The organism is Ruegeria sp. E8 (genome assembly GCF_056533985.1).
On the sequence record NZ_JBQFOY010000017.1, the window covers coordinates 1 to 57671 of the forward strand.

General features: G+C 54.1%; 47 protein-coding genes (1 of these 47 running past the window's edge). 14 read left to right on the top strand and 33 right to left on the bottom strand.

Translation table 11 applies throughout. The features are described 5' to 3' along the window. The first annotated feature begins 211 nt into the window (after positions 1 to 211). Positions 212 to 844 (top strand): tyrosine-type recombinase/integrase, encoded by a 633-nt coding sequence (locus ACR0LF_RS18155; RefSeq protein ID WP_480582810.1) that lies wholly within the window; start codon positions 212 to 214, stop codon positions 842 to 844. A 140-nt stretch (positions 845 to 984) separates the two neighbouring features. Here the strand turns inward: ACR0LF_RS18155 and ACR0LF_RS18160 are convergent, their stop codons facing one another. Next, positions 985 to 1764 carry a HalD/BesD family halogenase gene (locus tag ACR0LF_RS18160; protein ID WP_480582807.1) on the bottom strand — a complete coding sequence of 260 codons (780 nt, stop codon included), beginning with the start codon at positions 1762 to 1764 and terminating at the stop codon, positions 985 to 987. 820 nt (positions 1765 to 2584) lie between these two features. On the opposite strand from ACR0LF_RS18160, the gene ACR0LF_RS18165 reads away from it, so the two are divergent. The 5 genes from ACR0LF_RS18165 (at position 2585) to ACR0LF_RS18185 (ending at position 13081) form a co-directional block, all read left to right on the top strand. Continuing rightward, positions 2585 to 3439: a LytTR family DNA-binding domain-containing protein gene (locus tag ACR0LF_RS18165; RefSeq protein ID WP_480582805.1), complete on the top strand. Its 855-nt coding sequence runs from the start codon at positions 2585 to 2587 to the stop codon at positions 3437 to 3439. A 126-nt stretch (positions 3440 to 3565) separates the two neighbouring features. After that, entirely contained in the window at positions 3566 to 4108 is a 543-nt protein-coding gene (locus tag ACR0LF_RS18170; RefSeq protein ID WP_480582802.1) for a helix-turn-helix transcriptional regulator, read from the top strand. A gap of 605 nt (positions 4109 to 4713) precedes the next feature. Beyond that, positions 4714 to 9318 (top strand): beta strand repeat-containing protein, encoded by a 4605-nt coding sequence (locus ACR0LF_RS18175; RefSeq protein ID WP_480582799.1) that lies wholly within the window; start codon positions 4714 to 4716, stop codon positions 9316 to 9318. Positions 9319 to 9644: 326 nt separating this feature from the next. Continuing rightward, a complete protein-coding gene (locus ACR0LF_RS18180; protein ID WP_480582796.1) occupies positions 9645 to 10991 on the top strand; it encodes a ferredoxin reductase family protein in 1347 nt (448 codons plus the stop codon). Continuing rightward, the gene (locus tag ACR0LF_RS18185) at positions 10988 to 13081 is read left to right on the top strand and encodes a sulfotransferase (RefSeq protein WP_480582793.1); all 2094 of its coding nucleotides are present in this window, start codon (positions 10988 to 10990) and stop codon (positions 13079 to 13081) included. Before ACR0LF_RS18180 ends, ACR0LF_RS18185 begins: the two co-directional genes overlap by 4 nt. A gap of 679 nt (positions 13082 to 13760) precedes the next feature. Here the strand turns inward: ACR0LF_RS18185 and ACR0LF_RS18190 are convergent. Together ACR0LF_RS18190 and ACR0LF_RS18195 are read right to left on the bottom strand one after the other, a co-directional pair. Beyond that, positions 13761 to 15023 (bottom strand): TRAP transporter large permease, encoded by a 1263-nt coding sequence (locus ACR0LF_RS18190; protein ID WP_480582790.1) that lies wholly within the window; start codon positions 15021 to 15023, stop codon positions 13761 to 13763. After that, complete coding sequence (locus tag ACR0LF_RS18195; RefSeq protein ID WP_480582787.1) at positions 15020 to 15523, bottom strand: TRAP transporter small permease; 504 nt, start codon at positions 15521 to 15523, stop codon at positions 15020 to 15022. The genes ACR0LF_RS18190 and ACR0LF_RS18195 overlap by 4 nt, the downstream gene beginning before the upstream one ends. Positions 15524 to 15763: 240 nt before the next feature. Between ACR0LF_RS18195 and ACR0LF_RS18200 the strand changes: the two genes are divergently transcribed. Beyond that, positions 15764 to 16939 (top strand): NAD-dependent epimerase/dehydratase family protein, encoded by a 1176-nt coding sequence (locus ACR0LF_RS18200; protein WP_480582784.1) that lies wholly within the window; start codon positions 15764 to 15766, stop codon positions 16937 to 16939. On the opposite strand, the gene ACR0LF_RS18205 is transcribed toward ACR0LF_RS18200, so the two are convergent. The 19 genes from ACR0LF_RS18205 to ACR0LF_RS18295 all read right to left on the bottom strand — a co-directional run bounded on the left by ACR0LF_RS18205 (position 16936) and on the right by ACR0LF_RS18295 (position 37909). Continuing rightward, positions 16936 to 18774 (bottom strand): glycosyltransferase family 2 protein, encoded by a 1839-nt coding sequence (locus ACR0LF_RS18205; protein WP_480582781.1) that lies wholly within the window; start codon positions 18772 to 18774, stop codon positions 16936 to 16938. The two genes, ACR0LF_RS18200 and ACR0LF_RS18205, sit on opposite strands and share 4 nt — an antisense overlap. 3 nt (positions 18775 to 18777) lie before the next feature. Further along, the gene (locus tag ACR0LF_RS18210; protein ID WP_480582778.1) at positions 18778 to 20391 is read right to left on the bottom strand and encodes a hypothetical protein; all 1614 of its coding nucleotides are present in this window, start codon (positions 20389 to 20391) and stop codon (positions 18778 to 18780) included. A gap of 19 nt (positions 20392 to 20410) precedes the next feature. Then, positions 20411 to 21547 carry a porin gene (locus ACR0LF_RS18215; protein WP_480582775.1) on the bottom strand — a complete coding sequence of 379 codons (1137 nt, stop codon included), beginning with the start codon at positions 21545 to 21547 and terminating at the stop codon, positions 20411 to 20413. Between the two features lie 296 nt (positions 21548 to 21843). Beyond that, positions 21844 to 22887, bottom strand: a complete 1044-nt coding sequence (locus ACR0LF_RS18220; RefSeq protein WP_480582772.1) for a TRAP transporter substrate-binding protein — start codon at positions 22885 to 22887, stop codon at positions 21844 to 21846. A gap of 3 nt (positions 22888 to 22890) precedes the next feature. Then, complete coding sequence (locus tag ACR0LF_RS18225; RefSeq protein WP_480627563.1) at positions 22891 to 23604, bottom strand: Crp/Fnr family transcriptional regulator; 714 nt, start codon at positions 23602 to 23604, stop codon at positions 22891 to 22893. 199 nt (positions 23605 to 23803) lie between these two features. Next, entirely contained in the window at positions 23804 to 25726 is a 1923-nt protein-coding gene (locus ACR0LF_RS18230; RefSeq protein ID WP_480582766.1) for a DUF3604 domain-containing protein, read from the bottom strand. Between the two features lie 20 nt (positions 25727 to 25746). Continuing rightward, complete coding sequence (locus ACR0LF_RS18235) at positions 25747 to 26808, bottom strand: DUF1214 domain-containing protein (protein ID WP_480582763.1); 1062 nt, start codon at positions 26806 to 26808, stop codon at positions 25747 to 25749. Continuing rightward, positions 26805 to 27818 carry a DUF1214 domain-containing protein gene (locus ACR0LF_RS18240; protein ID WP_480582760.1) on the bottom strand — a complete coding sequence of 338 codons (1014 nt, stop codon included), beginning with the start codon at positions 27816 to 27818 and terminating at the stop codon, positions 26805 to 26807. Before ACR0LF_RS18240 ends, ACR0LF_RS18235 begins: the two co-directional genes overlap by 4 nt. Before the next feature lie 89 nt (positions 27819 to 27907). Then, positions 27908 to 29458 (bottom strand): arylsulfatase, encoded by a 1551-nt coding sequence (locus ACR0LF_RS18245; RefSeq protein WP_480582757.1) that lies wholly within the window; start codon positions 29456 to 29458, stop codon positions 27908 to 27910. A gap of 75 nt (positions 29459 to 29533) precedes the next feature. After that, positions 29534 to 30340: a transporter gene (locus ACR0LF_RS18250; RefSeq protein WP_480582754.1), complete on the bottom strand. Its 807-nt coding sequence runs from the start codon at positions 30338 to 30340 to the stop codon at positions 29534 to 29536. 39 nt (positions 30341 to 30379) lie between these two features. Continuing rightward, a complete protein-coding gene (locus ACR0LF_RS18255; protein ID WP_480582751.1) occupies positions 30380 to 31333 on the bottom strand; it encodes a SphA family protein in 954 nt (317 codons plus the stop codon). A gap of 585 nt (positions 31334 to 31918) precedes the next feature. Beyond that, positions 31919 to 32611, bottom strand: a complete 693-nt coding sequence (locus ACR0LF_RS18260) for a hypothetical protein (RefSeq protein ID WP_480627564.1) — start codon at positions 32609 to 32611, stop codon at positions 31919 to 31921. A gap of 4 nt (positions 32612 to 32615) precedes the next feature. Further along, positions 32616 to 33218 carry a hypothetical protein gene (locus ACR0LF_RS18265; RefSeq protein WP_480582744.1) on the bottom strand — a complete coding sequence of 201 codons (603 nt, stop codon included), beginning with the start codon at positions 33216 to 33218 and terminating at the stop codon, positions 32616 to 32618. 575 nt (positions 33219 to 33793) lie between these two features. Beyond that, positions 33794 to 34618: an MBL fold metallo-hydrolase gene (locus ACR0LF_RS18270; RefSeq protein WP_480582741.1), complete on the bottom strand. Its 825-nt coding sequence runs from the start codon at positions 34616 to 34618 to the stop codon at positions 33794 to 33796. 32 nt (positions 34619 to 34650) lie between these two features. Beyond that, the gene (locus ACR0LF_RS18275) at positions 34651 to 35274 is read right to left on the bottom strand and encodes a dioxygenase family protein (RefSeq protein WP_480582738.1); all 624 of its coding nucleotides are present in this window, start codon (positions 35272 to 35274) and stop codon (positions 34651 to 34653) included. A 15-nt stretch (positions 35275 to 35289) separates the two neighbouring features. Further along, positions 35290 to 35682 carry a DoxX family protein gene (locus tag ACR0LF_RS18280; protein WP_480582735.1) on the bottom strand — a complete coding sequence of 131 codons (393 nt, stop codon included), beginning with the start codon at positions 35680 to 35682 and terminating at the stop codon, positions 35290 to 35292. An 89-nt stretch (positions 35683 to 35771) separates the two neighbouring features. After that, positions 35772 to 36314 carry a nuclear transport factor 2 family protein gene (locus ACR0LF_RS18285; RefSeq protein WP_480582732.1) on the bottom strand — a complete coding sequence of 181 codons (543 nt, stop codon included), beginning with the start codon at positions 36312 to 36314 and terminating at the stop codon, positions 35772 to 35774. A gap of 108 nt (positions 36315 to 36422) precedes the next feature. Further along, the gene (locus tag ACR0LF_RS18290; RefSeq protein ID WP_480582729.1) at positions 36423 to 37286 is read right to left on the bottom strand and encodes an MBL fold metallo-hydrolase; all 864 of its coding nucleotides are present in this window, start codon (positions 37284 to 37286) and stop codon (positions 36423 to 36425) included. A gap of 17 nt (positions 37287 to 37303) precedes the next feature. Further along, positions 37304 to 37909 (bottom strand): DsbA family protein, encoded by a 606-nt coding sequence (locus ACR0LF_RS18295; protein WP_480582726.1) that lies wholly within the window; start codon positions 37907 to 37909, stop codon positions 37304 to 37306. Positions 37910 to 38005: 96 nt separating this feature from the next. On the opposite strand from ACR0LF_RS18295, the gene ACR0LF_RS18300 reads away from it, so the two are divergent. Next, entirely contained in the window at positions 38006 to 38908 is a 903-nt protein-coding gene (locus tag ACR0LF_RS18300) for a LysR family transcriptional regulator (RefSeq protein ID WP_480582723.1), read from the top strand. A gap of 308 nt (positions 38909 to 39216) precedes the next feature. Here the strand turns inward: ACR0LF_RS18300 and ACR0LF_RS18305 are convergent, their stop codons facing one another. Then, the gene (locus ACR0LF_RS18305) at positions 39217 to 39780 is read right to left on the bottom strand and encodes a TetR/AcrR family transcriptional regulator (RefSeq protein WP_480582721.1); all 564 of its coding nucleotides are present in this window, start codon (positions 39778 to 39780) and stop codon (positions 39217 to 39219) included. Positions 39781 to 39858: 78 nt separating this feature from the next. Here ACR0LF_RS18305 and ACR0LF_RS18310 point away from each other — a divergent pair, with 78 nt between their 5' ends. From ACR0LF_RS18310 to ACR0LF_RS18325, 4 genes are read left to right on the top strand one after another with little or no spacing between them, the layout of a single operon-like run. Beyond that, positions 39859 to 40740, top strand: coding sequence for an oxidoreductase (locus tag ACR0LF_RS18310; RefSeq protein WP_480582719.1), 882 nt, complete (start codon positions 39859 to 39861; stop codon positions 40738 to 40740). Positions 40741 to 40749: 9 nt separating this feature from the next. After that, a complete protein-coding gene (locus ACR0LF_RS18315; RefSeq protein ID WP_480582718.1) occupies positions 40750 to 41205 on the top strand; it encodes a hypothetical protein in 456 nt (151 codons plus the stop codon). Positions 41206 to 41226: 21 nt separating this feature from the next. Continuing rightward, positions 41227 to 41706, top strand: coding sequence for an SRPBCC family protein (locus tag ACR0LF_RS18320; protein ID WP_480582716.1), 480 nt, complete (start codon positions 41227 to 41229; stop codon positions 41704 to 41706). Continuing rightward, a complete protein-coding gene (locus ACR0LF_RS18325; RefSeq protein ID WP_480582714.1) occupies positions 41690 to 42370 on the top strand; it encodes an NAD-dependent epimerase/dehydratase family protein in 681 nt (226 codons plus the stop codon). The genes ACR0LF_RS18320 and ACR0LF_RS18325 overlap by 17 nt, the downstream gene beginning before the upstream one ends. Positions 42371 to 42958: 588 nt before the next feature. On the opposite strand, the gene ACR0LF_RS18330 is transcribed toward ACR0LF_RS18325, so the two are convergent. Next, entirely contained in the window at positions 42959 to 43621 is a 663-nt protein-coding gene (locus tag ACR0LF_RS18330) for an HAD family hydrolase (RefSeq protein WP_480582712.1), read from the bottom strand. 138 nt (positions 43622 to 43759) lie between these two features. Here ACR0LF_RS18330 and ACR0LF_RS18335 point away from each other — a divergent pair, with 138 nt between their 5' ends. Next, positions 43760 to 44917, top strand: coding sequence for a sugar-binding transcriptional regulator (locus ACR0LF_RS18335; RefSeq protein WP_480582710.1), 1158 nt, complete (start codon positions 43760 to 43762; stop codon positions 44915 to 44917). A gap of 51 nt (positions 44918 to 44968) precedes the next feature. Here ACR0LF_RS18335 and ACR0LF_RS18340 read toward each other — a convergent pair whose 3' ends face one another. From ACR0LF_RS18340 to ACR0LF_RS18375, 8 genes are all read right to left on the bottom strand, one after another. Then, positions 44969 to 47317, bottom strand: a complete 2349-nt coding sequence (locus ACR0LF_RS18340) for a glycoside hydrolase family 65 protein (protein ID WP_480582708.1) — start codon at positions 47315 to 47317, stop codon at positions 44969 to 44971. A gap of 34 nt (positions 47318 to 47351) precedes the next feature. Continuing rightward, positions 47352 to 48335: a carbohydrate kinase family protein gene (locus tag ACR0LF_RS18345; protein WP_480582706.1), complete on the bottom strand. Its 984-nt coding sequence runs from the start codon at positions 48333 to 48335 to the stop codon at positions 47352 to 47354. A 60-nt stretch (positions 48336 to 48395) separates the two neighbouring features. Next, positions 48396 to 49463 (bottom strand): substrate-binding domain-containing protein, encoded by a 1068-nt coding sequence (locus tag ACR0LF_RS18350; RefSeq protein ID WP_480582704.1) that lies wholly within the window; start codon positions 49461 to 49463, stop codon positions 48396 to 48398. 83 nt (positions 49464 to 49546) lie between these two features. Continuing rightward, positions 49547 to 50707, bottom strand: a complete 1161-nt coding sequence (locus ACR0LF_RS18355; protein ID WP_217354249.1) for a sugar ABC transporter permease — start codon at positions 50705 to 50707, stop codon at positions 49547 to 49549. A gap of 12 nt (positions 50708 to 50719) precedes the next feature. Beyond that, on the bottom strand, positions 50720 to 52252 hold the full coding sequence (locus ACR0LF_RS18360; RefSeq protein ID WP_480582703.1) for a sugar ABC transporter ATP-binding protein: 1533 nt from the start codon (positions 52250 to 52252) through the stop codon (positions 50720 to 50722). A gap of 168 nt (positions 52253 to 52420) precedes the next feature. Beyond that, the gene (locus ACR0LF_RS18365; RefSeq protein ID WP_480582701.1) at positions 52421 to 53470 is read right to left on the bottom strand and encodes a substrate-binding domain-containing protein; all 1050 of its coding nucleotides are present in this window, start codon (positions 53468 to 53470) and stop codon (positions 52421 to 52423) included. A gap of 716 nt (positions 53471 to 54186) precedes the next feature. Continuing rightward, positions 54187 to 55500, bottom strand: a complete 1314-nt coding sequence (locus ACR0LF_RS18370; RefSeq protein WP_480856446.1) for an ankyrin repeat domain-containing protein — start codon at positions 55498 to 55500, stop codon at positions 54187 to 54189. Positions 55501 to 55547: 47 nt separating this feature from the next. Continuing rightward, positions 55548 to 56510: a hypothetical protein gene (locus ACR0LF_RS18375; RefSeq protein WP_480582698.1), complete on the bottom strand. Its 963-nt coding sequence runs from the start codon at positions 56508 to 56510 to the stop codon at positions 55548 to 55550. Between the two features lie 231 nt (positions 56511 to 56741). On the opposite strand from ACR0LF_RS18375, the gene ACR0LF_RS18380 reads away from it, so the two are divergent. Next, the gene (locus ACR0LF_RS18380) at positions 56742 to 56978 is read left to right on the top strand and encodes a hypothetical protein (protein ID WP_480856447.1); all 237 of its coding nucleotides are present in this window, start codon (positions 56742 to 56744) and stop codon (positions 56976 to 56978) included. A gap of 290 nt (positions 56979 to 57268) precedes the next feature. On the opposite strand, the gene ACR0LF_RS18385 is transcribed toward ACR0LF_RS18380, so the two are convergent. Continuing rightward, positions 57269 to 57671: the final stretch of a hypothetical protein gene (locus ACR0LF_RS18385; protein ID WP_480582694.1), read on the bottom strand. 572 nt of this gene lie beyond the right edge of the window; only the last 403 of its 975 coding nucleotides appear in the window; the start codon falls outside the window, past its right edge; the stop codon is at positions 57269 to 57271.

A 57671-nucleotide genomic window follows, 5' to 3' on the forward strand; every position in this document is an offset into this window, starting at 1 on the left:
AAGTGATTTCAAGCATCAGAGTTTTTCGAGTTCTTGCATTTTTGACTTTCCAAAATTGCAAAGCCCTGCCGGAAATGTCTGCTTTGCGCTGTGACCTGCCGATCAAAAAAAGCAACATAACTTTAACTTTGCTTGGTAGGTCTGGGTTCAGAGCCACCTAGTGCACACGCAGAGATGGCGTGCCAAACAGTCTTTGGACAGCGGGCATATCATGCCAAGAGTCCAACTACCCGCCGTAGTCCCAAAACGAAGAGCGTGGAACAAGGGGCGTATCATCTGCCAGAAGCGCCCACTCTTGCCAAAACAGGTCTGGGCGATCCGCGCAGGTCTGGAACTTGCGGGCTACCTTCGCGATCTGGCTCTGTTCAACGTCGCCATAGACAGCAAACTGCGTGGATGCGATCTGGTTAAACTCGCAGTGGCTGATCTCGTCAAAGATGACCGCGTCCGAGTGCGTGTTTCAGTGATCCAAAGCAAAACCAAGCGCCCCGTTCAGTTCGAACTAACTGCAAACACAAGGGAATCTGTCCTGGCATGGTTGAAGTCGCCCGAGATGTTTTCTTGCCCTTTCATGTTTCCGAGCCGGTTCCACGAGCGACCACACATCTCGACTCGCCAGTACGGTCGGCTTGTCGGGGACTGGGTGGCTGCGATTGGCTTGGAACCAAGCGGATACGGAACGCATTCGCTTCGCTGGACCAAGGCGGCAGAGATCTACCGGAAAACCGGAAATCTCCGAGCGGTTCAGCTTCTGCTCGGGCATACCAAAGTCGATAGCACAGTCAGATACCTTGGCGTCGAACTTGAAGATGCACTGAGTATCGCCGAGAAGATCGACATTTAGAACACATTGGCGGGCGGCATGTGCCGTTCGCCAATCTGGACCGGGCGCACGTTCTCGGCGCAGCGATGGTTCTGATCGAGCCCAAACTACCGAATTGGGGCAACGCAGTTAAAGCCCTCTTACGCCGGGGGGAAACTCACTTAGTTTAAACGTCCATAAAACGTCATGCGAGCAGCTTCGGAGAGCTCAACGCCGGGCTCGGAATTATAGGCTAACACAGCCAGTATGCGCGTCTGTTTACCTTCGTTGGGTGCCACCCGATGGATCGAGTTGCGGCCTCGAAAAAAGACCAAAGTCCCGGCATCGGCTTCCAAAGTTTCGACAGGAATCTTACCGTCGAGGATTTCATCAACTTTTTCAAAACCCATCTCGCCTGTGTCGGCGTCGCGAACTGCGTTGACGTACTCAAATTTTCCGCCCTTTTCTGGAGCTTGGACCATCAGCGTAATTGCAAAGGACGAGTTGTCAAAATGCCAACCAAGTTCTTCGCCCATCTCAGCAAAATGCAGATTTATGGAAGATAGCGGGTCAGCATATTCATGCATCGCTTCTTCGCCCAGTACCTCACATAGGAAGTCTCGAAAAATCGGGTCGTTGTAGATGGTGCGCAAGGGCGACTCTTGAGGCATCAGATCATCAGTGATGCATCCTTTGGATGACGTGACAAGTCGGTTGCGCGCATGATCATCGGCAAAAGCCTCGTCTTTTGGTGTCAAATAGACGTTATGCTGTTTCGTAGACTTGAACACCTTATCTTTGTTGGCGAGGCCTTCATCCCGAACAGCTTCAATTGCGTGCTGTCGAACAAAACCTGGCATTACGAAAACACCCGTTTTATCAAACTCTTCTTTGCTGGAAGTACGGAAATCAGCATCGCCAATCGGAAAGGTTTTCAGGTCGATAATGTCTTGCAGTTCCATGGGGTACTCCAGCGGCATAATTGATCTCGGAGATTTGGTAGCGTGACTCCAAAGAAACTAAAAACTGTTTTTTGTTGCCCTTGAAGTGAAAAGTATCGTCCAAGAGCCATGATCGACATCACACTCAAGCAATGCTGCTGTTTCAAAACCGTGCCTGACGTCAATTATGTCAGCTTGGCCCGCAACACGATGGCTCTTCGTGGATGCATTGAGGAGCACACCTACTATAACAATGCCGGATTGAGCACCTGCTCACGCTGATCGACATTGCTGCCGAAAAATGGCCCCGCCCGAGTAAAGACAAGGGATAACAAGGAAGTCACGGTTGAACGTTGTTCGCACCAAAACGCCAGTCACTCACACCAAAGTGGGATTTCGCAAACTTCAGCCGGTTTAGTAGAAGCCAACTAAGCTATAGGTTCCGCAGCGTGCAGACCTTGAGAGAATTGCTCCTTCGGACAGAGTCCCAATCGCTGAATTGGTCACGATAGAAGTAGTTATGTCGTGCAAATTCAGCGTCTGGTCATTGAAAACCCCGCAATCGTATGGATTGCTGGAAGACATTTAGGAGATGGAAGAGGTCCACATGACATACACGTTCAAGTGTCCCGCTACTCACATCAGGCTTATGTTTGAACGATTTCTCTCTGCCCAAAACCCACTCAATCCCTACTTGGCCGCCCGCGATAGTGGTATTATTACCCCAACGAGTACCTGCTCGCGGCCGGCCCAGAGCACATGTCGCACCGGCCGTATGTTTTCCTGTAACTACGGTAAGCAAGTATGTCCGGGTTGCTAAATTGTTGGGGAGCGTAATTCATTGCTGACGAAGGCTGAACTTACGGTCTGGCTGCGTGGTTTGATGAAAGACAAGGTTTTCATCTCAGCCTACGCCGTGGTTTTTCTCGCGCTCGTAATCGTTGAACGTGGGCACGCAGTTCCGAACATTAGTCAGTTCCAACATGCGTTATACGTGCTGGCTTGGGTCGTTGCGTTTTACGCATTCTATTTTTTTGCTGGGCCCACTTTGTTCTACTGGTCCATTCGAAATTCGATTTGCGTGTTTTGGGCAACTTTAGGAAGCTATCTAATAATTTTGTTCCTGAAGACTTTTATCGTAACTCACTTGCTGGCGGGCGGATCCTCTCTTGAGCACGCAATCCTTTATTATTTTACATCTGCATTCGTCTCGAGCGTGGTTACCTATGCTATATTTTTGCACTTCAGAGCTCAGGCAATAGAAGGTTTTGGATACGATCCGCTGAAGTACCTGTTTCGGTGCCCTCCAAAACAAATGGACTGTCCGATCCAAAAGAAGCTCGACAAAGAAAATCGCGGGCGGCTGCTGATGCTGGAAGCACAGAACCAATACGTCTCGGTCACAACTGAAAACGGGACGCAATTGATAAGAATGACGCTCAAAAGCGCTGCAGAGAACTTGGACTCAGAAGCCGGTTTGTTGGTTCACCGGTCAAGGTGGCTGTCGAAAAGAGAGATAAGCGAACTCGTTTACAGAAACGGTAACCCATACGTCGTGAACCCGGAGGGCGATGAGTTTCCGATAAGCCGCAAAATGGTGTCCAATGTTAAGGAAATAATTGTGCAGAGAAGGGCGCAGGCACCTGAAACCAAGCATGTGAACAGGGCAACCAAGAGCGAACAAGTGCAATGCTAAAATCAGGGTGGGCAGGAATATTCTCGACCTCCAGACAAACTCCGCCCGCGCGAATTTTCTCCATTGAATCCTTCGACAAGGTGAGGCTGGTCAACTGACCGGCCTTAACGCCTCACAAATGAAACTATGACCGGCGCAAATACTATCGGCAACCTGAAAGACCTTACTATGTCACCTTCCAAAGAACGCCTGGTGCTCTCGTTTTTTGCATCCCTTTCTGCGGCGCTCTTGATGCTTGTGGAAGAGTTTAGCGAGGCGATGGGGTTAGAATGGGTGCACAACTGGGGTGATTACCACATCTGGGCAATCATCGTAATGTTGTGCCTGTTGGGATCGATCGTTGTTCTGGGAGTTGAGTTGCTGCGAATGGGAAACCACGTGGTCAAACTCGAAGGAAAAGCGACCCGTGCCTCTGAGGCGTTTGAGGAGCTTTTGGTGAGTTACTTCGATAAGTGGTCCTTTACCAAAGCCGAGAAAGATGTCGCGCGGCTTCTTCTTAAAGGATGTTCCACTGCTGAGATAGCCGAAGCCAGAAATGCGAAAGAGGGAACAGTAAAGGCGCAAACGAACTCGATTTACAGAAAGTCGGGCTACTCAAATAAATCGCAACTGTTCAGCGCCCTTTTGGAAGATCTTACCGGCGACGGATCGAAGGAAAATCATCGGTAAAACCTGACCGGTTTTGTTTCTGACCGACGCTTTGCCGTTGGCACCTTTTCCAAGCGCCAGGACACAGACGCCTTCCTTTGAATCTTCCTTGATCCGCAACGAAGTTCGCTCAGAACAGATCGCCTTACGGCTCGTGCCGGCCGGTGAGTTGCACTTTGCTTTTTGAGAGCGGCAGTGGCGCTGCGGCACGGTTGGTCCGGATACACCGATTTAGAAAGAGACGTAACCCGTGCATTTTCACGCTTTGACCGGCTGCCGCGCAGTAGAACGCTGCCCGCGCCGTCCAGGCCGTTTTGAGCGCGCGTAATTTGGTAGACCCGCTCTTTACGGTTTCGAAATCACGAAGTTTCAACCTGCGATAAACTAAGGTGTAAGCCGCATAAACCAAGGTTTTATAACGCGGAAACAGCCTCATTATCGCCCTTTTTGACCCTTCAAGCCGAATGTTGAGTGTGCAAGCAAATGCTCAGCGAGCGGTTGACGTGGGGTATTTAACCGGCTCGCGCAAAACAAAATTTTAGCCAGATGGGGCAGAAAATATGCAGGTCGAGCAGAGGGTGCGCGCATTTGCGCGCGGTGGGCGTCTAACCAAATGGAAGGGAAGAGTGGCGAGTATTGCGCCCTCGCTGTTCTTGTGTTCAGCGTCGGTTCTTGCTGTTTCAGCAGGGGCTACCTTTGGGGAAGTCGTGACCGGAGTGCGGACAACCCCGCTGATCAGCAACATAGACGAAGATCATACGATAACGGCTGCTGGATCCATCGACATCAACCGCCTGCCAGGACAGGCATTGGTGCAGGTCAACGTTCCGAACTATTCCAGTACCCTGACAAACGCCGGGCGCCTGACGGCCCCCGAGGCAAACGTCAGGACGCGTGCAGCGATCGATATCAACGGCGATTTGTCCGGCACCATTGTGAACTCCGGCACGATCTCGATGGGTGCGGCACTTGGCGACACGGCGGTCATTTACGGCATTGATGTATCAGGCGTCACGACGGGATCGGTACAGAACAGCGGTGTCATCAATATCGCAAATTCAGCCCTGACCATCGGAACCTCTGTAGGAATTTTGACCAATCAGGTCGATGGCACATTGTCAAACAGTGGGACAATCACCCTGCGTGGGAACAACAGTAGCAGAGCTGAAGCGATTGGTATTGTGGTCGACGTTGTGAACGGAACTGCAAACAACAACGGCAGTATTGGCATTGATATCTCAAGCTCTGGCGGGCAGGCCATCGCCGACGGTATTTCCCTCACGACTATCAAAGGGGCGGTCAACAATTCGGGTCCCATCACTGTGTCAGCTGGCGGTTCAACTATCGCTGGCGCAGATGGGTTCGGCATTGGCGATCTGGCGGGTACTCTGACCAATTCCGGGGCTGTCAATGTGTCTGCAACTGGTGCCAATCAGGCCAATGGGGATGCGATTGAGATATCCAACCTCTCCGGTAGCCTGCAAAACAGCGGTCCACTTACTGTCTCGATGGCTGCAGGCAATGCCGGTGGCGCTGCCTTGGACGTCGTTGAAGTGTCCAACCTGACCGGGGCACTAACAAACACTGGTTTTCTTGTCGGGCGGGCCCGCGGTGGAAACGTGATCGCGGATGGGTTTGACATTGGAGGTGTGGCCACTGGTGCCAGCTTTGATAACTCGGGTATTGTGTTCGTTCAGGCGCAGGCGACGGCCTCAACAGCAAATGCGGACGGATTCGATTTTGGCGACGTTCTAGGCAGTGTGTCGAACTCCGGGCCGGTCAATGCCATCGCCGAGGGTGTCACCTCAGCTTCAGCGCGAGGGTTTCGGGCTGGTAACGTCACCGGTACTCTGCTGAACAGGGCGAACATTCTCTCGGATGCTTCGGCCAGCAACGGGTCCGCCACGGCTGTTGGGATTCAGGCTGCTGAGGTTCGCAATCAACTGACCAATGACGGGCAATTGGTAGTTTTGGCAAATGGGACGCGCAACGGCGACGCGACCGGTATTTCAACGGGAAATGTTCAGGGCACTTTGACCAATAACGGTGCCATCACGGCAAATGGTCAAGGCAGTAGCGCCAACGCGTCTGGGATAAACACCCGGAATGTTGATGGTTTCCTGACCAACACGAACACAATCACTTTGAGCTCTGTCGCAACGTCGTCGTCAGCGCTGGTAACCGGCATTGATACCGGAAGGCTGAACGGTACACTTCGGAACTCTGGGAATATCAGCATCCGGGCCAATGCTGTCAGCCATGCTTCTGCATACGGTATCGATGTCAGCGAAATCGGCGGGGCCTTGAGCAACTCGGGCTCGATCACCATTCAGGTGGACAACGGATCGAGCGTGGAGACCATAGGAATCCGCTCCTCGACGGTGAGGGGGTCATTGACCAACAGCGGCAGCATCACGGTTGTGTCCAAAGGCTCATACGTTTCAGCCGAAGGAATCCGCACAGGTGCTGTTACGGCGGGCGGAGCCTTGACCAATACCGGTTCGATTTCTGTGCAGGCAAACGCGCAGGGGTCGCAGGCGAGCGCCAACGGAATCCTGGTCGGAGGCTTGACATCAGGCAATTTGACCAACAGCGGCAGTTTGACCGTTCAGGCCATATCCGACGTTTCCACAGCAAGCGCCTATGGCATCTTCGCATCAGGTATCGACGGTGTACTGAGCAACAGTGGAACGATCGTGGCGATGGCACGGGGCAATACGGCCGAAGCCTCGGGTATACGAGTTCGGAACATCAACGGAAGCTTCAGCAACAGCGGTTTGATCACCGTCATGGCTCAGGGGCAGAGTTCGGCCACGGCGCGCGGTATTGAAACCGGTGAAATCACCGGGTCGTTCGTCAATACAGGAACCATCACAGTCGCCGCAGCCGATGGAACCAGCGCGAATGCGGTGGGAATACGATCCAGCAACTTTCGGGGGATCAGCGGATCATTCGCCAACTCGGGCAGCATCTCGGTCACGACAACTGCATCCAATGGGTCAAGTATGGCCGCAGCCGGATTGAGCGCGCGCTTTGTTGACCAAACTGGTAGTTATGAAAACTCGGGTACGATTTCGGTTGCCGCACGCGGCAACAACATGGACTACGCCTATGCGCAAGGTCTCCAATTCTCGAGGATCGGTGGTCGTCTGTCCAACACCGGTGACATCTCGGTAGCGGTTGAAAATACCCAAGGATCGTCTGCTTACGGTGCCGGGATATTTGTCGGCGGAGTATTGGACACGGCCCACATTTCAAATTCGGGTTCTGTGCAAGTGTCCGTCAACACGCAGAACGTGGCAACGGCTGCAGCCATTGGTCTGGGCATGGGCAATATCGAAGGCCGTGTCGCCAACTCGGGCACGATTGTTGTTGCCGCCAAAGGGGATCAGATGGTTCGTGCCCATGGTCTGACGAGCGGTGCTCTTGGTGCGAATGGAGTTTTGACTCAAAGCGGGTCGATCTCGGTATCCGGAAGTGGGAGCGCGGACACAGAAGCATATGGCATTTTTGTGGGCAACGCCCAGGGCACAGTCAATGTGGCTGGTGATATCAGTGTCCAATCCTCGGGCAAAGGCCACGCAATCTTCCTAGGCCAAGGCGGGGGTGATTTTAATGCAACCAACAGCGGGAATATCTCAGTCGCTGTGAACAACTCAGGAGGTTTGCCTGCTTACGGCGCGGGAATCCTCACGGGCAATCTGGCGAACAACAAGCGCATCTCGAATTCCGGATCAATTCAGGTCGCCGTTAACGGCCGCAATGTTGCGACAGTAGAAGCGTTTGGTTTGAGGGTTGGTGATGTTGATGGGCGGGTGGACAACTCGGGCGCGATTTTGGTGTCTGCGAGGGGCGACCAGACAGTGCGGGCCAATGGGCTGACCACCGGTGACTTGAGCTCGAATAGCGTTTTGAACAGTACCGGCTCGATCTTGGTTGCTGCCAATGGGGGCGCAGATTCGGAAGCCTACGGGATACTTGTGACAAACGCTCGGGGCACGGTTAACGTGACGGGCAATGTCTCTGCTGCCTCAACCGGCAAGAGTTATGCGGTGTTTCTGGGCGACGGCGGCGGTACGCTGAATGTTAATACCACAGCAGCTATCAACGGCACCATCCGGGTCAGTGATCACAACGTAAACCTCAGAAATGTCGGCGGGCGCGTTGTTTATCGTTTCCAGGACGACGATACGGCCAACGGTGTGTTTACGACGTCGGTGTCTTCGGCCTCCCAAGGTTGGTTTGTCGCTGGTGAAGGGGGTGCGGCACCTGTTTATGCCACGTACGACGCCAGCGAACTGCAAGCAAACACAAACAAAACGTTTGAGATTGCTGGTTTGTCCTACCAACTGGCGCGTCAGTTGGGCAGCGGTAGCACTGGTAACGATGGGGTTGTCAGCCGCGATAAAGCCGGTGGAAGCAGTGCAATCGAAGGATTCAAACCGTACTTTCTGGTCAGCGGCGGCCGCAGCGACGGAACCCCAAACGGTAGTTCTGCGCCTCTTTCATCGAACATGTGGAGCGTCAGCGCAGGCGCGACCCGAGATCTTGGAACCGGGTTGCGATACGGGTTTGGGGCCAGCTATTTCGAGAATGACGGGACTTTTGGATCGTCGACCTTCGACACTTCGGGAGTATTTATCAGCGGTATCGTCGCCCAGAATTTTGGATTTGCCGATCTGAGTTTTGGTTTGGGATATGGTGACCTCGACAACGACGTCTCAAGTGTCAGTGGGAGTGTCGTTTCGAACGCAGACTATTCCAGCGACATCTTAACTGCATTGGTCGCGGCAGAGCGGGAATTCGCCCTGAAAAACGGCGCGATCCTGACGCCAAGGGCAAGCTTTCTTTATGGCGAACAAAACCTGGATAGCTATACCGAAACGGGCGGTACCACCAATGCTACAATTGGTGACAGGACCATTAAGTTCAATGAAACCCGGATCAGTGGCGAATACGCAACCGCCATGCTTGGTGGGTGTCTGTCAGCTTCTTTGGCGGCAGTTCATCAGGACGCAGATGCACCTTCTGTTGTTGATGTCACCCTTTTTGGCAACACGCTTGCCCTGGCCTCGGGCGGAGGAGGAGGGACGGATACCTTTGGCGAAGTGGGGTTGAATTTCGAAAAACCCTTCGATCACGGTGGGGTCCTGCACATTGAAGCAAGGTCGACCCTTGGGGCCGCCGTATCAACTCAGTCCCTCTGGGCATCCTACGAATGGAAGTTCTGAACAGGAGGATACCCGTGTTCTGGCAAACCAAAACAGAGAACTTTCATCGGCCACGTCGACCCCCTTTCTTGAGGCTCTGAGGTAGCAGCTTACCAAAGCTGCCATCTCTGTGGACCACCCAAACCGCTCGCAAAGGTGGTCCACAAACTGTCTCTGAGGGCGTCGTATCCATGCAAAGTAACGAGATGAAAGTCTGCGACATCGAGGTGCCGTGATGGGTATAAACCTTCGGCCTATTCGGCTTGAAATCTGCCGAAAGGCCTATTCAGTCGGCCCTACTAGCTTCCTAGGTGAAGGCAACATCATCTTCGACAAAAGGACCCGTGATGAATCCAGTTGGCCTCTTTCTGATCTGCGCAACAACGCTTTTCCCGGCATACCAGCTTTTCGCCCTACCGGGCATCACTGATCAAACCGCGTTGTTCTCGCAGTATCTGGGTCTTGCCGCGCTTGTCTTAATGGCGTGGAGCCAAATTCTGTCCACTCGCTTGCCGGGTATCGAGCATTTGTTCGGCGGGCTGGACCGCGTTTACGTCTTGCATAAATGGGCGGGGATCGTGGCGATGGGCGCGATCCTGATGCACGATACGATTGGCGCGGAAATGCGCGGGTTGGGACGCGAAACTGCGTTAAATGACTTTGCTGAGTCCCTCGGTGAAATAAGCTTGTATGGTCTGCTGCTTCTGGTTCTCATATCAGTTGCAACCTTTATTCCTTATCATCTGTGGAAATGGTCGCACAAAGCCATGGGTGCACTGTTTGCCATCGGGGCTCTGCATTTTGTCCTGATCATGAAACCCTTTGCGATGACCGATCCAGCCGGTCTTTACACAGGTTTGTTCTGTGCGGCTGGTATGGCCTCCTATCTTTGGTTGCTGCTTCCGGACAGATTGCGACCTTCTTACAATTACAAAATCGCAAAGCTTGAAACCACAGGCGGAGCTTTGGCGGTCACGCTTGAACCCGAAGGCAAGCGGCTAGATCCGTTGCCCGGACAGTTTGGCGTTCTGCGTTTCACCGGTGCCGGAAAAAATGAACCTCACCCGTTCAGCTTTTCAAAGATCGGTCCCGACGGCGCATTGCGGGTGACTGTAAAAGCGCTAGGGGATAACACAGCTACCCTGAACGGAGCCTTGAATGAGGATCAGGTGGTGCGTGTGCAAGGGCCATTTGGCAGGTTTCGCTATGCCGGTAAAAGACCGGAGGTCTGGGTTGCGGCTGGCATCGGCATCACGCCCTTTCTTGCCTGGGCCGATGCGCTGAAAGCTGAAGACGAGCCAATGGACCTCTTTTATTGCATCAGGTCGCGAACGGACGCCCCGCATCTGGACGAAATCGAAAACCTGGCCGAGCTGAAATCAAATCTGCGTTTACACCTCATCGTTTCGGGTGAGGGGCAAAGGATCAGCGCAAAAATGATTGCCGACGCGATTGGTCCTAACCTGTCCCGAGCCAAGGTTTCGTTCTGTGGTCCGGCCACCCTTCGGGCGTCGCTTAGAGCTGGGTTGAAACCCTACGGCGTTACTTCGCGACGTTTCCATTATGAAGAGTTTGAATTCCGGACCGGCATCGGGTTCACACGCTTGGTCAAGTGGTTGACCAGGCGGTTTCTGAGGATTTGCGCCGATATCCGACGGGTACGGACCTCGCCACCCAACGAGAAAATGACATGACCCAAACTAAACAAATACCAATTGACGACGCCTTTCGTATCGGCGTGTCGCACTTTCAGAACGGACATGCGCAAGCCGCCTTGACGCTGTTTTCCGAGATTGTCAGAGCAGCGCCTGACCATGCGCACTCCCATCAGATGCTGGGGCTGATTGCGTTTCAGGCCGGGCAATACGAACCTGCTGTCGAGGCGATGTCCGAAGCTGTGCGACTCAGGCCGGATGATGCGACCTTTCTGACAAACTTCACAGAAATTCTGCGCGCGAGCGCCAAGTTGGACCAAGCCGAAGAAATCGGGCTGCGGGCGGTTCGTCTGGCACCTGGAAACCCCGCCGCGCATTCAAACCTGGGCCTTGTCTTTTATGATCAGGCGAAATTGACCGAGGCTGAAACCTCGCAAGAACGGGCCCTTGCGCTGAACCCGGATTTTGACAGGGCGCTGAACAATCTCGGCAGTATTGCGAGGGACAGGGGTGATCGGCAGCAGGCCGCAGAGTTTTACCGTCGGGCGTTGAAAATCGATCCGACGTCCTCGGAAACGGTGAACAACCTTGCGTCAGTACTGATTGAAGCGGAACACCTCTCAGAAGCGCGCGCATTCATTGAAGCACAGCTGGAGAAAATGCCCCGAGATGCGGAACTTCATCGCAATTTCGGCCGGGTTTTCTTGCTGGAATGCGATCTCGACAGGGCAGAGATCTCGTTCAGAGACGCAATATCGCTCAACCCTGGCAAAGCCGAAAGCTATGTAGGACTTTCTCAGGTTCTGTATGAGAAAAACCACCCCAAGCTTGCATTGATCGAAGCGGAACAGGCCATGCGGCTGGACCCGGGATGCGCTTCGGTGTTTCATCAGGTTGCCATGGTCAAAGCCCATTTGGGTGCATTGAACGAAGCGATCTCGCTTTACACCAAGGCGATGGAATTGAACCCCGACATGACCGCAAGTCGCCTTGCGCTGGGGCATCTGGAACTGGAACAGGGAAATTTTGAGGCTGCTCGTCAGCATTTTACTCTGGCAGCCGAAGCCAAAGATGACGCACTCAGCGCGCTTGTCGCATTGGCCAAACTGGAAAAGATAACGCCGGACAACCCGGTTTTTCTGCAACTTGAGGCAAGCAAGCTTCAGGCCGGTTCAATGCTGCCGCAAAAGGCCGCTGCTTTCCACTATGCGTTGGGTGAGTGTTATGAAAAGCTGAAGAAGTATGACGAGGCGTTCCAGCAGTTTGAAACGGGCGCCAAAATAAAGCGGGGGCTCGTTAAGTATGATGCTGCTGAAACAGATCGTTTGACCACCAAACTGATCAGGACATTCGACAAGAATATGATTGATCGGCTTCGACGCAGTGCAACGCAAAGTGATCGGCCGATATTCGTTCTTGGCATGCCCAGATCAGGCACGACGTTGACCGAATCCATTTTGAATACCCATCCGCAGATATTTGGTGCTGGCGAACTCAATGATCTTCAGCACTTGTTCGGCGGCATTGCAGAACCGCAGCACTGTCTTCCGGATGCGATCGCGTCTCTATCACAAGACACCCTGAGACAGAGGGCGGAAGATTACGTTGCAGCTCTGGCCAAGCACGCACCGAGCACGCCGCACATTGTCGACAAGATGCCCGCGAATTTTCAACTGGTTGGGTTGATCCACGCCGTGATGCCAAACGCCAAAATCATTCACGTGGTCAGAAATCCGCTCGATACATGCCTGTCTTGCTACACGCGTCTGTTCGAGCGCAGCCAACTGCACAGCTATGAACTGGTTGAGTTGGGGAACTACTACAAGAACTACGTACGCATTATGCGCCACTGGCGGGAAACCCTGCCCAACAACGCCTTTCTGACCATTCACTACGAAACACTGATCGATGACTTTGAAACCGAAGCCCGGCGGATCATTTCCTATTGCGGTCTGGAATGGGATCAGGCTTGTCTCGATTTCCACAAAAGCAAACGACGTGTCCGAACAGCAAGTGTGCAGCAGGTTCGACAGCCGCTATACAAATCCTCCAAGGCCAAGTGGCTGAATTATCGCCGGCAGCTTAGGCCATTAGCGGAAGCTATTGGAGAAATCGATGTAGCGATTTAGGAGTTCGAGAGTGGCCGGTTTCTGGAACCGGTGTTTGTTGATACACGCAACGCGTATTTTTCGGCGTTGGTCCGAAGGCCTCCACATATTTCTCTTCGCGATTTAACTAAGTTCTGACCCGCAGGGCGAAAACCCTGTCCGCAATTTTCACTGGTTTTTCAGCATTTGGCTGCTGGTAGCCCTTGCCACACGATCGGATGATGGAAATGTGTTGGGTGCCGTTGACTGCGAGGCAACGTGCACATTTCGTATGTTCGGAGTGCGGGTTGCAATCGCAGCATTCGAATATGACGTTGATGGTCGGATTAGGGCCGTCCTGAACCCGAAGAATTCGATCAATCTGCGAGAGGCTGCGGCCGTATCGACGGCGGGTGTGACCGTCTCTTGAGCGGACATTGATCCTTCAAACGCTAATGGCAGCTTCGTCCCGCTCCTCGATGATCGGACCCGCTTGCAGCGAAAGGTCGGTTTAGATTTTTCGGAAGTCGCCCAGTTGAATGGCCGCTTTGATGAATCCGCTGCTTCGCAAAACCTCCACCGCCGCTGATGCGAAGGTTTCTCAAGGCAGGAACTTCCGATGTCATAGAAGTACTGTACAGCAACGAGTCGAGTTTGAGGTGTTTCAGTTGTGCCCCGAAGACTGGCACCGCATTGCGGAGTGCCTCTGGGAAACTCAAAATTATCGAACAAGGACAAGCGATAGTTCAGGCACGAAAGTCACGATCAGCAATCCGGCGATCATAAGAGCGATGAAAGGAAGTGCGCTCCGAACGATCAACCCGAACCTCTCGCGGAAAGCGCTCATGGCGACGATCAGGTTGATGCCCATCGGGGGTGTAAGCAGACCGATTTCCAGGTTGATAGTCATCACGATGCCCAGATGCACGGGATCAATGCCATAGACCCGCCCCAGCGCCACCAGAAGAGGGGCCAGAATCACGATGGCCGACATCATGTCCATCACGCAGCCGACAACCAGCAACAACACATTCATGGCCAGCAGAAAGGTGATTTTCGATGTGATGGCTGATCCCACCCAATCTGCCAACAGGGTAGGGACCTGATGTGAGATCAGGAGCAGGTTCATGCTGAGAGCAATGGCGAGGATCGGGAAAATGGTGCCCAGCGTAACCGATGTTTCGATGGCCACGTCGCGCAGGTCAGACAGGGTCAATTCGCGGTAGATCACGCATTCGACCAGAATGGCGTAGGCCAGCGCCGCGGCAGCCGCCTCGGTTGGGGAGAAATACCCCGAATAGATCCCGCCCAGCAAAATAACGGGCATCAACAATGCCCAGATCCCGTCACGCAGCGCAGATATCAGGCGCGCAGGTGAAAAGTGTTGCCGTGGCAGGTGACGGTTTGTGAACAGGGAGTAGGTGGCCAGAAGAACCGCCAGCAGCAATCCCGGCAGGATGCCAGCGGTGAACAGATCGACGATCGAGGTCTCGGTCGTGATACCGAACAGAATCAGTGGGATTGAGGGCGGAATGATCACTCCCAGAGTGCCGGCCGAGGCCAGCGCGCCCAGCGAAAAGGGTTTGCTGTAGCCTTGCGCCAGAAGTGCAGGGTACGCCACCGATCCCACGGCCAGCAAGGTGACAGCGGACGAACCCGAGATGGAGGCGAAGATGGCACAGGTCAAAACGGTGGCGATACCCAAACCGCCGGGCAGTGGCGCGGTCAGCGCGGTGGTGATCTCGATCAACCGCACGGCGATGGCGCCCCGCCCCATGATCGTGCCGCACAGAAGAAACAAGGGGATCGACAACAGGATTTCTTTGTCGAGCGCGATCCACATGTCCTCGATCAGATAGAGCAGCTCTCCGTCGCCCCAGATCAGGTGGATGAGGCCGCCGAGGATCAACAGCACAACCACCAGGTTGACCCGCAGCGCCAGCAGGGCATTCGCAAGGGCAAAGAGTAGCAGGGCAGGGGTCATTCGTAGGCGGTTTCTTCGGGCCGCAGCGCCGGGTAGCGGGCGAACAGGGTATGTCTAAGTGCGGTGGAGGCGAATGCATAAGGAACGACGAGGTAGAGCGGCCAAAGCGGTATGTCGATCACCCGTGCCAGGTCCTGAAACTGCCGCGCCTCATGCACGAAGCGTAGGCCCAACCACGCGAAAACCAGCCAGATCATCGCCATGATCGCATCACCCAACCGGGTGGCAATCCTAGTCAGACGAACAGGAACTAGCCCATCAGCGAAATGCGGCCGCAAGTGAAGCCCTTGTGCCGACGCCAGCCCGATCCCCAAAAACCCGATCAGGATCATCGCATAGACCGATATCCGCTGCGCGCCATGGACTGACGTGCCCGCAACCTCACGCAGCGTCACATCAAAGATCAATAAAAAGGCGATCAGAACGAATGCGGTGATCGTGACAGCTGCTTCCACGGCGAAAAGGCCGGACAACAGTTTCTTGGCCCAATCTGGCGCCATTACCCCTCACAGGCCGCCGTAGCGATTGGGGTTTCCGGTACTGACCTTAGTGCAACCATATTCATTTCTGTAACAAAAATTCTCGTTCGCGCTGTATCAGCAATAGCTTCACACATGGGTACATAAAATATCACTCAACTGCACAGAGGTGTGCAATCCCGAATGTGATCCTCGGGTATTCGTTTCTGATGAATTAAACGCCCGCCGTTCAATCGGTGGCTGAAGATCAATTGGACGAGCATGAAAATCATTACTTTGGGTGGGGATGGGTTTTGCGGCTGGCCGACGGCACTGCACCTGTCGAACATGGGGCATGAGATTGTTATCGTGGACAATCTGTCCCGTCGGAATATCGACATTGAGCTTGAGGTCAGTTCCCTGACACCGATCTGCCCGCTGGGGGAACGGTTGCGGGTTTGGAAGGAATTGACCGGGCGCGACATCCGGTTCCTGAACTTTACGGTGGGGGATAATTACCATCGTCTTCTGACATTGCTTCAGGACGAAAAACCCGATGCGATCATCCACTTTGCCGAGCAGCGTGCCGCGCCCTATTCGATGAAATCCTCGTCCCACAAGCGCTATACGGTGAACAACAATCTGAACGCCACCAACGATGTGCTGGCAGCAATTGTGGAGAGCGGGCAGAACATCCACCTGGTGCATCTCGGCACGATGGGGGTGTATGGCTATGGCACCGCCGGGATGAAAATCCCTGAAGGCTACCTGAAGGTCGAACTGGCGACTGAGAACGGACGGCGGTCGGCGGAGATTCTGTACCCGGCCAATCCCGGCTCTATCTATCACATGACCAAGACGCAGGATCAGCTGTTCTTTCACTACTACAACAAGAACGATGATGTGCGGATTACCGACTTGCATCAGGGTATCGTCTGGGGCACGCAGACGGCTGAGACCCGGATGGACCCGCGTCTGATCAACCGGTTCGACTATGACGGCGACTATGGCACCGTGCTGAACCGGTTTCTGATGCAGGCGGCGATCAAATATCCTCTGACGGTGCACGGCACCGGTGGGCAGACGCGGGCCTTCATCCATATTCAGAACACCGTCGAATGTATCGAACTGGCGCTGCTGAACCCGCCGCAATCGGGCGAGCGGGTGAACATCCTGAACCAGATGACCGAGACCCACCGCGTGCGCGATCTCGCGCAACTGATCTCGGACAAGACCGGAGTCGAGATCGCTTTTCTTGAAAACCCCCGCAACGAGGCGGATGAGAACGAGCTTCACGTGGCCAATGATCGCTTTCTGGCGATGGGGCTGAAACCGATCACACTGGAAGACGGTATTCTGGATGAAGCCTCCGAGATCGCCGAAAAATACGCCGACAATTGCGACCGCAGCAAAATCCCCTGCGCATCATACTGGAACCAACGCGTTTCGCCCGATTAAGCCTGCCTCGGTTCCTTATCGGGTGGACGGGCCAGCGCCTCTTCGGCGTAGAGGTGCTGGCCATGATCCTTCACGGTGATGCTCAGGTTGCTTTCCAGCGTGAAATAGGCCCTGAGCAGGCGGAACAGCAGGTATTCCGGCACATAGAGCAACCCGCGTGCGGATTTGTTCAGCAAGGCGCACATAACCGACATCAGGGCAGGCGCACCGATACCAACCGCCAGAACGACCTGCCATGGAAGATCGCGCGGCGCGATACCCGGCAGGGTCAGCAGCAAGGCACCAAAAAGGATCATCGGCACCATCATCGCACGCATGGCCGAGTTCAACAGCATGAAGGGCAGCATGATCTTTCCCCTCACGCTGGGACGTCCGGAATAGATCAGATCGCGGCAACGGGCCGCGACGTGAAAGACCGAACGGAACCACCGCATGCGCTGCTCGCGCAGATGGGCATAGGTGACGGGCACCTCGCTGATCAGGCGGATGCGCGGGTCGACGATCAGGCGATAGCCCAGCTCGCCGATCCTGAGCGACATGTCTGTGTCTTCGCCGTTCATGCCCTGCACAAAACCACCCAAACGCCGCGGCAGTTCGGTGCGGTAGGCCGCGAACATGCCCGGCACACCGACGACCGAGTTCACCGCCGAAAGACCCACCGAATAGAACCCGTGCTTGACCACCAGTTCCAGCAACCGCGCCCGGTCAAAGGGGCCACCGCCGGGTGGGATCGGCAACCCGCCAACCACGCCGACCTTGGGGTCTTTCATCCGCCGCATGGCGAAATGCAGCGAGTCTGGCCCGACCAACGTGTCCGCATCAATGCGGACAACATATTCGGTTTGGGTGGCATCCAGCGCAGCGTTCAGCGCGTGAGATTTTCCGGGCTTGGGTTCAGCAACCACGCGGCCAAAAGCATGGCGGCAGGCGTGTAGGGCTTCAGTCGCGACGCGGGCAGTCTCGTCCTTGGAATTGTTGTCCATTACCAAGATTGACACCGGCCCGCCATAGTGTTCGGCGGCCTGGTCGATTGCGTCGATGGTGCCTTCGATGATGTATTCCTCGTTGTGGGCCGGGATAATGACGGTCAGCGGAGGTGCGAACTCGCCCTTGTCCTGCGTTACCGTATCAATGCGGGCCATCACATAGAGCAGGATGAATACCATCGGCAGGAAGAGAAATACGCCCGGGCCGATCCCGCCCAGCAAGGCGATCTGACGGGCTTGTCCGATCAGGCCCGGTATTTGCGCGCTGACGAGGATGGTGATGATCCCGGCGGCGATGATCACCCCGATCAGGCGCAGCAGGGCGGTCTTGTTGTTTTGCGGCACCTCGTCGATGGGAATACGCGATGGCATGTTGCCGCGTTCCAGCAGTTTAAAGGAATAGACCGCATAACCAAGGAACCCGGACAGAATCTCGATCACGTGTAGCGACATTGGGGAGTCGAGGATCACGTCATAAATCAGTGCAGTCAGATCAACGAAGGCGCACAGCAACAGGTAGGTCACCAGCATGTCCGCGCCAAATCCGATCCGCCAAAGCAACTTACCGTGGCTGAAGATCGCAAAGGCCAGCATGTAGCTGATCACGAACACGCGCAGCGGCACGCTATGCCCACCCGAAAACGGCGCGGCCACCAGATCACCGCCCGAGAATGTGGCCTGCATGAACGCGACATTGTCCAGCGACCAAAGCAAGGCCGCGCTGATGCACAGGAAACAGATCAACAGGCAGGGCGCGCGCCACAGGGGCACGGGGGCCGAAAAGCCCTTGGGCGCGGAATCCACCGAGACGAACTCGTTCTGCGACCGGCCTGCGTTGCCCGACGCCATGGGTCAAAATCCAAAGCCGGGCGGCCCAACGACCAGAACGCTGGCCGGTTCGAACACATGTAATGCTGTGCCAAGCTGCGGATCGCTTCCTTTGAAGGCAAAGACCTGCGGCTCGTCTTCGTCGGTGATTGCCGCAAAGGCATACCAAAGAGTGTCACCTTTTGCGGCAACCTCATCGCGGAAAGATTTGATCTCCTCCCCGGCCATCAGCTTCGCAACATTGCGGCCATCCTCAGCAGATCCTGCGTGGAAAGTGTTGTTCAGAAAGATGTTCGACATAGCGTAGAAGCCGAAGTTTGCGGCTTCGGCCGTCAACTTATCGGACACCTCAAGGTCGATTTGGGGCGTTACCGCATCCAGAAGACCAGCAAAGACCGGCTCTGCTGGTGCGCCCACATGCTTCAGAGAAGTGCCTGCCTTGAGCTGCGCCGCAGCCGGGCGCCCCTGTACGCACCGGCCTTCTTTCTCTTCATCGCTGGTCAGGGTGACCCTGAGCTGGTTTTGTCGCGCCTGCAATCCAACCGGCAGGGCAATCTGACGATCCAACAGCTGTTCAGCGGCCTGCAATTGCTCCGAATGCACCATCTGGCCGTTCAGCGTGACCAGAAGCAGCCACGAGGCGGTTGCGTCCGACGACACAGCTGTCAGCTTCAGGTCCAGCACATCCGGCAGATCGCGTCCGGGCATGTCAGCGCGTGAATAGTCCAGCACCCAGGAGGTGCGGTTGCGAAACTCGCGGCTCAGGCCCACTTTGGCCTTGGCCAGCGAGACGGGCCAGGCGAGCGCTTCACCCCCTTCCAGATCCCGAACAAGGCGGTATTCGGCCAGCTTCTTCTCGCGATACTCCGACAGCTCGGCCAGAGTTGCGCGGACATCGTTTGGCTGCGCTTCGGATGTGGGGACAAAGACGCTTTCCATCAGAAAGGGCCGCCAGATCCAGGGCAGGTCCGGTCCGGTGCCCGCCGCCGGTGCGTTTGTGTCCGGCCAGACAATTCTGGATGGCGATCCCGACAGGATGAACTGATCCTCAAGGTCGGTAATCGGCTCATCCAGCAGCACGTGAACATTGCTGGTTGGCTCGACAGAGATCACGACACCGCCGGTCCAGTCCGTTGCGCATTCGGCCTTGGGATTGTTACCGATAATGCTCATCGATACCTCGACCCAGTCCCGTGCCATGTCGATGGGTTCCAACGGAATTTTGACCTGATGGCTTTCGCTGCCTGTGTTCAACACAACTTCGCCCCGGTTCTTGCCGTTGATGGCAAAGCGCATTCGGCCGGTTGTGTCCTCCTCCAGATCTGTCTGAATATCGAGGAACAGGACCGCCGCGTTGAACTTGGTCTGGCGCGGCAGCGGGAACGCGAAGCTTTGGTTGCTGGAAAATCCAGCCAGAGCTGTCCATTTGTCGTATTGGCGGATCGGGAACTTTGCGGTTCCATCAGGTCCTGTCAGTTTCTGTGGCAATTGCGCGTTTGCGGTTTCCAGCACCGTGACTTCGCGCTCTGGCGCGAGTGGAATACCGACGCTGGTCAGAATCTCTTCGCGGCTGTCCACCAGCAGGGCGATCAGGGCAAAAAGCAAGAGCGCCAGCACACCGAGGCCAATCAATCTCACGTCTCGAGTCCTTTCATGATCAGAACCGCCACCGGACGCCGGTCAAAACCGCAAGGCTGTCGAAATAATCCGCATCCGGATCGTCATAGTCGTAGCGGCGGACAGTGGCGTAGATGTCGAGGTCATGGGCCTTGATCCGCTGCACGGCGGCGAGGCCAATGGATTTGCCGATCTGGTCCCGATCTGGCCCGTCCTTGGTGTAGTAGTAGTCGATGGAAAACGCGGTCCAGCCCCAGGGCAGCAGGTCATACCAGCGCCTTCCGAGCTTGGTGTAGGTGTAGTACCCCGCGTCCTGCGCGATGCCGTAGCCCAGCGTCAGGCTATAGCGCGACGGCTTGTGCAGCACCGAACCTGAGACGATGAAGTTGAGATCGCGCCTGCGAAAATCGGTATCCGGGTTGCCCCCGGCCCAGCGGATCGCGGCGGCGGCCTTGTATCGGAAATCGCCCTGCGTGCGGTCATAGCGCATGGCGGCGTCGGCATAGTAGCGCCGGTCGCGATCATCCAGCACCTCTTTGCCCGCAGCCAAGGAAAAGTTCAGGTTGTTCCGCGTTGGCGTGTCATACCGCAGGCGTAGTCTACGACTGCTGCCCAGCGTACGAAACCGGTCCTTGATGCGGAAATTGGTCAGCGTGCCGTCTTTGCGGCGGAAAAAGAACCCGCCTGCCACGTCTTTGACGGCGGCACCGGCAACAACATTGGTCAGGGATAGATCCTGACCGGTGACCCCGTCGCTGGCCATGGCCCCCTGACCGAAGAAAAAAGCCCCGTATTGGTCATGGGCAAAGCTCACTTCCAGTTTGCGCAGGGATTCCTTGTCGAATTCAAAGTCGGAATCGTTCGGGTCCAACTGATTGATCCGGTTGGTCTCTTTCCAGATCAACCCAACCTCGCCACGCGCCTGAAAGCGCAAGCCATTGTCTAAGGGGGTATCGTATTTGAGACCCAATCGAGAGGTGGATTTAGAGTTGTCCACGAAGGGGTAGAGATCACTATCTTGCCCGTCATCGAAGAACAGAACACCGCGGTTGATCTGGCCGTAGAAGGTTGTGCCGGCCGCGGGGTGATTTTCTTCGGCACGAACAAGTGATCCCAGAACCGGTGCGATGAGTGCGGCAACTAAGATGATCTGGATGGCAACGTGGAGGCGGATCATTGTTCGCGTTCGAAACACCCTACGCTGAAACGGCTTAGAGTATTTCCTCGTCTCCGGACTGTTCTTCATAAAATTGGGACCAGGCATATGCAGGTAGTGATGCTAAAACAGATCGCACCGCGCCTTGTTCCGATGCCGTATCAAATTATCCGGCGGCGATACGGCGTCCTTGATACAACAAGGTTGCTTTCAAGATTGCACAGGCCTGTGCAATTCACTCAAAAAATGAGTTTGCGCAGACAGTTCTGTTCGCAACCAGCAACGACAAGTGCTGTGCGGTCGGAAAAAGCGTAGTCTCACCCACCTTCACAAGCCGTCTTTACCTCAAGAAGCTGCGGCCACAGTGTTTCAGCGTCTCCACCCAGACCGGCAATGAAATCGGGCCAATGCGGTTCGACCTTGGCCTTCCAAGCATTGCGTTCCGTATCAGTCAAAGTGTGGACCGGTCCCCCGGCTTCCCCGTGGCGGTCAATCATTTTTTCCGAAACACCGCGTATCGTTGAGCGCAGCTCAGACACGGCAGGAATACTGTCTACCAGCATTTGCTTTTGCTGAGATGACAAACGCCCCAAAGTGCGCTCTCCGATTAGAACGGCGCCAGCCTGATGGGTATGTTCTGTTTCCACAAAATGCGGTGCAACTTTATTCAGCCCGAACGCGACATAGGTCAGCCCGGTGGCCTCACCTGCATCCACCATGCCAGTTTGCAGCGCCCCTGGCATCTCGACATAGGGCAGTTCAATGCCGGACGCCCCAACCGAGTTCCAAAGCAGGCGCGACATCTCATTGTGCGCTATGCGTACCTTGTATCCATCGGCCTGCGTTACATCCGACAAATCATCCTTGGCAAAAACATTGCCCCAGCCTACCTCGCTCCAAAATAGGAGTTCGACGTTGTGGTCCTTGATTTTGTTGGCAAGCGCCGCTCCGAAAGAGCCATCATAAATGCAATCGATCACCGCGACATCGTCAAACAAAAAAGGCGTCGACATGAGCGATATTTCTGTGACCTGCTCGCTGAGTGCGCCTCCGCCAAGGCCCACGATGTCGATACGACCGCGTTGCGTTTGTCTGAATGTATCAAGCTCATTGCCCAACTGGCCGCCGGGAAAAATCGTTAGCGTCAGATCGCCGTCGCTCATTTTTTCCAGGTTCTCAGCCCAATTTTTCAGGTTGTCGATCCAGGGCGTTCCCTCAGGAGCTATGGTTGCAACACGCAATTCGATTTGGGCCTGAACGGAAGTACTCACTACTGAAAAAGCCGCTGCAATTGCGAAACAACTCGCTGCAGACACCAAGCGCTGGAGACAACTTGTAGTAGGCATATCAAAGAAATCCATTTCTCAATCAAGGCGGCGCAGGATATTGCGATCCAATACTTCTATACTTCTATAACCCATTTTTATTGCGCCTTCTTCTTCCAGTTGTTTGAGGCACGGCCCCACGACGTTTCGCGTCAGAAGAGACATCTCTGAGATTTCGGACTGGCCCAAAGGCAAAAGAATGGGGTCTGGCTGCATTGGGCCACCCTCAGGAGTGCCTTCCCCCAGAACACGCAGCAAGGTTAACCGAACCCGATTTCCCGCTTTACGTTCAGCCTGAGCCGCAACAATTGAAACCAACCAATCTGTATAGAGTGTGGACAGAAATCCAAGACTTGCAGCCATTTGGGGAAGGCGCTGGCCGATCGCGCGCACATCTGAGGCCTTAAACCAGGCGATCTGGCAACGTGTTCGAGTTATTACCGTTGCGCGTCGGGATACAGGTGTCGTGATTTGAAGGCCGCCGCCCCATGTTGCCGGGCCTGAAACGTGAATAAGGGTAGGGGACTCAGTCCAGGGCGATACAAGGACGTCTTGCCAGCCAGAGACAAGGGCATGCAGCGCTGCCTCTCCATCGCCAGCCGTAAACAGCGTTTGCCCCGCTTCAACAGTGCGCAGAAATCCAATTTCGAACATGGCCTGCTTGATCTCTTCATCTTGAAGCGAAAGCCATCCGTACCGTCCAAGTACATTTTTTGCCTGCGCAGACAGAGGTTTTTTCGCAGGATTCTTCATTCGATTGGATTCCGTGTTCATTTTCTGGCCGACACGCTTCGTGGTTTGAGAGTTTAAGAGAATGGATGCGCCTGGTCATTTCAAATTGTTGGTCGCGTCATGCAAAACCGCCCGCCGGCCGAGTGGAAGCGGTCGGGCGTTCGCTTCAACCCCTTCACTCACTTAGGGGCTTCCACGATCAGTTTGTTAGGAGCGATGGTCACTCAGGTTGATACCAAATCGGCGAGGTATATGCGCGCTCCTGATGCACGGCGGGGACATCGGTGGGCAGTTCCACGCCAAAGTGGACCGCATCATAGGTCGACCAGCGGGGTGTCGGAATCTCGATCACACGCCCGTAGTAAAATGAAGGTTGTGCGGCGTCGAAATCCGGATCAGTCCAGACGCTGATCAATTCGGGGGCACCGATCGTATTGGTGTAGTTGGCCGTTTCGACATCGACCGTATTACCAACAGCGGGCAGCTTTCCACTATCGTCCAAACTGCGCTCACCTCCCCAAGCAACGTCATAGACTTTCTCATGCAACGTACCGTCCGCGTCGATCCATCCTTTGACGATTTGGTAGCGGTCAAGGTTTGCACCGATCGGATCTTTCAAAGCAGCAACCAGAAAGGTAGGCGCGCTTTCGTTCGGCGCATTCCTCAATGTGCCGCCCATCGGAACCCCTTTTTCATAGCCAAAAAGAGCAGGGCGCCGGGTCAGGGCGTCCTCTTCGGTGAATTCGAAGCTGCCAAACAAACGCACAACCATACGCGAACCGGTCGTCGCATAGGTCTCACGTCGCTTCATTGCATCGAACAGAGCTTCCCGCGTGTTTTCAGTTGCCCAAACCGCTGCGTAGCCGGAAGACACCATCTCGCTGCCGTAAACGCCCTGCCCATTGAACTCCATGATCGCGCTTTTCATGCGGTAGTCGGACGGTTCCATATGGGGCATCTTGCCGAAGAAATTGTCTTCGGCCACGGCTGCCAAAGCAGTGTGGGCGTCAGACGACCCGATCATTCCGAACTGATAGGGGTTGAAGCCGATCTGCGCCTCAATCTGCAAACCGAGCTTGAGAGCCGAACGGGCATATTCGTGCTGTAGCATCTCTTCTTCTTTGGGAACCGTCAGATCCAGATTGCCTTTATCCCAAGTTCCATAGTCGGCGAATTCATCGTCGGCGGACAGGAACGGGTGGGCCTCGCCGTCACCCTTGATCTGTGTCGCTTCGTAGATGAACTCGTAGTCCATCCGCGTTTTCGCCCAGTCCTCGGTGATCGGGCTGCCATCAAACTGGGTGTCATCGAACATCCGCCCGTTAGACAGATTGCCGTTGTGCGGGATCGCCATGACCTCGCCGCCGGTCTTGTCCTCGTATTGCCCCAAGGCTTCCCAAAGGTCTTCGGGGTTGGGGCTGATATTGGCGTCGAACGGCAAAGTTTGCAGCGCCTTGTCTGCACCATCGCGATAAATGACAACGCGGTGCAGGTTGTTGCCGCCATCATTCGAGGACCACTCATACCCGATGAAGGCCGTAAACTCGCCGGGGTCATTGTGGGTTTCGGCGGCTGTGACGTTCTGTTTCCAGGCGCTTTTGAAAATCTCGGGGTCTGACAGTTCCGGGATCTGCTCGCCCCGGTTGGCCATGTCGACAAATTCGATATACGTCCCAAGCGCGGTTTCGCCCCCGGCACGCAATTCGTCGCGCCAACGCCGCAAGGTGGGTACCTCCATCAGTTTCGGGTTTCCATCCCGGACGGCATTGAATACGCCGAGGCTTTCGGCATGGTCCGCGACAACGATGAAGTCCAGCGGGCGGCTCAACTTGGCGCGCATACCTGTGGATGAGGTGACTTCTTCCCCTTTTGCAAACCGGTATGCATCGTTCGCATCCAGTTTCGTGCCAAAGGTCACACCGTCAAAGGAGAGGGATGTGTGAACATGCGTGTCCCCGAAGAACGGGCGCTGAGGATAGTTCTGGTCAACCCAAGGAGAGTAATCCTTGGCCTCGGGCAGCGCGCGTTCGATATCTTTGCTGTCCAGCTTGAACGGTTCTCCGCCTGCAAGGGCAGGGGTGGCCAAAATGGTCAACAGAGTTGCTGACTTGAGATTGGCGAGAATGGGAGTGGCTCGTTTCATGAATTATCCCTCTCTGATGATCAGTTGTTCAAAGGTTCCGCGTGCGGAAAGGTCCAAGTGCCGTCGATGATTTCCGGGCGAGGGTCGTAAAGGCGGACAAGATAATTCCAGCCTTCGGTGATCGGGATGCAATTGGCGCGCCCGTCGTCGCAACTGCCGAAGTTGATCGTGAAGGAACCGTCATCGGCTTGCGTGGCCGTGTAGTTGTTATAGCTGTTCACGCCCAGATCGTTGGCAGCAAGATAGCCTTTTTCGTCATAGACCGTGATCGACCAGAAGGCGTCTACCGGAACGTCTTTGACCGTCAGGGAATGCGGGGTTTGACCATCATTCTTGGACACGCCGCGGATCTCGTACATGGCGGCCGATGCAGGCTGACCACCCCAACCGGCCGCTGCACCTACGAGGTGATCAATTGGCCGGGTTTCCTCCCGCGTTCCAAATCCATACTCAGAATTAACGCCGAGCGTTGAAATTTCACTCAGGGCTTCGCGGATGATCTTGATGTCATCCAAATCCCAATTTGGAGCCTCAAATGGTCCACTGCCACCGCCTTCGATTTTGATGGCATCTTGCGCAACATGGGCAGTCTTGATGTCTGCATGATCATTTGCCGCCGCGAAGGTGCGAAACAAAACCATGGCAAATCGTGTGTCGACGGTATCTTCGGTCAGTTTGTAGGTTCCCGGGGCGGTTTCCACGAACATATAGTGATCCTGATTGATCACATGCATCGACATGAAACGTTCCCCCACATCCGGGATCGTCACGGTGACGGGTTTGGACAAATCGATAAAAACACCTGAATACAGTGTATCCTGATTGGACCTGATTACCGTCTGATTTTCCGGAGTTATTGGGTCGCGGTAGTGAATTACCTGCCCAATACTCTGATCATTTACTTCCATCGTCACTCGGAAGTTTCGGTCTGTCTCTGCACGGACAAAGTTGTCGGTCGAGACCGGCACGGTTTCTTTAGCTTGCGAAATCTGCGGAGTCGCAAGAACTGCTGCGATCAAAGCAATCCTCAACAAAGATTTGTTCACAACGATATCCTTTGGTTTGGCGTGCGTCTGTTTCATTGCGCAGCCTCCGGGATCGGGAAGGTCCAAGACCCATCCAGAATGCTCTCGCCGGGGCGGTAGAGACGCACAATATAGTTCCAGCCTTCGGTCAGGGGCAGGCAGTTGACCCGGCCATCGTCGCAACCGCCCATGTTGACAGTGACTGAACCGTCCTCGTTGCGGTCAGCCATGACGCTGTTGACGTTGTAGCGCCCGAGTTCGTTTTCCTCGAAATAGCCGTCCTGGTTGTACATGCTGACGGACCAGAAGGCCTCAGCCGGGACATCGGAGACGGTCAGCGTGTATACTCCGACAGGCAGGTTTGGATGATGGTTCAGATAGAAAGCGTCATTGTCAGGAAGCCCACCCCAGCCGCCAGCCGTTCCAAGCAGATGCCGTACTGCGTCGACATCTTCGGCGCGTCCGAATGTCGATCCCGCATCAGTGACGTATGCCCCAAGTCCCAAGAGGTGCTCTTTTACACCTTGAAAAGAGTCACTGTCATAGTCGGGGTGGCTGTAAGGTGTATCGGAATTGGCTGTCAGGATGACCTGATCTTGAACTTCATTCGCAGTTTTCACATCTTCAGGGTTGCCCGCGTCTACGAGCGTTCGTATCGCGACGACGACAAACGGCGTATCGAATTCGTCGACTGTGAGATCGTAGGTGCCAGCCCCGTAGAAGACCTTGTTGATGAAGTGATCTTCATTGACGATCATGGCCGACTGGTATCGATCCCCGGCCTCAGGCAACGTCAGCGTGGCACCTTCCGAAATGTTCACCACAGCAAAACTGTAGAATGTATCGCGGTTCATTCGGATCACGGTTTGCTCGTCGATCGGCGTGGGTTCGCGGTAGTGGTAAAACTTGTTGATCCCACCAGCGGCGGCGATGAAACGGTTCATCTGGTCGGCCGTTTCAGCCCGTGTATAGTTATCCGTGCTAACCGGAACGCTTTCTGCCGCAGCGCTGTGCGCCGTAAAGCAGCTCACCAAAGCGATTGCGGAAGCCTGACTTAGTTTGAACATGCCTGCCCTTTCGGATTGTCTGATTTTTCCAGTCAACGGTGTGCTGGGCGGGTGCTTGCGGGCTTTTCAGTCCGCAAGCGAGATTGGCATCAGTTGTTATTGCCTGGGCCATCGACCATGTCTTCCATCACCCGATCCAGATTGAACGATCCAGGTTTCTGACGGGGCGGGTATTCGACCAGCGTTTGCAGAACTTCCGCCACAAGGTCTTGCAATGGTGTTTGATGAGGAGCGCTCTTCTGTGACCACCAGCGATTGTAGTTGTTGGAATCTGTGTCCGCCCGCTCAAATGGATCGCGGCGAAGATGGAACAGCTTGGGGGCCCGCAGGTCCACGAACGGGTCGCGCCAGACGTCAAAGCGTTTTGCGCGTTGTTCAGCCAAAATACTTTTCCAATCGCCATTTCTGATTGCCAGAAGCTTGCCATCGTCACTGACGTAGAAGAAATATTGACGCGGGCTTTCGCCGGATTTGCCGGTCACATGATCAAGGACGTTAAAACCATCAAGGTGAACCTTGTATGTGCGATCCCCAACCGTATGCCCCTCAAGCAGTTTTTCCTTGATATCGGCTTCACCTACGGCTGCCATCAGGGTCGGAACCCAGTCCTGATGCGAGACTATTTCATTGGAAATGCTACCCGCAGGTACGTGACCGGGCCAACGAATGACGGCAGGGACACGGAAGCCACCTTCCCAGTTGGTGTTCTTCTCACCACGGAAAGGTGTTATGCCTCCATCCGGCCACTCATTGTAATGCGGTCCGTTGTCAGTGGAATAGATGACAATAGTGTTGTCTGCGATACCCAACTCGTCCAGCAGATCGAGCATTTGGCCCACATGGTTGTCATGTTCGACCATTGCATCAGAGTAGAAGTTACCACCCTCACCGGATAGTCCTTCGTGCTCTTCGCGCACATGGGTGTAAAAGTGCATCCGACTGGCATTGAGCCAGACAAAGAAGGGTTGATCGGCCTCATGCGCCCGTTTGACAAAGTCGACAGCTGCGTTGGTGAACTCATCGTCCACAGTTTCCATACGCTTGCGGGTAAGGGGGCCAGTATCCTCAATTGTGCCATCGGCGGAAGATTTGATAACACCGCGCGGACCATAGCGTTCCCGAAATTCTGCTCCTTTGGGGTAATCCGGGTCTTCGGGCTCTTCCTCAGCATTAAGATGGTAGAGATTTCCAAAGAACTCATCGAACCCATGGTTGGTAGGCAGATGCTCGTCCCTGTCACCAAGGTGGTTTTTCCCGAACTGCCCGGTCGCGTATCCGTGTGGTTTGAGCAGTGCAGCCAAGGTGGGGTCTTCGGGTTGCAATCCCTCTTTGGCGCCGGGCAGGCCAACTTTTGTTAAGCCCGTTCGAAACGGATGCTGACCGGTGATGAATGCCGACCGTCCGGCGGTGCAGGATTGTTCACCGTAATAGTCGGTAAATGCCATCCCTTCATTGGCGATCCGGTCGATATTGGGCGTCTGATAACCCATCATACCACGGTTGTTGTAGCTGACGTTCCAAAAGCCGATATCATCGCCCCAAATCACCAGAATATTAGGTTTCTCCTGAGCGGATACTGAGCTTGCAAGCGCAGCAAACGCACTTATCGCCAGTACCTTAACTAAAGATTTTGGTTTCATTTTCTCCTCCGTTGAACGTCGAAAGTCTGAAAATTGTTCAGCCAACTCATCGCGACGAGACGCTTGAGTGTGTGGCTATCCCTTCGGAAATACGAAAGTTGTCTGGAAGCGGAACCCAAACCCATCGGCGCCGCTGGACGGAGAATCCGCCCAATAGCGAACGCCGCCGGAAATACTGATTGGTTGCCCCGAGATCGTGACCGTCTTGCCGACGACGAAATTCAGCGGCACGCTCCAGTCTTCGGTCTCCCAGTTGTAGCTGGACTCGGACGTGAACGAATATTGCCAGGCTTCGGGCGTGGTGTAGGACACGAAGGGTTGAAGAAACGTCTGGTTCACATCCGGACTGTCGTCGTCGCCGGCAAAGCTCCAAACATGATTGGTCAATCCGCCAAAGGTCCAAGGGCCGTTCTGGCGTAGCGCGATAGCCGAAGGCCCGGCCCCCCATTTGTCGCCACCCAGCAGGTCATCCGTTGCAGTCGGCAGAAGGAACGCACCGCCCACGCCGACAATCCAGCCGTCGGCCGGGCTTTTGTTTGGTGCGATAAAAAAGCTTTGCAGCGTGTCACCGAGGCCGAATTGTGAGCCACTGTTTCCGGCGATGTCGGATTGGTCTATGACCGGCAGAATGGTGCGAGAGATCAGATTCCAGTTGTTGTTCAGGGCTATTGGGATCACAGGCTGGATATTCAGCGTCGTGCGGCGCCCATCCGAGGGGCCAAAACCAGAGTCGTAGTTGAACTGGAACGGAACGCTGATCAGGCTGGCGATCGGATTGGCCAGTTGCTTGGCGATTTCCTCCACCGATGCCGGTTGTGCAGATGTAGCAGCAGGGGCAGCCAGTCCGAGGAAGAGTACAAACGCCTTAATTATTATTTTCATTCAATAGGTCCCAATTTCTCACGCGGCTGGATTTTTTGGTCAGAACCCAAACGGGATTGCGAGCTGCACAAGCGCCGCACCGCCCTCGGTTCTGTTTTCGACATTGAATTCATGAAGGTACTTGGCCTTCAGAGTGATCGGTGTCTGACCGGCGAGGAAGGTGTAGTTCACCGCCGGCCCGAACGCGGCCACTTCACCTTCAAAGTCACTCGGGGCCGTGCCACTGTCGCCAGTGATCTGACGATAGTAATACCCGTTCAAACCCCACGCGAGTTGCTGAGATTGATGCTTCATCGCGGCGAATTCGACGTGAAATTCGTTCCCCGAGTCATACCCGGTGTCGTCGTTTTTACCGTTGAAGGTGAAACCGGGCGCGACTGTCACCTCGTAGCCGATCGACGGATCAAGCCAGGTCACGGCGAGGGTTGCATCAAAGGCCCAGCGGTTGAAACCCGCGTTGGCCAGAGAGTTCTGATTGTAGCTGCCGACGGGGATGTTCAGCAGGCCATTCAGGGTTGTGTGCCAATTGCCAGCGTTCCAGCCAACAATGCCGGTCAGCAAAGGGTCGCCAAAAGCAAGTGTGTCGTCCGACACCGCGCCGCTGATCGGAACGCCGCCAAACGAGGCCGTCGCCGAGGCTGAGATATCCTTTGCGACAATGGGAACGACCGCACCAAAGGCAAGGCGTCCGCCAAACACCTCCGAGTCGGTGACTTTCAAAAAGGTCGACAGGTTAACGAAGGCGTCAGCGTCCAGCCCGAATGCCAGCGTGCCCGCCTCATCGGGTAAAGCGGTCGAGGCCGACGCAGACCCTGAATAGTAGTAGGTGTCATTCAGGAAATAGGTTCCGGCAGGAGGTAATATCCCCGCGCCCGACCCTTTGCTGCCAAGCAGGTACACGCCGGACCCACCCTCGACGGCCAGGGCCGTTGTCGCGACGACACTGACCCCGGCAGCCAAGGGGAGAGACGACCAGAAGGCTTTCGACAACATGACATGGTTCCCCGGTTTGGTAACTATGTCGTGTGGTGACAAAAGCGCTCGTAGACCGAGCAGGGGCCGAGCAATCACCAACAAAAACAAAGCTACGAGCAATCAACGTTACAGACGTTGATATTTCGAATGCTGGGACGAGAACGCACAGTTTTGTGCATTTGTGTCGCTTCTTAAGAAGTCAACTTGGCGGTGTTAGTCTTCGTACCAACTGTGGGTAACCTTTCTGGTGGTGTCGCTGAAACGATTTACACTCCCCTTTAAATCTGTACCTGTACAACTCATTCATCAACAAATTCGGCGTTTCAGCGTATGGCAGGAAAGCGGGCTGCGATCGCAGCAATTTCAGGGCATGACGAACGGCAGGTTTGGGCCGTTGATAGGTCGTGAAAAACAGAGCAGGGGCTTTTGCTGCGTCTGTTCCGAAGTCTGGAACGAGCCCATTCTGTGAATTCGTCACCGCATGGCGAATGTCCGCTTCACCTGGAGCTGATTTATAGGACACAAGATTTTGGCACATGTCAGAGCGTCCAGTCTGCTGTTTAACACACGGACGTTCGAAAAAAAGCAGATACCGGTCAGCGGTTACTCAGAACAATAAGTCACTGTGATTGTTTCACCAGAGTCAAATGTCTTGCTCGCCTCTTTCAGCTCTTCAATCTCTAGCTCCGCGACAAAAACATCGCCTCCCATTGCCTCGAAAGAAAGGCAGCCTTGTCGCTGTTCGATGTCCTTTAAAAAGGATGCGCGCGGGTTCTCTAGCAGCGCTCCCCAGTATGTGCTCCGGTAGCTATACTCCCGCTCCGGTGGGAGAGGTCGAAAAGTCATGACCTTCGGCAAAATTTCGGGCGCAATTCGCAGGTCTATCGAGCGGGGCTTGTTGTTATCGTACTCGTTCTGAAAACGGGATAACGTGGCGCCAATCGTTGTCCATTCGTTGAGTTCAACGGATACAGGACCGCTCACTTCGCCACCAGCGTTATAGAACAGGCGGAGCACAAAGGTGACCAGAAATAGCAATGCAACTCCGCCAGCGGCCTTCACGGCAAACCCGGAAACATTGCCTTCAACATTAAAAACACCGCCTAGGACCCAAACGCCTGCCGTGGCGGCAACCAATCCGATCAGGAGGTCAGCGAGAATGGCAAGGCCGGTGCCGGGTGGTGCGCCCACAGTGAGCATTTGCAAGATCAAAATCGAAAGCAGGACGCCAACCACTACCAGCGCACGCCAAGTGCCGGGCGGCATTTCTGGGACGGGAGATGGTTGCTCTGACATAACTTCAGAAATCCGGTTCAAAGGGGCAGCTGCCCACGAGATTGAGGTTCAGCTCAAAATACTGTTCAGACTGACCAAAAATAAAACACTTGCGACCAAACTGGCCAGCGAACTGCTGAAAATTCTGCTTTTCAATGTCGTCCGCACACATTTTGCCAGCAAGGTTGAATTCTTGAGCGAAAGCCATTGCGCTTGCTGTCAACTCAGGGAAACGAACCGCAGTCTCACCACCATCATTTAATCTAAGCCCCGTAACTAAAATCGCAGATTGCAAGAAATTAGGGTCCAAGTTCCCTCCGGCCATGCACTGATCAACATTTTTGCTTGGAATATCAGTTTGCCAAACCGCCATGGCATTATCGAGTGCTAACGGAAACGCGCCGGAAAACTGTTGGTCGAATGCCGCGACTGCATCAGGATTGCTCATTATCCGAGACGCGGTAGCGCCTGTTTCGTCCAAGGAACACTGGTTGTTGCTCCATGTCTTGGAACAGGTTGATGTCACAGATGCAGATGCGTTGTCGATCTCTGGGCTGCAATCACAGCTACCTGCCAAGCTTGCATCGGTCATCGATAGTGAAATCAAAATAAAGTAAAAGCCTCGCATAATTTATCTCCAAAAAATAATCTAAACGCTACCTTATCAATACTGGTTCAATCAAGAAGGTGTCGCCTACGATCAAAAATTCGCAGGATTCCAACGGCAATTTGGCTATTTCCGTTTTTGTACCGCTTTCTGCGCTTGCTGACGCCACCAGAGCCCAGAAAGCCTGCAAGCTTGGCATGTTCATCACCCATGATAGCACTTAGCCGTGAACAAGCCGCTTGCGAAAAACATTATCCAAAAACTGACTTAGGGCGAACGGCAGGTTTGTCCTGCTGACCGCGAGTTCGATATAACTTTGACTTTGCTTCGCAGCGAACGGCAGCTTCGAAGGGCCGCACCGCAGCGCGCTCAATGCCAAGCGAACGGCAGGAAAGGGCCGTTCGTGTTAGTTATTTGCGGGGCAGGGCGCCTAGCTGCAACGGCGCCTAGGTCAGCATAGAGCCCATAACTACCAATGCCGCAGGTTGTCCGAATGGCTGGATTTTCCATTGTTGGTAGCTGGGTATTGCTTTCTGGGTTTTAATAGTGGGCCGCACACCTCGGCGTTGCAAACTCAAAAATCGGTAAGATTTACATTACTCAACTGCTCCGCTGTTGATTAAATGTTGAGCCATGCCGCGCACATTACTCGGCCGCCAGGCATCGTATTGCTGCCAATGGCTTCGTCCGGGGTAGGTAAGTTCTTCGACCAGTTGGTTCGTTGATTTGCCGGCTTGCAGCCCTTTCAAAATATCTGCCCGCAGTTCTTCCATGTAGATTCTTACATTTGTCAGGTCGTCATGATTGCCTACACGACCGTGGCCCGGCACGAAGATATCGAAATCAAGCGCTTCGGCGGTGAGTATCTGCTGATACCAACCCTCAACATTGTCACCGCCCAAGCTGGTATAGAACATGCGTTCGGGTGCGGCGACATCGACAAGAAAAACAACATTTTCAGGGCGCACGACCGTTGCGATCATGTCTTCCTCATCTCCGGGCCCAAGATAGATCAGTTCGATCGTGTTCTCGCCCAGCTGAAAGCTATGCTCCTGATCAAACTGGACATTGAGACTAACGCCTCCCAGTGTTGCCGGAGCATTCGAATGCGCGATGGCTTGTACATCGTCGCCATAGACATCTCCACCCGACGCGTGATCGCCATGCGAATGCGAGAAAATCAGGTGTGTCACCGGTTGGTCCGTTAGTGCGGGTAGGTTGTCCTGCAGTTTCTGTGCCGTGCGGCCATTCGGATCGACAACAAGGGTTCCTTCGTCGGTGGCGACAACAAGCGAATTGTAGCTGCCGTTCTGGAAGTAATAAACATCGCCTGCGACATGGGTGAAGGCATCTGCGGATTGTGCTATGGCAATGGCTGGTGTCAGGATTGCCATGGCTGCGGCGATCAATGCATTTTTCACAATCTGTTCCTTTCCTGATCCGGCCGAGCCCGTCAGACAACAATGTTTACGATAGTTTCTGTGCCTTTCGGCCCTTCGGTGAATGCCATGGATACTGCCCGGGCTTCCGCCTTCGACATCCTGCGATAGAGCCCGTCTTTCGCATTGTCCGGATCACCATCAATGTAGAATTGTGTGGTCAGAAGCTCTCGGCTTCCATCGAAGACTTTCACATGGATGTGGGGTGTTCGCCCCGGATACTTGGTTGGCCTGATCGTGCGGAACGCATAATTGCCAGCGTCATCCGTGATATCGTGACCAAAACCCTGAAAACCGTGATCGTAAGGCACCGGACGATCATCCCCGGGGTGCAAGTACTTTCCATTCACATCACATTGCCAAATTTCGATGCGCGCACCTGTTATCGGGATGCCATTGCGACCGGCAATCTGACCTTTGAGCGTGATGATTTCCCCGCCTGCTTCGCGAACAAGCCCTGCGATCTTCACCAAGTCATTATCGGTATCGCTCACGCGCATCGATCTGGTCGGATAAAATGGCCCTTCTGCAGCGCGCGGTGTCAACTCGGCCGCCAACGCAGTCCGGGACAGGAGTAGACTTCCTGTGACAGAAGTAATTCCTGCGAGAATCTTTCGACGCGACTTTGAATAAGTCATCAAACTCCTCCTCAGCTATTCGCGGCCCATCTTGGCATCAAGGCTCCAGCGACCTGGGCCAGAAAATACAAAGTACAGGAAGATGAAGCAGTACAAAATTGCGGCATCACCGGCATTCAGGATCGGATAAAAGTTCTGCGGGGCGTGGGCTATGAAGTAGGCGCTAGCCATCAAACCGGACAGAAGGAACGCGACCGGGCGCGTAAAAAGGCCCAGAACAATCAAGGCGCCGCCGAAAAGCTCCATCATGCCAGCAAACCATGGCATTGAGAATGTCGCGACCTCCCACTCTGGCGGCGCAGGGAAGTTCAGTATTTTCTGGGTTCCATGCGCCATAAACAGAAGGCCCGTCATGATCCGTAGAATGCTGAGAACCCGCGGGGATTGATTGTTTAGAGCTGCTATCATTTTTCATTCCCAAGATTTGATCGGCGGCGCGTTTTTGGGCCCGCCGACCGATGTTGAGTGAAATCGGTATTCAGATGAGATGGAATGACCTATTCCATCGCTTCCTTTACAGGCGCGCTGTCGACGAACTGTTCGAATTTTACGATTTTGCCGTCTTCGACCTGCCATACATGTGCAACGCGCGCCGAAAATGCCTTGCCGGTTGCATTAAACGCACCGGAATAGGTCCCGTAGGCGACGACGCGATGGTCATCGGCTACATAGTTTTCAGGGACAAACCGATAGTCTGTCCATTCTGAAGCCAAACGCGCAAACACATTTTTCGCGATCTCGTCAAAACCGGTGTAAGTACCCGCGTAGGGAAAACCCGCGGCCTCGGTCCATTTGGCGTCAGGAGTCAGAAGCGCCTGCAGGCTGCGGCCGTTTTCTTCGGAGGTTTCGCCTTCATAGGTGCTTTTGACAATTTCCAATGGAGTCATGTTTTGCTCCTGAGCGTTGACGGCAAATGTTGTCACCGAAACGAATGCAAACAAGACAGCACCAATGATGCTGCATTGCGTGATCTTGGAATTCGCGAACTTGCAAGACATAAAATTGCTTCTCTTTCTTACGGCGAATGCAGTGTGGTTCACGGCAAACTGAGTTTTGCACTGTTGGTGATTGGGCGCCGGATTTGATTGGCCAGCGCCCCTTTTGTAATACAGAAACCGAATTGGACGGCTTCTGATGCCGGTTTACGCTTACGGCCAGGAACGCTCACCCTCGATAACCTGGGCGCTTAGCTCCAGATCGCTCACGTTCTCAAAGTCGGGATAGGCCGCCTGCATCGCGGCGATCAATTCTGCGGAACTTTCCGCCTTGTCCGCGGCGGCCTCGAACGCGGCCACGTATTCTTTAGTGAATTCAACGATGCTTGCGTTTTCTGCGCTGTCGCCGATGACGTGGCCAGGAACAATCCGCTCGGGGTCCAATTCCAGAATCTGGTCCAACGTCGCGCGCCAGCTGTCGCGGCTTTCCGGGGTTTGGTTGTCGGCCATCCAGACATGCACGTTTTCATAAAGGACAACGCCGCCCAGCACGGTTTTTTCCGAAGGCACCCACAGGAATGTATGAACCGGATCGTGTCCATCGAGGCCGATCACCTGCACGGTTTCACCATCGACCGTCAGGCTGTCGCCTTCCAAAACGTCAGGAACAATCAGTTCTGATGGGGCATTCCCTTCCAGGATTGGGCCCCAGAAGTCATATTTGAGCTGGATGGTTTTCTCGATGCCTTTGACGGTCTCAGGTGTCGCGACAATTTTGACATCCGGGTAAGCTGCACGGATCGTATCCAACCCGAAATAGAAGTCAGGATCCTTGTGGCTGATAAAGACGGTCGTCAGGGATTTACCCGTCGCCTTGATCATATCAACCAGTTGCTGGGCATCGTCCTTTTCAAACTGGGCGTCCACCAGGATCACCTCATTCGGACCTTCGATCAGGTTCGATGAGACCGGGAACAGGCTGCCTTCATTCGGGCTGAAGGCGGTGATGGTGAGATCAGCCGCAAAGGCTGCGGTGGACAGCAGCATGGCTGCAGTAAAAGTGAGGATCGTCTTCATAGGGATGCTCCTTGCATTTATGCGGCCAATGCCGCGATCTCATCAGGAAAGTGGTAGTAGGTTGAGACGTCGACTTGGGTTGTTCCGCCGTCGGTTTGCATCACCAGAGTCGGGACACCTTGCGACCCGAACCGTGAATGCAAATTCGCAGCTTCTGCACTGATTTTCTGGGCGTGGTCTCTACCTTCGTCCAACGGACGGTTCACGCCGAATTCAATCAGTGCACTACGAACCGCTTCGCCGTTACAAGCGGAAATGCCATCGACATAACGTGCCTGTTGCAAAACATGTGCCAGCTTCATCTCCGCCCTGGCGCCCTGATCATGAACCAAAGCTGCGGCGTATGCGGTCAGGCTGGAATCCAGCACTTCATCTTGGTTTCCCAGAATGTCTCGAACATAAGTGTCACTGAACACTTGGCCGGTCAGCTGTTCAATGCGTCGGTCGTATTGCAAAGCCATTCGGGCGAAGCCATCGCCCATTCGGTATGCGTTTGCGCCTTGGAACAAATGGCGATGCATAACGGTGACATCGGCACCACTCTCAACCAGCGCGTTGATCACCGGTGCCGCGCCATAGCACCAGCCGCAATAGGTGTCGTAGATATAGGTGAAGCGCGTCATTGCGGTCTCCGTTTTGGTTAACCACAAGTAGTGCGCCGCTATTGTTGACTAAAGATAATATCTGTAGACACAATGTCAGTTTAAAAGTGACGAACGATGAAGAAATCGAACTTAAATCGTCTGGAGTACTTTGTTGCCATCGCAGAAGAAGGTACGATTACTGCGGCCGCTGATCGCATGCGTATTAGCAAGGCGGTCGTCAGCAAGCAGCTTCAGCTTTTGGAGGAAGAGCTTGGTGCAACTCTTGTTGTGCGTAACTCTCGCCATCTAAATCTCACGGAAACCGGACAATCCTTCTATGAGGCCGCACGTGCATCAGTGGCGCAGGCCGAAGAAGCTTATGAAATGGTAAAACAAGGGCGCACAGAGCCAACCGGAAACCTGCGCATAACAGCCCCGCTTGATATGGGTGTTACATACGTTTCGCCGGTCGTAGCCGAGTTTCGCACCGCGTATCCGGCTGTCACGATTGACCTCACGCTCAGCGATACGCGGTTTGATCCGGTCGAGGCACGATTTGACATTGCGTATCGGGTAGGTTGGCTTGCCGATTCCGCCAACGTTGCGCGCAAGTTGGCCGACTTTCAGCAAATCGTAGTGGCATCGCCTAACTTGGTTGAGCAACTTGGGCGACCAGAACATCCGGACGGATTGACAGCGTTTCCGTTCGTCGAACACAGAGCCTTGCCAAACCCATTAAACTGGCGGTTTTTGAGTGCCACTGGTGAAACCACTGACGTTCAAATGAACCCCGCCTTGCGGGCAGACGTAACACCAGCGATCAAGGCAATGGTACTCGGAGGGGCAGGGATCTCCATTTTACCAGATTTTTTCGCCAAGAGAGAAATCGAAAGCGGCGGGTTGATCCAGCTTGTTCCGAACTGGGCGCTTCCAACAGGAGGTATCTATGCCGTTTATCCTCCCACGCAGTTTCGATCTGCTGCGACAAAACGCTTTGCGGAACTGTTTGCAGAAAAGCTTCGCAACAGTCTGGCGTAAGTGAAGGGTGGCGCAACTCAGTTAGTTTCGCGTCCGTCTATCATTGAAACACGTGAACGCCTAGCAGCCCTTAGCACGGTCGCCGCGAAAGTCGGCTTTTTCCCGCAAGCCGAAATTGCAAAGTCCAGTGATGAAGGTCCGGTTTGGGCTGAGACCAACTCCCAGCCACCATTGAGCCTACGGCAACTTTGTCCGCATTTCGCGAGTTCAGGCAGCCCTTAATTTTGCGCTCGCAGCGAATGGCAGGTTCAACGGGCCGCGCCGCAGCATAGAGACTATGGAGAAGGCCCGGAAAGGGCCGAGCCCGTCTAAACGCTGCTGGTGACTTTCAACGTCGACGTTCGCAAAGCGGACAGCAATTCGATCAAGTGTTTCTTATTCTTTGCACTGTACTTGGCCGCTGTTGAAGAACGCTGGATGAAGTCCGCGTACTGATCAACGGTCAGGTCACAGTTTTCAATCGCACTCGAGTACGGCTCCAGGACACGCGCGATGATCTCGGTGTTTCGCTTTGCGCCGGCCTCCAGCTCCTTCTGACTCGTCGAGGTCACTCCAGCGATTATGTCCTCGGCGTTGGGCGAAGACTGCAAGAAGTCATAGTGCTCTATGACAGCGTGTTTGAAGACGACATCGAGTTGCGCACCAAGGCCATCAGCTTTTTTGAGGCCGGCTTCGATATCCAGAACGACCCTGTCTGCCAGCGACCGGATCGTGGCCCTCAGCACCTCGTCCTTGTTTGCGAATGCCTTGTAGAGTGTTTGACGCGAGATATCCGCTTCTCGGGCGATGTCGTTCATGCCCGTTCGCTTCACGCCGTAGCGTAGAAAAAGCTGCTTCGCGGCTGCGAGGATGTAGTCGTAGCGATCTTCCATGATTTACATATTGACAAATAGACGACTTGTGTCAATATTGACAATCACCCACAATATGTCAACTTGTCAGGGCGTAGAATGTCTAAACAAAGTGAAAAAGTCGCGATCGTCACCGGTGCAAACAGTGGCATCGGATTTGAAACAACGGTCGGTATGGCCGAAGCAGGTTTCCACGTCGTCATGGCGTGCCGCAGCCTTGAAAAGGCCGAAACGGCCAAAGCAAGCATTCTCGAGCGGATTCCTGCCGCATCATTCGACATCCTGGTGCTGGACCTGAGCGATTCGACTTCTGTTCGTACGTTCGCCGAAGCATTCCGTGGCAGGTACTCCAGGCTGGATGTGCTGATAAACAACGCGGGTATCTTGCTGTACTCCGCTCAAACGGATGCTGATGGTGTAGAGCTGCAGTTTGCAACCAACCACCTGGGGCACTTTCTGCTGACCGCACTTCTGATCGACATGTTCCCGGACGACCCCGCATCGCGGATCGTCTCGCTCTCCAGTATCGCCCACAAGAATGCGAACATTCACTTTGACGATCTGACATGCGGCCAGAATGGCGGCGTTGCTTACGGTCAATCCAAGCTTGCCTGCCTGCTCTTCGGTGATGAACTGGACCGTCGCCTCAAGGCTTCGGGCAAGTTGCTGAAGTCGCTGACGGTGCATCCGGGTGGGTCAGACTCCGGTCTATTCCAAGATTTGGACGAAGCAACGCACGCAAATTTGAAGGCGCAAGTCGAACAACTGCTGCACTCCAATAAAGACGCCGCGAAGCCATCTCTGTTCGCCGCTTTGTCGGATCAGGTCAAAGGTGGCGAATACTACGGCCCCACAGGCCCCGAAGAGATGAGTGGCAAGACCGGCGTCGCGATCCGCAATCCAATTTGCGACGACCACGATTTGGCCAAACGTTTGTGGCGTCTCTCGGAAGAGATGACCGGCCAGACATTCGCGATCTGAGGGACAGGGATGCACGCCTTTATCGATCGCTTCTCGCAAGGGTTCGAGTATCTGATCCTGCTCGCCTCGGCTATCATGTTGGGCTGGGGGCTTCTTGGATTCCTTGAATACTTCACCGGGCTGGCGCTGCTCATGCCATTGCAAAACGAAACCTTTCCGCTGGGCATGCAAACTCTCCATTGGATCCTGATCACCGCATCGGGTGCGACGTTTCTGGCCGGATACGTCCTGCGCTGGAGCGTCACTCCGATTGCCATGCTGGTCATGTTCACCGCACTTACCACCATGTGTGCTGTGCAAACCTTCGACATGTTGGAAAACCCGGATCGCTACCGGAACTTCGTCCAGGAATGCGTCAACTACATCATCATCTCGATCTACCTTTTTCGATCCAAGCGCATGCGGGACCGTTTTGGGCGGATCACAATTCAGGGCGGGGATCGCGTATCTCCGCTTAATGCCTGAGACCCCAAGGGAAGGATTGTCATGGAAACCGGATCATCGGAAAAATTGAGCCTCTCACATCACAAAATCCACACCGACATTGTGATCGATGCGCCGCCGGACGTGGTCTGGTTGGTGTTGACCGACACGGCAAACTACAAGGACTGGGCAGAGTTCCTTGTGGGTATCCACGGAGAGATCAAGGATGGATCGACTATCACCGTCGACTTCAAACTTAATCCATCAAAGAAAAAGCTGACCAAACTGGACCACACGATCACAGTCGTAGACGGAACGGAATTCTATTGGGCCGAGAAGGGGCCAGGTGGCATTCGCGACAACCATCACTTTTATGTCGAACCGCTGGAAGGTGGCAAAACCCGCTTCGTACAATCCGACGAGATCATGGGTGGCATAACCTTCCTGATGGGTAGGCGCTTGGCAAAAATGTATGTGGACGGATACCAAGCTTTCAATCGCGGTTTGAAAGCCGAGGCAGAGCGCCGTGCCCAATCCGCCTGACAAGACAACACGACCACTTGGGCGCGTCCTGCTGACCGGTGCGACGGGGATGGTGGGGTCCTCGGTACTTGCGGCATTGTTGAACGAAAGAACTGCGCGCGAAGTCGTGTCACTTGGGCGCAGGCCGTGCAATATAGATCACCCAAAGCTGACCGATGTGAGGTTTGCAGCATTCGGCGATACCCAAGCCATTGAACCCTATCTCGATGGCACCGACACGGTCTTTCACTGCCTTGCCACCTATTCGGCGCGCGTCAGTCGAGCCGAATACAAGGAGATCACAGTTGATTGGCTGCGCATTTTGCTGGCGGCTTGCGAGAGGTCTGCGCCCGGTGTGACGTTCTGCTTGTTTTCCGCTCAAGGCGCTCAGCCAGATGGCGGCGGTATGTCCTTTGCATTGAAGATCAAGGGCCAAGCGGAGAGCAAACTGTTTGCATCTGACCTCCCACGGATATTCGCCTTTCGTCCAGGCTATATTGCGCCGTCGGGGCCGAGGAACACGTGGAAGATGGCCGACTACCTTTTCAAACCGCTCCAAAGGCTGATGCCGTCAATCGGCGTAACTTCCGATGAATTGGCTCAAGCCATGCTTCATACTGCGATACACGATCCACGTCGTACCGCTGTCCTCGAAAACGGTGAGATGCGTAGGTTGCTCGGATGAGGTTGCGGCTGCGCCTCAGTATAATCCACTCATTGCTGCGCCTCGAGCTGTTCAGTTTGCAACAGACGTCTTTCAATGTCCGCTTCTGGGAAGCCTCAATGCAGCATTCAACTTCCGCAAGGACGGCGGCTATGGGCCGTTGGATATGTCGTGGAGAACGGGGCAGGGCTCATGCTGCGTCTTCTCCGAGGTTTGCAAAGAGCCCAGAGTTCCGAATGCTGCGCAGGGCGCAATTGGCGGACAACCATTGAAACCCGACGTTAGCGATATTGAGGACGGCTCAGAGCTGGCGTCCATTGAACAACTTCGATGCTGCGTTGCGGCTCGTCAAACCTGCAGTTCGCTGCCCGCGCGAAACAAGGGGAAGGCCGGACGAACAGTTCGCGGATTTTCCGGGCCTTCAGCCAAACGCCATACACGCGCGCAAACAGTCCCAGCAGTTTCAAGGCCGCATCGGAGCTTGGCTGAAGCGGCCAATAGCCCAATTCGGACGCCGAAGTTACGAGAGGTTGAGTACACGATACTGAATCTTGGGTGTAGTTTGCTATCTGTCCCAAATAAATCCAATTCTATATCGCTAAACAATACTCAAACTGGTAGCTCAGATCTGGATTCATTGATCTGTTCTATATCGATCTCGGCCAGCGAAGAAATGACGCAATCCGCCGCCGTTAGTTCACTCTCGTGATCTTCATGAAGAAGACCTACGCAGTAGAAACCACCATTCTTTGCTGCTTCGACTCCGGAGGAAGAATCCTCGATCACGACACATTCATCCACTTTCAGCCCCAGCCCGCTGGCGGCGGTGAGAAATATATCAGGGTTGGGTTTTCCTTTTTCGACATCATCGCCCCCGATAACAACTGGAAAGGCATCCAACAAACCAGCTTTTTCAAGAACGGCTCGGACATTGGCGCTGCTGGAAGCGGCCGCCAGCCCGTAACCCTCTGACTGGCATTGTCTAACCAGGCGCGCAGCAGCATCGAACACACGAAATTCACCTCGCTCGATCATTTCAACATAATAGTCATTTTTTTTGTCTGCGGCGGATCTGACTTCATTTTCCGAATGCCGGGTCATGACCGCGCGCGCGCCGTCAAAACGTGGGCGTCCGTCTACAAGCCGTCTGTATTCCGCCCTACCAAACTCATACCCGTATTCTTCGAACATGCGCTTCCAGGCCGCAAAATGCGTCGGTACGGTGTCGACTAAAACACCATCGAGGTCAAAGATAAGTCCTTTGATCGGCATGCTGAATCTCCTGGTTCGAGCCTGTGCCAGAAACACGTAGCATGTAGGGAAATTTCTTCAATCGGCTGGCATGTGAATGTTTATCTGGCATAATTATTCACGCTGCCAAGCTTCCGTTACCGGACAATGTTGAAACAAATGATTGACGTTAAAAAACTTCCATTCGAAGAACGCGCCCAGTGCGCTGCCTATATGCGCGCGACGCACAACATGTCACAGGTAGAGATAGGGGCCATCCTTGGAGGCCTGTCTCAACCGCATGTATCGCGGTTGCTGAAACACGCTGAGCGCCAAAACTATCTGGTCATCGAACAACGCTTCGTCAAAGAACAATTCTCAGATGAGTGGATTGGCCAGATGGACGAATTGCTGGCACCTTCAGGGCTTAATTCTGATCTGAAACGATATTGCAACAGGAACAACCTCAGACCGCCCAGGCTTGGAGTCTTCGAAAGCGGCCCAGGGAACACCGAAGCTGCGCTTTCACAGCGCCGTACCAGATTTGGACGAACCGCATCCGGGCGATTGATAGAACTGATTGAGAAGTCGAACGTCATCGGCGTTGCGTGGGGTCGAACAATCAAGTCTCTGGCAGAAGGAATTGCAGCCTCAAGGCAACCCATAGATAAATCGCAAAAGACTGAGTTTGCAGCGGTTTGCGCAGAATTGATGTCGCTGGCTCAGCATGGATACTCTGCCAGCCGACTGGCCGGAACGTTTGATGAGCTATTTAACGATCAGCCGGAGGATAGCCCTCAGCTCACTGGTTTCCCGGCATACATACCCCGTCACTACGATGAGACCATGCGCCGTTCCATCTGGCAGTACATCTCTGACACCCCGGGATTTCACCGCGTGTTTTCAGGTCCAGACGCGTTGATTGGCAAAATGGATATGTTGATTTCCAGCGTCGGGTCGTCAAGCACTCCAGTTCTGGGCAGTTTTGAAGAGCTGGTTCAGGCAGGCGGGTTAAGGGCTGACGATCTCCGGCAATTAGTCGTCGGGGACGTTGGCGGTATTTTGATCCCGAGAACCGAGATTTCTCAGGCCAAGATGGACCTGATTGACGAACTGAACGGGCTGTGGACCGGGATCAAAACAGAGCATGTCAAAGCCATAGCAGATCGGGCATTTGACGATCCTGACCAAAGTGGTGTTGTGGTCGTCGCGATTCAGAAGGAACGAGGTGATACGGTATTCGAACTGATCACCCGGGGGCTTGTTAACGAATTGCTCATCGATCACTCGGCGGCGGAACAACTGCACACGCGCGTTGCCGAGGCTCTTGCAGACTGACGATAGCACCTCTGCACACCTTGACCCTTCCTGCGAGAACAATCTTGGTTGTCACGCAGGCTGCGGCGCGAAGACCGCTTCCTCTCCGGCAATCAAAGTAACAGGATGGCCCATCACCTCGATATCTTCTTTCGTGCCGGACGGAGCAATCAGCTTAAACCGACACTCGTCATGAGAAATCAGAACTTCGACGTCATTCCCCTGCCACTTCAGATTAAACTGGATGCCGGACCATGCCTCGGGCAGCCAGGGTTTGAAGGTCATCTTGCCGTGCTTGACCCTGAACCCGCCAAACCCACACACAAGCGATTGCCAGGTGCCGCCAGCCGAAGCGATATGCATTCCGTCCTGCGTGTTACCCTGATTGTTGACCAGATCAACAAAGGCAGACCGTTCGAAATAGCGATGCGCCGAGGAAATGTCGCCGACTTCAATCCCCATGATCGAATGAATAGCCGGGCTGAGCGATGATTTATGCATCGTGCGCTTTTCGTAAAACGCATAGTTCACCTTTTTGATTTCGTCTGAAAACTCATCAGGCAAAAGATAATTCAACATGATCACGTCTGGTTGTTTGAGCAGCATTGATCCGTTCAGTGAGAAGTGGTCATGCCCTTCGGGGTAGATTGGCATACGGTTTTTGTCCCATTCCGTGATGGGAATGTCCTGAAGCTGAAAATACCCTTCAAATTGTTCAATTAGATTGCGAGACGCGTCAAACGGAACGTAGATTTTTTCAGAGGTTTTAATCCACTGCTCTACTTCATTCGCTGTCAGCCCCAACCTGTTCAGAAGGTCATCATGGGTCAGAGTTGAGGTTTCGCTGAGTTCAGCAAAAACATGCGCCGATTGCTGCAGATGCCATTTCGCCATTCGGTTGGTGAACGTATTGTTGTCGACATGTTCGTGAAACTCGTCCGGCCCGATAACGTTTGTCAGCTCGTACCGGTCCTTGTCTTTGTTCCATTCCAGCCGGCTGATCCAGAACCGACTGGTTTGATACAAAACCTCGGCACCGAAATCGCGAAGGAAATCTCTGTCTCCGGTCGCCGCAACATAACTGAGGATGCCATATGCCACGCATGCGGTGACGTGAATCTCTTCTTCTCCGGTCCAGATACGGTTCGTACCATCCGCTGTCCATTTTGGCGTTGTTTCCACTCCGGTATCAGCAGATTCCCATGCGTACTGCGCGCCCTTAAGCCCATTCAATCGGGCGTTCTCAAGTGCGCCGTTCAACGTGTTGTAACGGTACTTCAGAAGGGCTTTGGCGGTCTCCGGCTGCGTGAAAATGTAGAATGGCAGCAGGAAGATCTCGGTATCCCAGAAAACGTGCCCTTTATACCCCTCGCCTGACATGGACTTGGCGCCGATGTTCGCGCGCGGGTCGTTTTCGTTTGCGGCAATCAGCAGATGATAGATGTTGAAACGCATTGCACGCGTTGCTTCTGGATCACCCGTCACCACACAATCACAGGAATCCCATTTTTTGCGCCAGGCTGCGGCACTTTCGCTTAGACATGCGGAGAACCCTTTGGCATGCGCAGTCTCAAGGGAGACTTCGCACTTGGCCGCCAATTCCGCGCCGTTCAGATCTCGCGATGTATAAATCGACACCAGCTTTTCGAAAGTCAGACTTTGCCCGTTGAGCGCCTCGACAGAAACGGTTTGTGAAACCTGCTCATAATCACGGTTTGCGCCTTTGAACTCGCTGAAGGAAGGACAATCCAAGGCAGACGCCATGCCAATCGAAATGCCAGTGTCCAGAGTCAGAACTTCGATATAGGACGCATCGCTGCTTGCATGTGACTGAGTGACCTTCAGGTGTCGGCTTTTGGCCCATTTTTCCCATTTTACTTCGGGATGGAAATCTGGGTTTCCCTGATAAGCTGGCAATCGATCCAGATTGTATCGATGGGCATCAAGGGCGCTTTCGACAGTGATCTCGGACGAGTGGTTTTCGAGAGTGACGATCAGGCGAATGCCACAGATGTGCTGATCGGCAAAACTGGCAAAGCGGATGCTGGTGATGCGAGTGCGACGGCCTTTGCTGTCTTCAAACACCGTATCTCGGTGGAGAAATCCGGTCTGCAGATCCAACACGCGCTTATGCTCGACCACTTTACACGTTTGGACATCCAGAATTTCACCTTCGACACGGACCCGAAGCGGCAGCCAGGTAGGCACATTGACCTGATCGATCACCGTCGAGTCATGGTGATCGTAAACACCGGCCAGATAGGTGCCAGACAGCTCTCCTTTGTGGCCCTCCTCCAACGATCCACGTGTGCCCTGATAGCCGTTGCCGACCGTAAAAATGGTCTCCTTGAAGTTTGCTTCATCCAGATTGAATTGGGATTCTTCGATCAGCCAGTCGCTACTGCTCAGCATTGTCTGCATGTCAGGGCTCCATTCGGGTGATATTTCGGATAATTCAGTCGCCGTAGGTTTCGGCAATCTGACGTTCGGTTTCTTCCAGCGATCCGTAGACATCCAGCTCGCTGCTCGAGCAGCGCTGCGCTCCTGCACAGTTTCCGAACTGGCAGGCTTTGACGAAATCGCCAGTTTTGAGGTAGCCAAAAGCCAAGCCACCAGCAAAGCTGTCACCGCAGCCCGTGGTGTCGACCACATCCTCGACAAGCACTCGCTTGACCAGATGTTCCCGCATCCGGCCGGTTTCATCTTTGTGGTAGACGGCGCAGCCGTGTTGATCCAGCGTGACGTAGAGCGCCTTGACGCCCAGATCCAGGCAGTGTTGGGCGAACTTGGGCAACTGGTCCATCGTGAGTTCGCTTATTTCCTGCAACTCGTCAGAACCATATTCTCCCTTGAACCAACTGCATTGAGCCTCCTCCAAATTCATCTTTAGAAGGTCGATATGCGGAAGCCAGCGATCTCTATCGATCCAGAATTTATGATACCGTTCGCCATGTGCTGAACACCCGCTGGTGGGACCATGCGCATCAAATACAACCAGACCATCGCTGTTGGCCTTGATGTATCGGATCGTTTCCAACGGAACCTCGAAATCCGTGATCGGAACGAAAACGAAAGCCTCGCAATCCATCAGGTCTTCGATGTCGTCGGGCAGGATCGGGTTCATGAAACCCGTTTGCTTTTCGTTGCGATGGTTCTGATCGACGTAAACCAGATCGATCACCGCGCCCTGATCTGCATCGCCGGTGACATGGCTAACATCCAGATATGGAAATTCAGACAGCAAGGTGCGAACTTTGTCGAAATCTGACCTGCGCACATGACTGACAACGTTGATCCGCGAACCCGGACCGGCCAGCGAGGACATACAGACCGCCGTATAGACCGCGCAGCCATATTTATTGAATTTCTCACCCTGATAGCTGGTGATATTGTCCCTTGGGATCGGGCCAAGGACTGCGACATTGATCTTGTCAGACATTTCGGTCCCTTGCTTTTATTCGCTGTTTCGTCGACGGGCGTATGCGTGATTATAGCAGCTTCAGTTCTGATAGATCTGTTCGCTGGTATAGAACCCGCCGTCGATCACCGTGCTGTCGATCGTATCTTTTGACACTGCGAAAACAGGGGTGATAACCGTCGGGATTTCCGCGAAACCATTGTCGATCAGCGAATGCTCACCGATCAATTCGCTGATTTCGGCATCCGGAGACTGCGCTATTTTCACGGCAATATCCGCCGCCTCATAGGCCAGGGGCTTGATTTGCTTCCAGATTTCCAGCGCCTGTATGTCATTGGCGACCATTTGGACATTCTTCAGATCAGCATCTGACCCGGCAACAAAGACCTGATCAGCAGATGCCAGATCCTCATCCGACAATGCTGCCAGAACCCCATAGGCAAGCCCGCTGTTGTTGGCGATGAACGCATCGATGTCGTTGTCATATTCGACCAGTAGGTTCTCGACAGTGTCTCTGGCCATATCGGGAGACCAGTCTACATGGCTGCGATCCGCAACAAGCTCGAGCCCAGGATGATCGGCAATCACTTTCAGCACACCACTGCTGAGCGCTTCGGCATTGGCATCACCAGGCTGACCGCGGATCAGGGCGACCCGACCTTTGACCTCGCCGCGGGTATCATTCAGCCAGTCCACCATCGCTTCGGCCTGAAGCTGCCCGACAGCCCAACTGTCCTGCATGACCATGACGTCAAGCGGCCCGTCCTGCAGCATCGAGTCGTACCCGACGACTTTGACGCCTTGATCGTGGGCCAAATCAACAAGGGCACCAGCGGTTGCGGTGTTGACGGGTTGCAGGACCAGAACGTCCACCCCCGATTCCAGCATTTGCTCAACCTGCTGCAACTGACGCAATGGATCATTGCCGCTGCTATCAAAGATCACATCTGCGCCTTGGGATTCCGCACGTGCAATGAACAGGGATTTGTCAGTCTGGTATCTGGCTTCCTGCATGGTCTTGAGCAGGAACCCGATTGTAGCGTTGTCCTGCGCTGCCGCGATCATTGGCAGCGATGCGGATAGAAGGCCGGCCAAACCCAAAGCTTTGAGGCCATTTGTGCGTAAGGTTGCTAAAATGGACTGGACCATCGCTTACCTCCCAACTGTCATTCAAGATTTAGGGGATTTTGGCGTTGCCCCCGGTACGTATGACCGGGGGCAGACCTGCAGCTTTATTTCTTCTGCATCACATCGAACCAGACGGCGAGGATGATGATCAGGCCCTTGATGATCAGCTGATAGAACGTGACCACCCCAAGCAGGCTCATACCGTTGTTCAGCACGCCAATCAGCAGAGCACCGATGATGGTTCCGCTCACCTTGCCCGAGCCACCGGCCAAGCTGGTACCGCCGATAACAACGGCCGCAATCGCATCAAGTTCGAACATCGTTCCAAGGTTGGGCGAGGCACCGTTCAGACGCGAGGCCAAGATGATACCAGCCAGGGCCGACAGGACCGAAATGACCGTATAGACAATCATCTTGGTGCGGACGACGTTGATGCCGGACAGGCGAGCCGCATCCTCGTTTCCGCCAAGCGCATAGAGGCGGCGACCAAATCGGGTGCTGTTCAGCGTATAGATTCCGGCAAACGCGATGACTGCAAAGATCGCGACTGGAACAGGGATCCCTTTGTAGCTGGTGAACACGTGGAAGGCCAAAGCAAAACCACCAATCATCACCGCCCCGTTGACCAGCAGCTCTTGCATATTCACTTCCACGCCGTGAGCTTTGCTTTGTTGAACGTCGCGGAAGATCGAATAGACAGCAAGCGCAGCACACACGATCAGCACGATACTGGACATCATCGGCGGAATATAAGCCCCACCAATCAATGGAAACACATTACTCGTTACCGGTACAGAACTGCCGTTGGTCAGGGTCAGAGCCAAACCGCGTGCAATGGTCAGCATTCCAAGGGTTATGATGAATGGTGGTATGTTGAACTTTGCTATCCAGAACCCGTTCCACAGACCTATTCCGACACCCACGATCAAAAGGGTTGCAGGCACCGCCAATATTGTCGGCACACCCCATTGCATCATGAGCGTACAGACGACCGCTGATAACCCGACGACAGAGCCAACGGATAGGTCAATACCCGCAATCAGAATGACCATGGTCATGCCTACGGCAATGATCCCGATGATGGTAACCTGACGGGATAGGTTGCTAAGGTTTCGCGCGGTGAAAAACGCGTCGTCGGCAAAGCTGAGCCCGACGACAAGCACGATTAATGCAATTAGCGTCGCATTGTCCTTTATGAAGTTTATCAGGTGGTTTTCCTTGGCGCCATTGACGCCAACACCTGCAACGTTGCTGTCAGCACTCATTTGCTTCCTCCCTTATGCGCTGCCGGTGGCATACGCCATGATTGCTTCTTTCTTCGCGTCGTCCCGTTCAAAGTTCGACACGATCTCGCCTTCGCACATCACCAGAATCCGATCGCACATGCCCAAAACCTCGGGCAGTTCCGAAGAAATCATGATGACGGTGACACCTTGCTGGACCAGTTCGTTCAGCAGCTTGTAAATCTCGACCTTGGCGCCGATATCGATCCCGCGTGTAGGCTCATCCAAGATAAATACATCGGGCCGCGAGTTCAGCCACTTACCCAGAATGACCTTCTGCTGGTTGCCGCCGCTGAGCGTTCCGATAACGGTGTCAATCGACGGTGTTTTGACTCCAAGCTGGTCGACGTATTCCTTAACGACTTTGCGCTCCTGCTGGGTGTTGATAATGCCCAGAACCTTTGAGCTGATCGTCTCGAGCGAGGAAATCGTCGTGTTGAATGAGATGGACTTGTCGAGAAACAAACCCAGCGCCTTACGGTCTTCGGTCAGCAGTGCGATACCGGCATCGATTGCATCTTTCGGAGATTTGATGTTCAGCTTTTGCCCGTTCAGCTTCACCTCACCGGTGGTCTGGTCCGGATAGGCACCGAATACGCCACCGACCAACTCAGTTCGACCTGCGCCCATTAGCCCGGAGATGCCCAATATCTCGCCTTTGCGGGCAACGAAGCTGGCGTTCTTGACCAGATAGCTGCCAGGCAGGTCGGGGTTTGTGACGGACAGATCGTTGACTTCCAAAGTCACCTCACCCGGTGTGAAATCGACCTTGGGGAACATATCCTTGATGTCGCGCCCGACCATTCGGGCGATGATCTGATCAAGCGTGATATCCGCGATAGGCGTGACTTCACCGATGGTCTGGCCATCGCGCAGAACCGCAATCCGGTCGGCGATCTGCTCGATCTCTTCCATCTTGTGCGAGATGTAGCACATGCAGACACCATCAGCTTTCAGCTTGCGGATGATACGGAAGAGATCCTTGACCTCTTTATCTGTCAGCGCCGACGTCGGTTCGTCCAGCACCAGTATCTCGGCCTTGAGCGACAGCGCCTTTGCAATTTCGACCATCTGCTGTTTGCCCACAGTGATGTTCTGCACCAGATCTGTCGGACGAATGTCGTTGATACCTAGTTCGGTCAGAAGCTTTTGTGTTTCCGCAAATGTCTGGTTCCAGTTGATCCTGCCCTTGGCGTCAGTGAACTGGCGATCCAGAAAGATGTTTTCCGCAACCGACAAACCGGGGATCAGGTTGAGTTCCTGATAGATGATGCCAATGCCAGCCGCCTCCGCCTCTTTCGTATTCGCGAACCGGACTCTTTCACCGCGCAGAAAGATATCGCCCTCGTAGGTGGGGTAGGGCCAAACCCCGCTGAGCACTTTCATCAACGTGGATTTGCCCGCTCCGTTTTCTCCCATCAACGCCAGAAGCTCACCCGAGCGGGCTTCGAAATTCACATTGTTCAGGGCGCGAACTCCGGGAAAATCCTTGATGATACCCTGCATTTTCAGGACTACTTCAGACATGCTATTTCCCATCACATTCAGAAAGGTGTTTCGGACACTCCCCACCCTGACCGGCAATCCTGCCGCGAGGGGTTTAAGGAAGGAGGGCACCATGAAGCCGCGCGCGGGGAGTACACGCATAGTTAGCCAGATGGCGAAACGCCCTCCTTCAGGAAACAGTCCGGAGGATCAGTTCCCGTAGACTTCTTCTTTAGAGTAGAAGCCGCCAGCGATGATCGTGTCATCGATGTTGTCCTGCGTCACAAGCGTGATGGGGGTCACGATTGTCGGTACGTCGGCGAAGCCGTTGTTGATAACCTTGTCCACTTTGACAAGATCGGCAGGCGCAGTTTCCGGATCTGCAGCCAAGGCAACCGCCACCGCTGCTGCAGTTTCAGCCAGAGGATCGATCTGCTTCCAGATTTCGACAGCCTGCTTGCCTTGCGCAACATATTGAATATTGGCCAAGTCGGCATCAGATCCGGCTACAAACACTTTGTCTGATGACGCCAGCCCCTGTGCTTCCAGTGCCGCGATAACACCACGAGCCATGCCGCTGTTGTTGGCGATAAACGCGTCGATGCTGTTGCTGTTAGAGGTCAGCGTGTTTTCCGCAGTCGCCATGGCCTTCTCAGATGACCAACCTTCATGCGCCTGATTTGTTACCAGTTCCAACCCCGGGTTCGCTTCGACAATCTCCAACACACCGCTGCTCATGGCAATCGCGTTAGAGTCGCCGGGTTGACCTTGAATCAGGGCGATCTTGCCGGACACCTCTCCGTTTTTCTCCTGCAGCCAATCGACCATGGCTTCGCCTTGCAGGCGGCCCACGGCCCAGCTGTCTTGCATCACCATCGCATCCAGCGGCCCGTCCACGAGCATCGAGTCATACCCGACAACGCGCACACCTTCGCTGTTTGCCATACTGACCATGCTACCGGCGGTACCAGTGTTAACAGGCTGCAAAACGATGACGTTCGCACCCTTGGCGAGCATATTTTCAAATTTCGCCAGCTGGGTCAGCTCGTCGTTGTTCGCTGAATCAAAGATGACTTCGGCGCCCAGTTCCTCGGCTTTCGCAGTAAACGCGGCGCGGTCACGCTTGTAGCGCTCTTCCTGCATGGTTTTCAGCAGAAAGCCAATTTTGACATCGCCTGCATACGCTGTCCCGGCAGTTAGTGCGACAGCGGCGACAGAAAGCAAAGCGGCTCTACGGGTAATGGTCTGCAACAGGGACATATTTCCTCCAGTGTATGTTCCTTAGCTGCCAGACCGATAGGTTTGGCAGCATGAAATGCTTCGCAAATTGTGCTGGATGCCGGCTAACCGGTGAAAACAAGCGTCAATCTCAAAGCGATAACGCTAACATAGCGGTGGAGAATGAGGGGAGAATTTGTATATTTAGAAAGCATAAATATTCACGGCACGGTCGTGAGCCCTGCGCAAAAATATATTTTCACATATTTAACAATATCATAAAAGGCTGCCGATCACTTATCGAATTCACAAAAACCTTTTGGACAGACCGCGCCAAAGTTGTGTCGTACTCGCCAAGCGGGTTGCAAAGCCTCGAAACAGGCAATCAAAAATCCTGATAAGATAACCAGGCCGACCACGTCTGGTGTTTTCTCTGTTTGCATGCTCAAGCGAACCAATAGGCCAATTCATGCAAACGCCATCGAATGACCGCTAACCAAGACTGGGAATGGCTTTTCGCGAGAGCAGAGAAGGTCCGGATTATCCTTTTGCTGTTTTTTACCGCCGGCGCGAAGGACAGAAAGCGGCGGTTCAGATCACGAATGCCAATGACGGTTTTGTCCCGCATTTCGCGAGTTCAGGAAGCCTTTGATTTTGCGCTCGCAGCGAACGGCAGGTTCGACGGGCTGCGCCGCAGCACGGAAACTATGGGGTGAATGTCCGGAAAGGGCCGCGCTCGCCACCCAAACTCCAAGAAATCACTCCTCCAGAACCTTCAACGTGAGCTCAGCAATCCTCCGAAAGCCCTTCCGTCCTGCAATTTCATATCCCTGGATGGCATATGCCTTGCGCTTTGCCTTGAAATCCTCTGCAGAGTCCTGCGCCAGTTTATGCGCTTCCTCAAGCTCGCTTCTACCCGTTTGATATGCCGTGCATGCCAATCTCATCTCGAAGATCGTGGCCCGCCCAAATTCAGCGGCAAAAATGGCAGGTGTTTTACCGCTATATGTTTGGAGTGTTGGGTTCGCGCCAGCAGCAAGAAGAACTTCAAAACATCGATCAGCTCCGACCTTGGCGGCTGAATGCAATGCCGTCCGACCAAGTGCGTCTTGCGCGTCAACATCCACATGGCGGTCAATGAGGGCGTTTATCATTTCTACATCTTTTCGCTCGGCCGCCAGCATCAGTGCAGTCTGTTTCAAATAGTCCCGCGCATTCAGAACATCCGTGGGCAGCAAGCTAACCAGCTTCAAATGCGTTTCGGCCATCGAATTGGCAAGTTCAGAGGGTTCTTTGGGGATTTCGTGATAGGTCGGCATTTGCCTCATAGCACGCACAAGATCCGTCACCATCTTTGATGTCACAGTGAAGAACGTGTCGCCACGCACATTTCGCAACTTACGCTTCAACGTGCCGCGAAATTTCTTGATAAAACCGCGCACTTCCACCTCGGGAGCTCCAGAGAAAAGCAAACCTGCGTATGCGCGAATAATCTCGGAATTCTCGTGAAGCGGTCCTTCGATTTCCACCCCTTCGTAAGGGCGAACAATGTTGCCCCAGAACCACTCGGCATGATCGGCGGCGGCCAAGCGCATTGAATAATCGATAGGGCCTTCGCCGAGTTTCCAGCGAGCAACCACTTCAGGCTCGACTGACTTGCAAAGAAGTCGGAAACTGCGCTCTGCGCTATTTCTGTTGAAAGAATCCTGAGCAACAGCGAGTGAGAAGTTGAGCTTTGCCATTTCCAACTTTAGCGGTCCGATAGACCGCGTCATGCAAAGGTCCAAGGCCGCTTTTGCATGTTCGCGCGCTTCGTCAAAATTACCAGCCGAGATTGCGTTAAGGGCACACAGAAAGAGGAGGTCCGATTCAAACTCGGCAATACGCGATTGGCTTCGTAGATTTGCAATTCCTCGTGCCACAAGGAACTGTCGATCTGAGCAGTCGGAGCCCCAGTCCTCCATAACCTCGTTGAATATATCTTGAATGATCTTTCGCTCTTGTATCCCTTCAGTGTTGGGCAGCCACATTTTGTGTGATCTGGCTTTTAAGTCGTTGAAAATGTCGGGCAACAAATTGTCATCAGGTAGACTTCTGAAAAGCAGGGATAAAAATTTCGCTACGGTTTCTGGCGCGGGCAAATTTCCTTTGCTGTCATTTGTGATAGCGGAGAACACACTATTCTTTGCCCATTTAGGGAAAGATTCAGAGAACCCTCTCTCTCTCGCTCGACCGAGGGATTGTGGCTGAGTAATGTGGCCTCATGACTCCATCTAAAAAGCTCAACCAACTGCAACGCCTTGTTGTGCGTGGGATCCGCGTCGTCCGGCTCGATATCTGGCGTCAGGAAACCAACGAGATCCTTGTAGCTTTGCTCCAATGCACGCGCCCAAAGCAACAATGAGCGAAGCTGCGTTGTCGACAGATGAGCTTCGTCTGCATTCTTGTATGAAAACTGATGATCGTCGCCAAACCATTCCATGATCCGCGATATCGCTGGTGTTGTGTCGCCTGATTTCCAATTACGGATACTATGCGCCCTTTCATCATCGACTTCTCCCCAGAGACGGCGCAACGGGCTATCAATCTGCTCGAGCCACCAAGTCATTAGTGTCTCGACCGGCAAAATCAAACGATTTGGGTTTGCAGGGTCTTGATGCGGCAAAAACCAAAGGTCGTCTTCGGGCATCTGAGGCAAATGCGCTTCGTCCAGGCACCAGAAGCCCCACGTTCTGCCAAGGGCAGGCATAACGTCGAACGCCAGAAGCACCCAAAGCGCCTGCTGCGGAGTTGCCGAGAATGTCCGCGTGTGGAGTTCCAACGCATCCAGGGAAAGCCCGAACTTAATGGCTTGCTCAACAGCATCGCCCCATAGGGTTGATGATTGCTCCAGACACAACGACTGCCTTAGCAGGTCAAGCAACTCGAGCGTTCGGCCAACCCCTTTCTCCAATCGCATCTCCGAACTTGCGTAACGGCGGCGTTCTGCGTGCTGCCATTTCGGAGAGCAGAATAGCGACGCAACGTAAAGGAGTGCGGTGTGTGAAGTTGGAAGTTGGGCTTTCGACAGAGTTTCGGGCATGGTCACACCCCGGCCTGTTGTCGGTGTAACCTTGACAGTTCCGCCTTCACGTTCCGAAACGCCCGTCGATCACTCGGCGTTCGTGAGAATACCAACACACCACCACCTTCCAAGGATAGCTTTGAGTATTTTTTTCCAGAGACATAACGCGCCCCAGACGTCACTTCTTTTGCAATCACCTTGCTCAACTCTTTGTCTTTTGAATAATACACTTTGCACCTCGATAACGGGATGGCGGCGCAACCACCATCCCAATCATTTCTTTCAGTAACTGTCGTGGCCGAGCCTTTTGCAGAAGCCTTTGTGCGTGCTGCGCGCGGCTGGCTAGAGGCTACTTATTTCCCCTTAGGCGGATTGTTTCCGCGGCCAGAACCAGATTTGTTTCCGGTGGTTGACGGGCCGTTCGTAGGGCGTGGATTTGCCATTTCTCTTTCCTTTTCTTTGATCCATTTTCTGCCTCGCATCTGAATGTTGCTTGGCATGAGGAAGAGATAATCGAAGCCGCCCCCATCCGTGAGGAAATCGGGAATACAGTCGCAAAACTGATCATGCGGGAGACAATTGGCCTTAAGATCACGTCACACAGCCAAATTATACCTCGGCCCAGACCAGTTCGAACGGCGAATGTCTGCTAAGCGGGCTGCATCCGCAGCGGTGGGTAACAGAGCTAGACAGCGGCCTTGGGCCGCCAGTTAGCTCTCGGTGCAAATGCTGCAGGCGGAAGCCTTGCGCCACGGAAGCCAGAGTACGTGCGCCTTTTAGTCGAGATATTGTGCTGCCTGAGACGGCAAATTCGCATAGGATGCGTCATAGAAATAAGTCAGCCAAATTGACGACCCATCGAAGAGTATATCGGAAATCCCGCGCGAATGAGACCCGGCGCTCAGCGGATGAATGGTCCCATCAGTTGCAACGCGCAAAAGCTTCGCATTCGGATACTCTTCGTGACCCCGATATCCTCCGACAACAACTGTGTCGTTAATGCTTTCAACAGATTCCAAATTACCGAAACCGTTTGAAACAATCACAGCGGTATCCCCGTTGTCTGTATGCGGAACCCGATATAAGGCACTATCCCAAGCGTCGTCGCTGCCCCAGGACACCGCGTAAATCCCTGTCTCTGTGATCGCAAAGCGGGCAAGTCCACCAATGCGCAAATCG

Coding starts and splice junctions, on each gene's coding strand:
- ACR0LF_RS18155 (WP_480582810.1), top strand. CDS start 212: ATGCCAAGAGTCCAACTACCCGCCGTAGTCCCAAAACGAAGAGCGTGG.
- ACR0LF_RS18160 (WP_480582807.1), bottom strand. CDS start 1,764: ATGGAACTGCAAGACATTATCGACCTGAAAACCTTTCCGATTGGCGAT.
- ACR0LF_RS18170 (WP_480582802.1), top strand. CDS start 3,566: ATGACCGGCGCAAATACTATCGGCAACCTGAAAGACCTTACTATGTCA.
- ACR0LF_RS18180 (WP_480582796.1), top strand. CDS start 9,645: ATGAATCCAGTTGGCCTCTTTCTGATCTGCGCAACAACGCTTTTCCCG.
- ACR0LF_RS18185 (WP_480582793.1), top strand. CDS start 10,988: ATGACCCAAACTAAACAAATACCAATTGACGACGCCTTTCGTATCGGC.
- ACR0LF_RS18190 (WP_480582790.1), bottom strand. CDS start 15,023: ATGACCCCTGCCCTGCTACTCTTTGCCCTTGCGAATGCCCTGCTGGCG.
- ACR0LF_RS18195 (WP_480582787.1), bottom strand. CDS start 15,523: ATGGCGCCAGATTGGGCCAAGAAACTGTTGTCCGGCCTTTTCGCCGTG.
- ACR0LF_RS18200 (WP_480582784.1), top strand. CDS start 15,764: ATGAAAATCATTACTTTGGGTGGGGATGGGTTTTGCGGCTGGCCGACG.
- ACR0LF_RS18205 (WP_480582781.1), bottom strand. CDS start 18,774: ATGGCGTCGGGCAACGCAGGCCGGTCGCAGAACGAGTTCGTCTCGGTG.
- ACR0LF_RS18215 (WP_480582775.1), bottom strand. CDS start 21,547: ATGATCCGCCTCCACGTTGCCATCCAGATCATCTTAGTTGCCGCACTC.
- ACR0LF_RS18220 (WP_480582772.1), bottom strand. CDS start 22,887: ATGGATTTCTTTGATATGCCTACTACAAGTTGTCTCCAGCGCTTGGTG.
- ACR0LF_RS18225 (WP_480627563.1), bottom strand. CDS start 23,604: ATGAAGAATCCTGCGAAAAAACCTCTGTCTGCGCAGGCAAAAAATGTA.
- ACR0LF_RS18230 (WP_480582766.1), bottom strand. CDS start 25,726: ATGAAACGAGCCACTCCCATTCTCGCCAATCTCAAGTCAGCAACTCTG.
- ACR0LF_RS18235 (WP_480582763.1), bottom strand. CDS start 26,808: ATGAAACAGACGCACGCCAAACCAAAGGATATCGTTGTGAACAAATCT.
- ACR0LF_RS18240 (WP_480582760.1), bottom strand. CDS start 27,818: ATGTTCAAACTAAGTCAGGCTTCCGCAATCGCTTTGGTGAGCTGCTTT.
- ACR0LF_RS18245 (WP_480582757.1), bottom strand. CDS start 29,458: ATGAAACCAAAATCTTTAGTTAAGGTACTGGCGATAAGTGCGTTTGCT.
- ACR0LF_RS18250 (WP_480582754.1), bottom strand. CDS start 30,340: ATGAAAATAATAATTAAGGCGTTTGTACTCTTCCTCGGACTGGCTGCC.
- ACR0LF_RS18255 (WP_480582751.1), bottom strand. CDS start 31,333: ATGTTGTCGAAAGCCTTCTGGTCGTCTCTCCCCTTGGCTGCCGGGGTC.
- ACR0LF_RS18260 (WP_480627564.1), bottom strand. CDS start 32,611: ATGTCAGAGCAACCATCTCCCGTCCCAGAAATGCCGCCCGGCACTTGG.
- ACR0LF_RS18265 (WP_480582744.1), bottom strand. CDS start 33,218: ATGCGAGGCTTTTACTTTATTTTGATTTCACTATCGATGACCGATGCA.
- ACR0LF_RS18275 (WP_480582738.1), bottom strand. CDS start 35,274: ATGACTTATTCAAAGTCGCGTCGAAAGATTCTCGCAGGAATTACTTCT.
- ACR0LF_RS18280 (WP_480582735.1), bottom strand. CDS start 35,682: ATGATAGCAGCTCTAAACAATCAATCCCCGCGGGTTCTCAGCATTCTA.
- ACR0LF_RS18290 (WP_480582729.1), bottom strand. CDS start 37,286: ATGAAGACGATCCTCACTTTTACTGCAGCCATGCTGCTGTCCACCGCA.
- ACR0LF_RS18295 (WP_480582726.1), bottom strand. CDS start 37,909: ATGACGCGCTTCACCTATATCTACGACACCTATTGCGGCTGGTGCTAT.
- ACR0LF_RS18300 (WP_480582723.1), top strand. CDS start 38,006: ATGAAGAAATCGAACTTAAATCGTCTGGAGTACTTTGTTGCCATCGCA.
- ACR0LF_RS18305 (WP_480582721.1), bottom strand. CDS start 39,780: ATGGAAGATCGCTACGACTACATCCTCGCAGCCGCGAAGCAGCTTTTT.
- ACR0LF_RS18310 (WP_480582719.1), top strand. CDS start 39,859: ATGTCTAAACAAAGTGAAAAAGTCGCGATCGTCACCGGTGCAAACAGT.
- ACR0LF_RS18315 (WP_480582718.1), top strand. CDS start 40,750: ATGCACGCCTTTATCGATCGCTTCTCGCAAGGGTTCGAGTATCTGATC.
- ACR0LF_RS18320 (WP_480582716.1), top strand. CDS start 41,227: ATGGAAACCGGATCATCGGAAAAATTGAGCCTCTCACATCACAAAATC.
- ACR0LF_RS18330 (WP_480582712.1), bottom strand. CDS start 43,621: ATGCCGATCAAAGGACTTATCTTTGACCTCGATGGTGTTTTAGTCGAC.
- ACR0LF_RS18335 (WP_480582710.1), top strand. CDS start 43,760: ATGATTGACGTTAAAAAACTTCCATTCGAAGAACGCGCCCAGTGCGCT.
- ACR0LF_RS18340 (WP_480582708.1), bottom strand. CDS start 47,317: ATGCAGACAATGCTGAGCAGTAGCGACTGGCTGATCGAAGAATCCCAA.
- ACR0LF_RS18345 (WP_480582706.1), bottom strand. CDS start 48,335: ATGTCTGACAAGATCAATGTCGCAGTCCTTGGCCCGATCCCAAGGGAC.
- ACR0LF_RS18350 (WP_480582704.1), bottom strand. CDS start 49,463: ATGGTCCAGTCCATTTTAGCAACCTTACGCACAAATGGCCTCAAAGCT.
- ACR0LF_RS18355 (WP_217354249.1), bottom strand. CDS start 50,707: ATGAGTGCTGACAGCAACGTTGCAGGTGTTGGCGTCAATGGCGCCAAG.
- ACR0LF_RS18360 (WP_480582703.1), bottom strand. CDS start 52,252: ATGTCTGAAGTAGTCCTGAAAATGCAGGGTATCATCAAGGATTTTCCC.
- ACR0LF_RS18365 (WP_480582701.1), bottom strand. CDS start 53,470: ATGTCCCTGTTGCAGACCATTACCCGTAGAGCCGCTTTGCTTTCTGTC.
- ACR0LF_RS18375 (WP_480582698.1), bottom strand. CDS start 56,510: ATGCCCGAAACTCTGTCGAAAGCCCAACTTCCAACTTCACACACCGCA.
- ACR0LF_RS18380 (WP_480856447.1), top strand. CDS start 56,742: ATGGCGGCGCAACCACCATCCCAATCATTTCTTTCAGTAACTGTCGTG.